A 57387-nucleotide genomic window follows, 5' to 3' on the forward strand; every position below is an offset into this window, starting at 1 on the left:
ACCGTAGGTGCGGTGGTTATCGCCCTGGGCTGCGAGCGCAACAACATCCACGGCTTCTTCGAGCAGGAAGGGCTGGTGGAAGGCGACATGCTGAAGAAGCTGGTGATCCAGGACGTCGGCGGGGTGAAGAGCGCCACCGACCAGGGTATTGCGCTGATCGAAGGCATGCTGCCTCAGGCCGATCAGGCTCGGCGCCAACCGGTGTCCGCCGAGCACTTGATGATCGGCATGCAGTGCGGCGGTTCTGATGGTTTCTCCGGCCTCTCGGCCAACCCGGCGCTGGGCGCGGCGGTGGACATCCTGGTGCGCCATGGTGGCACCGCGATCCTTTCGGAAACTTCGGAAATCTTCGGCGTCGAGCACACCCTGACCGCCCGCGCCGCCACCCCGGTTGTGGGCCGCAAGCTGATCGAGCGCATCGAATGGTGGCTGGAGTACAACCGCGGCCGCGATACCCAGATCAATGGCCGCGTCAGCCCCGGCAACAACGCCGGCGGCCTGGCCAACGTGCTGGAAAAATCCCTGGGTGGCGCGAAGAAGGGCGGTAATGCGCCGCTGATGGATGTGTACGAGTACGCCCACCCGGTGAGAACCCACGGCCTGGTGTTCATGGACACCCCCGGCTACGACCCGGTCTCGGCCACCGGCCAGATCGCCGGCGGCGCCAATCTGATCGCCTTCACCACTGGCCGTGGCTCCTGCTTCGGCTCAGTGCCGGCGCCGACTTTCAAGCTGGCCAGCAACTCGCCCATGTACCAGCGCATGAGCGACGACATGGACATCAACTGCGGGCAGATCATCGACGGCGACAAGACCATTGCCGAAATGGGCCAGGAGATCTTCGAGCGTTTGCTGGCGCATGCTTCGGGAGAGGCGACCAAGAGCGAGCTCAATGGCCTGGGTGAGGATGAGTTCTGCCCATGGCAGATAGGCGTGCTTGCCTGATCGGTTTACCTGTACTGGCCTGTTCGCGGGCTTGTCCGCGAACAGGTCCTCTACTGCCGCTGTTCTGACAGTTGTTGCGGTTTTCAAGGTCATGTGCGAGGAGTAATCGCCCATCGTTGGCGGTATGGCCGGCAAAGGTTTTTGCCGGCCTGTTTTTTCCGGCCGATGAAAGGACAACCTGCCAGCCGCGCATGGTCCAGACTGTCTACAGCACGCGCAGATGAATGCTGCGGTCGAGCACAAGATGTGGCAGCCTTTGGCCGCCACGCCGGGTCGCCGGATGTTACATGTGCCGAGGGTTGTAGATGATCGAGCGTTGCCTGCGCAAAGCCTTGCTGCTGTTGCCTTGCCTGTTGCTGCCCTTGGCAGGCGCAGCCGACGAGCCATGCCGGCGGCTGACGGCTACCGGTAACCCTGAATACCCCCCTTACCTGTGGCGCGACCCGCAAAACCCCCAGCAACTGATCGGTGCCAACGCCGATCTGCTCAAGTACCTGGGCGAGCAACTGGGGCTGGACATCGAGTTTGTTTACGTTGGGCCGTGGTCGCGTGCGCAGGAAGAAGTGCGCACCGGGCGGATTGACTTGATGGCCGGGTATTTTATGACCGAGGCCCGCCGGCAACAGATGGACTTTATCGCCCCGCCATTCCTGCACACCCCCAGCGTAGTATGGGTGCGCCGGGACAATGCCTTCGCCTACCAGCAATGGGCCGACCTCAAGGGCCGCAAGGGCGGCACCCTGGTCAGCAACAGCCATGGCCAGCAGTTTGATGAATACGCCGAGGCCAACCTCACCCTCGAAGCGGTGCCCGGCGCCCGGCAGGCGTTCGAGAAGCTGATGCACAAGCGCAGTGACTACGTGGTCTACGAGCAGTACCCCGGGATGGCGCTGGCGCGTACGTTGGGGATCACCGATACCGTGCAGGTGTTGCAGCCGCCGGTGTCCAGCGAAGGGTTGTACCTGGCGATGTCACATGAATCGCCCTGCAACAAGCCGCAGCTGCGTGAGGCGCTGGCGCGGGAGATGGCGAAAATCGTTGGCGGGGCGTTGCCTGAGCAACTGCTGCAGCAGAACCTGGAGCGGTGGCAGTAACAGCCCTGGTACGCCCCTACAGGGGCCGTGCCAGTTGTTGCGCTTCCTTCGCCTGGGACACGTTGACCGCACGGGGCAGGGTGACGTCGTTTTTTGCGGCAAGGATTTCGGCCATGACACTGACGGCGATTTCGGCTGGGGTCTTGCTACCAATGTAGATGCCAATCGGGCCGTGCAGGCGCTGCAGCGAAGCTTCGCTTTCACCGAAGTGCTCCATCAGCCGTTCGCGGCGCAGCTGGCTGTTGCGCCGCGAGCCGATGGCGCCAATGTAGAACGCAGGGCTGTGCAAGGCTTCGAGCAGGGCCAGGTCGTCCAGCTTGGGGTCATGGCTGACGGCGACGATGGCGCTGCGAACATCTGCGGCAAAGGCGCGGACGACGTCGTCCGGCATGCCGGGCAGCAGGTTGACCCCGGCGATGGTCCAGCCTGCCGTGTACTCCGGGCGCGGGTCGCACAGCGAAACGTTGAAGCCGTTGAACAGGGCCATGGTGGCGAGGTATTCGGCCAGGGCACCGGCACCTATCAGTAGCAGGCGGTAGCCCGGGCCAAGGGTATTGAGCATGCGCTGGCCATCGAAGCTGAACAGTTCAGGCGTGTCGGTCGCGGTGAGGCGGGCTTCACCGTTGCTCAGGTTCAGCTCACGGCGCACCAGGTTTCCGCGGTCGAGGCAGGCCAGCAGCTGGTCCAGGTGCGCCAGTGAGGGGGCGGATTCCAGCACCAGTTCCAGGGTGCCGCCGCAGGGCAGGCCAAAGCGGTGGGCCTCGTCGGCGCTGACGCCATAGCGCACCACCTGGGGCTGGCCGGTAGGCATGGCGGGGCCGCCGTAGGCACTGGTGTAACGGTGGATGAGATCGTCTTCGATGCAGCCGCCAGAGACACTGCCGACCACGCGGCCGTCGCTGCGCAAGGCCATCATCGAGCCGACCGGGCGAGGGGAGGAGCCCCAGGTGCGGGCGACCGTAGCCAGCAGGGCGCGATGGCCGCCGGCGAGCCAGTCTCGGGTGGTGCGCAAAACCAACAGATCAATGCTTTCCATGGGGTTCCATTCAACCTGATGTTCAAGGGTGGCTGTGCTGGCCTCTTCGCGGGTAAACCCGCTCCCACAGGTACTGTACAAATTTCCTGAGCGGCGTGTTTCCTGTGGGAGCGGGCGTGCCCGCGAAGAGGCCGGTGCATGAACCACGGCAAATCAGCGCATATGCAAGATGATCGGGCTGCTGCTGGCCGGGTCGGTATGACCACGCAGCTTGCCTACCGCCTGCGCATCCACCGCCCCCCCCTGGTTGCCCCAGGCCGTACGCACGAAGGTCAGCACCTCGGCAATGTCCTGGTCACTCAACTGCGCGCGGAAAGCCGGCATGCGATAGGCATCCGGCACACCGGCAGCCACCACCCGCTGCGAACCATTGAGGGTGATATTGATCGCCGAGGCGTTTTCCCTGGCCAGTGCCGAGGTGGCGCCAGCCAATGGCGGCATCCATTCGGCCTGGCCTTTGCCGTCCAGACCGTGGCAAGACGCGCAGTGGGTCACATAGGTGTGCGCCCCCGGGCTGTCGAGCCGTGCCGCTGCCGATTCGGCCTGGTACTGCCATGGCGCGCCGTCACGCTGTGGGTCGCCGGGCAGTGATTTCAGGTAGTGGGCAATGGCGGCCAGGTCATCGTCATGCATGAACTGCGTGGAGTTGTTGAACGCCTCGGTCATCGAGCCGAATACCACGGCATGCCGGTTGCGCCCGGTTTTCAGGAACTGCACGATTTCTGCCTCGCTCCAGCGCCCCAGCCCGGTGTTGTGGTCGGCGCGCAGGCTCGGTGCGTACCAGCCGTCGAGCAGGGCGCCGGCCAGGTACGGTTTCCCGCCTTCATCCAGGGCTTTTTCGTTGAAAGCCAGGCCGCGTGGGGTGTGGCAGCTTCCGCAGTGGCCGGGGCCCTGGACGATGTAGGCACCCCGGTTCCACACTGCATCCTGCCCGGGCTTGTCGGCGTAGGGCGTAGTGGCGGCGAACAGGCCATTCCACACGGCAATGGGCCAGCGCAGGTTCAGCGGCCAGGGGATGTCGCTGGCCAGGTTAGCCTGCCGGGCGGGTTGCACGCCGTGCATGAAGAACGCATACAACGCCCTTACATCATCATCGCTGAGCTTGGCGTAGGACGGGTAGGGCATGGCCGGGTACAGCCGCCGGCCACCGGGCGCGACACCCTGGCGTACGGCGCGGTCGAAATCGGCCAGGCTGTAACTGCCGATACCGCTGTCGCGATCAGGGGTGATGTTGGTGGCGTGGATGGCCCCCAGCGGGGTGGCCATTTCCAGCCCACCCGCGAACGGTTTGCCTTCTGGCAGGCTGTGGCAGGCCACGCAGTCGCTGAGGCGGGCCACGTACTCGCCGCGGCTGATCAGTGCCGGGTCAGCGGCAGTGGCCTGCGCGTCGGCAAACGGCGAGGCCGGCTCGCGGGTGACATACCAGGCCAGCAGGCCTGCCGCGACCAGGCACGGCAGCGCCAGCCAACCAGCGGTCCTTGCGAAACGATGGGTCATGGGGCGTCCCTTGTGCAGTCAGCTGAAGGTATGGCGGCTCAGTGGCAAGCTGCGTACGCGCTGACCGGTAAGCTGCGCGACCGCGTTGGCCACTGCCGGGGCCACGGCGGGTAGCGGTGGCTCACCGATACCGCCCATCTTCGCCCCACTTTCGACAATGCGCACATGCACCCGCGCCATGCGCGAGGGGGGCAGGATCGGGTACAGGTCGTAGTTGCGCGCACGCGGCATACCCTCCACGTATACGGCTTCTTCCACCAGCGTCTGCGACAGGCCAAGGGCAACCGCGCCGTTGACCTGGTGTTCGATGATCGCCGGGTTGACGATGCTGCCCGGGTCGATGGCTTGCCAGATGTCGTGCACCTTGACCTGGCCGTTCTCGATCGATACCTCGGCGATGACTGCCGCCTCCGAGCCGAACGGTGAGGCCATGGCCACGCCGCGTGCCCGTTTGCTGCCATCCTCGGCGGTGAACGGCCCGCGTTTCCAGCCACCGGACAGCTCGGCGACCGCGTTCAGCAGGTTGGTCAGGCGCGGGTTGTCGCGCAGCAGGTGCATACGCAGTTCGAACGGGTCCTTGCCGCCTTTGTCAGCCAGTTCATCAAGGAATGATTCATAGAAGAAGTCGTTCAACGAGTTGCCCACCGAGCGCCAGTAGCCGAGCATGGCCGGGCCTTTGACGTAGATCTGGGCGATGCGCTTGTTGGCGATGGCGTAGGACTTGCCTGACAGTCCCTCCAGTGCAGTCGGGTCGATCTTTTCCCCTTGTTTGCCAGCAAGGGCCTCGGTCGGGCCTTCGGTGGCGCTTACTGCGTCGAGGGCCACCGGCATGCCGTCGGCATCCAGCCCGGCGCGGAACTTCACCACTGCAACCGGGCGCAGCACATCGCGCAGAAATTCCTCTTCGCGGCTCCAGATAAGCTTCACCGGCCGGCCAACCGCTTTGGCCAGGGCGATGGCCTGTGGGTAGGGGTTGGCCGAGTCGTACAGGAAGTGCCGGCCAAAGAAGCCGCCCAGCAGCGGCGAGTGCAGGTTGATTTGTGCAGGCTCCAGGCCTGTGCGCTTGGCAATGTCATCACGGAACATGTCCGGGGCCTGGTTGGGCAGCCAGACGTCCAGGCTGCCGTCGGGGTTGAAGCGGGCGAGGGCGGACGGTGGCTCGAGCTGGGCATGGTTGAGGTACTGGTTGTGATAGCTGGCCTCGACCTTGGTTTTGGCATTGCTCAGGGCGCCGGCGATATCGCCTTGGTTTTCTTCATCACGGGCCGGGCCCTCGACCGTGGCGAGGTGTTCACGCCAGGCATCGCTGGAAAAGTCGGCGGGCATTGGCCGCACCTTGCTGTCGGCAGCCGGCTCCTTCCAGTCCACCTGAATCGCCTCCACCGCACGCTTTGCGTGCCACCAACGCTCAGCAACCACGGCCACGGCGCCCGGCAGTGGGTGCACTGAATGCACGCCTTTCATGGCCTTGACCTGGTCTTCGTTGCGCAGGCTACCCACGGTCATGCCCAGGCGTGGTGCGTGCTGCACGGCGGCGTGGAGCATGCCGTCGACCTTTATGTCGATGCAGTACTGTGCCTTGCCGGTGGACTTGTCGTAGGCATCCAGGCGGCGCACAGGCTTGCCGATCCAGCGGAACTGGCTGGGGTCACGCAGCTGGACGCTGGCCGGGTCAGGTACCGGCAGGTCCATGGCGCGCCCGGCAAGTTCACCGTAGGGTATCGAACGCCCTGTCGTGGTATGTACTACGTTCCCTGGTGTGGTCGAGAGTTCCTCGACCGGCACGCCCAGTTGTTGGGCGCCCGCCTGCAGCAGCATGGCCCGGGCAAGGGCACCCAGGCGGCGCATGGTCGGGTAGCTCATGCGCACCGACATGCTGCCACCGGTGATGCGCATGCCGTTTTCCATCACCACGTAGGCGTCGCCCGGTGGTGCGCTATCGACCACGAAATTGACGGGGTCGACATCCAGCTCTTCACCCACAATTTGCGCCATGGCGGTGAACGGGCCTTGCCCGCCTTCCATGAAGGGGCTGAGCAGGCGGACCTTGCCATCTGGGCGAATCTCCAGAAAAGCGGGCACCTGGGTACCGCGTTCCGCGGCGGCTGCAGCCGCTGCCTGCACGCGGCCCGCCCCCATTGGCAGGCCGAAACCCAGCACCAGGGCACCGACAGCCGTGCCGGCAAGAAAGCGCCGGCGCGACAGGTTGACTGTCTCGCCCGGTTGCAGCCTGAGCAGTTCGGCAGGGGTATCTATGGGCGTGTTCATCAGGCCTGCTCCCCTTGTGCCAGCTCATGCACGGCAGCGTGAATGGCGTTGTAGGTGCCGCAGCGGCACAGGTTGACCATGGCCGCGTCGATCTGCGCGTCGCTGGGCTGGGGGGTGTGCTTTAACAACGCCGTGGCGGCCATTACCTGGCCGGACTGACAGTAGCCGCACTGGGCCACCTGGTGCTCGACCCAGGCCGCGACCACCCGTTTGCCGACGGCATCGGTTTCGATGGCCTCGATGGTCGTGACCTCACGCCCGACCACACCGGCCACCGGGGTGACGCAGGCGCGCACCACGTTGCCGTCAACCAGCACCGAACAGGCGCCGCACTGGGCCAGGCCGCAGCCATATTTGGTGCCAGTCAGCCCCAGGTCATCGCGGATCACCCACAGCAAGGGCGTGTCGGCGTCCGCCTCGACCTGGTAGGTCTGCTGGTTAATGCGTAGTTCCATGGTTCACCTGCCAGTCATCGGTTGCTGTCGCTGTGTTTTTCTGTGCGAGGAATACGTTGTTCCCCAGAGCAGAAACGCTAGCACAGCGGGATGACCGCTGGTCTGGTGGCGGGGGCAGGTTCAGAGGATCAGGCAAGCAATCCGGGGGAATGCGCAAGCGACGAGGTAAACAGGACTTCCTGGGTGAAAACCCGGATAATGCCGGCCAATTTCGTTTTGCACGCTTAAATCACGGTAATCCCGCATGGAAATCAAGGTCAATTTTCTCGACAATCTCCGTCTCGAAGCCAAGTTCGACGACTTCACGGTGATCGCCGACCAACCGATCCGCTACAAAGGCGATGGTTCGGCCCCAGGCCCGTTCGACTATTTCCTGGCGTCTTCGGCCTTGTGCGCGGCTTACTTCGTCAAGCTGTACTGCCAGGCCCGCGACATCCCCACCGAGAACATCCGCCTGTCGCAGAACAACATTGTCGACCCGGAAAACCGCTACAACCAGATCTTCAAGATCCAGGTCGAGCTGCCCGAGGACATTTCAGACAAGGACCGCCAGGGCATCCTGCGCTCCATCGACCGCTGCACGGTCAAGAAGGTCGTGCAGACCGGCCCTGAATTCGTGATCGAAGTGGTCGAAAACCTCGATGCCGACGCCCAGGGCCTGTTGATGCCGGTGGCGGACAGCAGCACCTACATCCCTGGCAAGGACCTGCCGCTGGAGCAGACCATCGCCAACATGTCGGGCATCCTCGCCGGGCTGGGGATGAAGATCGAGATCGCTTCGTGGCGCAACATCGTGCCCAATGTGTGGTCGCTGCACGTGCGCGACGCGCAGTCGCCGATGTGCTTCACCAACGGCAAGGGCGCTACCAAGGAAGCGGCGCTGGCCTCGGCGCTGGGCGAATTCATCGAGCGCCTGAACTGCAACTTCTTCTACAACGACCAGTTCTGGGGCGAAGAGCTGGCCAACGCGCCGTTCGTGCACTACCCGAACGAGCAGTGGTTCAAGCCTGGCCCGCGTGACGCGCTGCCGGCCGAGATTCTCGACGAGCATTGCCTGGAAATCTACAACCCGGACGGTGAGCTGCGCGGTTCGCACCTTTACGACACCAACTCTGGCAACACCGCCCGGGGCATCTGCTCGCTGCCGTTCGTGCGCCAGTCCGACGGGCAGGTGGTGTACTTCCCGTCCAACCTGATCGAAAACCTGTTCCTCAGCAACGGCATGAGCGCCGGCAATACCCTGGCCGAGGCACAGGTGCAATGCCTGTCGGAAATCTTCGAGCGCGCCGTGAAGCGCGAAATCCTCGAAGGCGAGCTGTGCCTGCCGGACGTGCCGCAGGAAGTGTTGGCCAAGTACCCGGCCATTGTCGCCGGTATTCAGGGCCTGGAAGAGCAGGGCTTCCCGGTGCTGGTCAAGGATGCCTCGCTGGGTGGCGAGTTCCCGGTCATGTGCGTGACCTTGATGAACCCGCGCACCGGTGGCGTGTTCGCCTCGTTCGGTGCCCACCCGAGCCTTGAAGTGGCGCTGGAGCGCAGCCTCACCGAGCTGCTGCAGGGCCGCAGCTTCGAAGGCCTGAACGACCTGCCGCAGCCGACCTTCGAAAGCCATGCGCTGACCGAGCCGAACAACTTCGTCGAGCACTTCATCGACTCCAGCGGCGTGGTGTCGTGGCGCTTCTTCGGCGCCAAGGCCGACTTCGAGTTCGTCGAGTGGGACTTCTCCGGCCATGGCGAGGACTCCAATGTTCAGGAGGCCGCAACCCTGTTCGGCATTCTCGAAGACCTGGGCAAGGAAGTGTACATGGCGGTGTACGACAACCTTGGCGCCACTGCCTGCCGCATCCTGGTGCCGGGCTACTCGGAAATCTACCCGGTCGAGGACCTGATCTGGGACAACACCAACCGCGCCCTGTCGTTCCGCGCCGACATCCTCAACCTGCACAGCCTCGAAAGCCGCCCCCTCAAGTTGCTGCTCAAGCGCCTGGACAACTGTGATGTGGATGACTACACCACCATCACCACGCTGATTGGTGTGGAGTTCGACGAGAACACCGTGTGGGGCCAGCTGACCATTCTCGAGCTGAAACTGCTGATTTGCCTGGCGGTGCAGCGTTTTGAGGAGGCCAAGGAGCTGGTCGAGGCATTCCTGCAGTTCAACGACAACACCGTCGAGCGTGGCCTGTTCTACCAGGCGCTGAACGTGGTGCTGGAAGTGCAGCTGGATGACGAACTGGAGATGGAGGATTACGAAGCCAACTTCCGCCGCATGTTCGGCAATGCGCGCATGGACGCAGTATTGGGTTCGCTGGACGGCAGCGTGCGTTTCCATGGCCTGACCCCGACCAGCATGAAGCTCGAAGGCCTTGATCGCCATCTGCGCCTGATCGAGAGCTACAAGAAGCTGCACGCAGCCCGGGCCAAATTCGCCTGATAGCTGCTGTCCCACTCGTTGTTTGCGCTGGCTGTACCGCCCTCATCGCCGGCAAGCCAGCTCCTACAGGTACTGCACCCTGTGGGAGCTGGCTTGCCGGCGATTGGGCCAGCAGCCCTCATATAGCACTTTGATCCTGGCGCTATCCCCAAAGCGTCTTTCCGCTTCGCCTGACAGGCGAGTAAATTATTCTCCCCCAATAGATGGCGCGTTAACCGCCAGAAGGACCTCGGCCGCGCGCACGACAAGAAGGCGCAGACCATGAGTACCCCTTTGGACACCAATGCCCTTAAAGCCCGCCAGCAGGCCGCGTGGGCCAGCGGTGACTACGCGGTAATCGGCACCACCCTGCAACTGGTTGGCGAACGCCTGGCCGAGGCCTGCGACTTGCGCTGGGACGAGCAGGTGCTGGACGTTGCTGCCGGCAACGGCAACGCCACCTTGGCCGCTGCCCGGCGCGGCTGTCGCGTCACCTCCACCGACTATGTGCCCGAATTGCTCAAGCGCGGCGAAGAGCGGGCGCGGGCCGAGCACTTGAATGTGCTGTTCCAGGCGGCCGATGCCGAAGCGTTGCCGTTTGCCGACGGAACCTTCGATGCCGTGCTTTCCACCTTCGGCGTGATGTTCGCCCCTGATCAGGCGCAGGCCGCACGCGAGCTGGCCCGGGTGTGCCGGCCCGGTGGCCGCATCGGCCTGGCCAACTGGACCCCGCAAGGCTTTGTCGGGCAGATGTTCAAAATTCTAGGCCGGCATGTGCCTCCACCCCCCGGTGCCTTGCCGCCTTCGCGCTGGGGCGATGAGGAGCAGTTGCGCGTAATGTTTGAAGGGGCGCTTGGCGAACTGAAAGTCAGTCGTCAGCAGTTCAACTTCCGCTATCGCTCGGCGGCGCATTTCATCGAGGTGTTCCGCACTTGGTATGGGCCGGTACACAAAGCGTTTGCTTCATTGGAGCCAGAGGCGGCCAGTGCGCTGGAGCGGGATCTGACCCAGTTGCTGGATGAAAGCAACGTGGGTGGGTCTTCCTCGTTGGTGGTGCCCAGTGAATACCTTGAGGTGGTGATTAGCCGAGGCTGAATTCACGGGTGGGTGTCAGTTCTTGCACTTGGCCATCACTACTTGGCAAGTTCGGGGTGTGCCTCCAGAGCGGCCGGCATAGCGCATGCAATTGTTCATTGATTTCTGACGGGCAATGCTCAGGGTATTGCCCCAGGCCAGGCCGCCTTCGCCAGTCGTGGGTACAGCTTTGGCGAAGCAGTTGGAGCCTACTGCAGGCGTGGCGTAGCGCGCCTTGCTGCCTTTGCTGGAGCAACCAGCGGTGAGCGCCAGGCTGAGGGCGAGCAGGGTGGTCAGGGCCCAGGATGCGTTTGGTCTGCTCACGTGTTCCCCTTCTGCGCTTGGCAGCAAATGCCTTGCAGGATATTTCATTGTAGCGAAGCGGTGAACTATCGCGTCGTGAAGGGGCTCCTTTGCTTAGCGCACCCTGCGCTCACCTGATGGCGCAAGCCTATCAGCCCCCTGGGTCACTGAATGAAAAGGAGGCACTGTGACCGCCACTGACCAAACCCTCTACCGCTGTACCCCCAGCCCGCTGCACGCCCTGTTGCTGGCAGGCAGTGTCCCGTTGTTCCTTGGCGCACTGCTGAGCGACATCGCCTACTTCAACAGCTACCAGATCCAGTGGAGCAACTTCGCCGCCTGGCTGATCGCCGGCGGCCTGGTGTTCTGCGGGTTAGCCCTGTTGTTTGCACTGGCCAACCTGATCCGCGCCGAACGCAAGGGCGGGCGCGCCACACTGTACTTCGTGCTGCTGCTGGTGACCTGGGTGCTCGGCTTGATCAATGCGTTCGAGCACGCCAAGGACGCCTGGGCGGTGATGCCGTCGGGGCTGGTGTTGTCGGTGATCGTGACCGTGCTCTCGGTGGTGGCTGCCTGGACCGGCTTGAGCAACCTGCGTTCGGGAGGTGCAGCATGAAGCCTTTGCATGCCTTGAGCTTATTGAGCATGGCGGTGTTGCTGAGTGCCTGTGGGGGGGACGGCGAGCCTACCCAGGCCCATGGGCCGGACCCGAAGCTGCCCGATCCGCAGCGCGGGCTGCTGCCGAGCATGAAGATTGCGCAGCCGGTTGCGTGGGGCGAGCAGAAACCGGCCGTGCCGGAAGGTTTCAGCGTCACGGCCATTGCCACTGACCTGAAGATTCCGCGGCAGAGCCTGGTGCTTCCCAATGGCGATATTCTGGTGGCCGAGGGCAGAGGTGGCAGCGCGGCCAAGCTCAAGCCCAAGGATGTGATCGCCAGCCAGATCAAGGCCAAGGGCAATACGCAGGTCAAGGGGGGTAACCGCCTGACCCTGTTGCGCGATGCCGACGGCGATGGCACCTACGAGGTGCAGACCGTGTTCGCGGAAAACCTCAACGCACCCTATGGCCTGGCCTTTGCCAACGGCAAGCTGTATGTGGCCAACCAGGATGCGCTGGTGCGCTTTGACTACAAGGAAGGCCAGACCCAGGCCGACGGCCCGCCCTCCAAGGTCACCGACCTGCCGGCCGAGATCAACCACCACTGGACCAAGGCGCTGACGATCAGCCCGGATGGTCGCTACCTGTACGTGGGAATCGGCTCGAACAGCAACATCACCGAGCGCGGCCTGGAGGTAGAGATCGATCGGGCCATGGTCTGGCAGGTCGATGCCGAAACCGGCGCGCACCGGCCTTATGCCACCGGCTTGCGCAACCCGACGGCATTGACCATTCAGCCGCAGACCGGGCAGTTGTGGACGGTGGTTAACGAGCGCGATGAACTGGGCCCCGACTTGGTCCCGGACTACCTCACTTCGGTGCGCGAAGGTGGCTTCTATGGTTGGCCTTACAGCTACTGGGGGCAGAATGTAGATGATCGGGTGCGGCCGCAAAACCCGGACAAGGTGGCTGCGGCGATCAAGCCGGACTACAGCCTGGGCTCGCATGTGGCTGCACTGGGCGTCGACTTCTCGATCCCGGCCATGGGCAAGGAGTTTGCCGACGGAGTGTTCGTGGGCGAGCACGGCAGCTGGAACCGGCCCGATCCGGTTGGCTACAAAGTGATATTCGTGCCGTTCAGCAATGGCAGGCCGGCAGGTGAGCCAATCGACTTTGCCACGGGCTTTCGCGGTGAGGATGGCAAGACCCGTGGGCGACCGGTGGGGGTGACCGTGGACCCGCGCGGGGCGTTGATCATTGCCGATGACCTGGCCAATACGGTGTGGCGGGTGACGCGAAACCGTTGAGTATTGGTCTGGCCCAAGTCCACGCTCCCATGGGAGTGGTTCATCCGCGAAATGCCGGCGAGGTGATGGCACCGGCAGGGTGGCGGGCAACGTCTATGCTTGTTGGCGCGTGAACAATTCGCGCCCTTTTTTAGTTGATCACATGGAAGCAGGTCTATGAATCCGATTCGCTCTCTCGCTTGTGCTGTTGCCTTGGCCACGCTGGCATCCGCTGCCAGCTTTACGGCGTACGCTGCCGATATTCCGATTGCCAGTGAGGCACTGGAAAGCCATGTCACCACGCAGGTTACAGCTATCGACCAGGCCAACCGCCAGGTCACGGTGAAAGGCCCTGATAACAAAGCGGATGTGACGTTCCAGCTCACGGATCAGGCCAAGGCTCTGCCTAACCTCAAGGTCGGGGACAAGGTCGATATCTTCGTTACCCGCGCCGTGGCCTATGTGCTCAATACCGATGTGGGTGGGGCGCCGAAGGCCACCGAGGAGTCCGGCACCATTCGCGCCACAGCGCAGAACCCCAACCCAGGCGGCGAGGCATTCCGCCAGGTCCGGGTCACCTCGCAGATCAAGAAGATCGACCTCAAGACGCATGAAGTGAGCCTGCTGCCACCCGAGGGCAAGTTGCAGGTGGTCAAGGTCGAAAACCCGGACTTGCAGGCACGCATGAAGAATCTCAAGGTCGGCCAGACGGTCGATGCGATCTTTACCGAAGTGCTGCGCGTCGAAACCTCCCGCTGAGCATTTCCTGAGACAGGCTACGGGTTACCCGTACATGAATCCGTCGTGATGCCTTGCATGACGGCGGATGCTGTAGGCGACCCGAGCACGCAAAAATCCTCATCGCGAGCGAACCGCAACCGCTGCGAACATGCGCCGGACGAATAATCTACGTGCATATGTTCAATTTCCATCAATGGAGAGAATTTTCGACCATTGCCTGAACATTTTCAGTAATGAGGGCTGCCATGTTCAGTAAAACGCTGTGTCTTCTGGTGCTTCCCTTTGCTTTGGCGTTGCTTGCTGGGGCAGTGTTGCCGTTCCAGGCTGCGGGTAATGCCGCCGTTGGCCGTGCCCTGGGGCATTGGTTGTGGGGGGCATTCACTTCGTTGACGGTGAGTTCGCTGGTGGTAGTCGCCGCACTGCTGATTCTCAGGGTGCCGGCACCGGACCTGGGCAAAGCCCTGCAGGGGCCTTGGTGGCTGTGGGTTGGCGGTGTGCTGGGGGCAATGTATGTGGCTGGTGCTGCGGCGCTAACGCCCAAGCTGGGCGCGGCGGGGTTCCTGGTGTTGGTGGTGGCGGGGCAGATCATAACAGCGGTGCTTGCCGACCACTTCGGGGTGATGGGGCTGGGCGGCAAGCCGCTGAGCCTTGCCAGGGTGGCAGGCGTAGTGCTGATCCTGTGCGGCGTACTGTTGGTGCAAGGCACCTGGTCGACGGCGCCAGCGACCAGTGCAATCACTGCGGTGAAGCAGCCAGAGGGCTGATCAGCGCCCCGGCTGACTGCAGGCCCACACGGTTTCGCGCAGCCAGCGGTGCCCGGGGTCGCTGTCCTTGCGGCTGTGCCAGGCCTGCTGGTAGTCGAACGAGGGGATGGCCAGGGGCGGCGTGAACTGGCGCAGTGTCTTGTGCTGGCGCAAGGAGCCCACTGCGCGGCTGGCTACTGTCAGGATCAGGTCGGTGCCAGCAAGTACCTCTACTGCCGCGCTCCAGTGTGGCAAGGCCAAGGCAATACGGCGGCGTAGCCCTTGGGCGGCCAGCGCGCGCTCGATCTCGTCGAAGGCATCCGGGCGCATGGCCATCAACACATGCGGGCGTGCCAGCCAGTCTTCCAAAGTAAGGCCACCGCTGGGGGGCAACACCTGGCGATCGGCAACGCTGATGAAATGGTCGGCAAACAGGGGCTGGGCGGTGATGTCCTGAGGCAGCTCGGGGAACAGGCCCAGTGCCAGGTCCAGTTCCCCATCGAGCAGTTGCGCCAGCATGGTTTCGCGACTGGCCTGGCTGATGGCCAGGTCCACCCCGGGTGCTACCTGGCGCAGGTGGCGCAGCAGGGGCGGCAGGATGATGCGCGAGGAGTAGTCGGACAGCGACAGCCGGAAACGGCGCTGGGCTTTGGCTGGCTCGAACTGTGGGGTGGCCAGCAGGCCGTTGAGATTGCTCAAGGCATCCTGTAGCGGTTTTACCAGCGACTGGGCACGGGTGGTGAGGGCCATGCCGCCGCCTTGGCGTACCAGCAAGGGGTCGTCGAAGTGCTTGCGCAGTTGCGCCAACGCGTGGCTAACGGCGGGTTGGCTGCGGTGCAGACGCAGGGCGGCCCGGGTCACGTGCTTTTCGCTGAGCAGGGCATGCAGGGCGAGTAGCAGGTTGAGATCGATCTTGCGCAGTTCATCCATGGGGTGAATAGCCTTGGTTAATTCCGGCGGTGTTTATTAGCTTAACAAGCCTTGCGCAGTCGTTGTGGGAGCGGCCTTGTGTCGCGATGGACCGCAAAGCGGCCCCGACGATATCTGCTACGGAGGTTAAAAGCTGAGGGCCGCTTCGCGCCCTATCGCGACGCAAGGCCGCTCCCACAAGGCCCGCATTGACCGTTGGGGTTATACTCCCCGTCCGTTTTACTGTTATCCGAGTACTCTGATGGGTCTTTCTGCAACTGCCACACCCGAACCGCGTCGCCTGGGCGCCCCTTTGATCGCCATGGCTTTACTGCTGGCTGGCGCCTGGTTCCTCAATCTGAATGCCGGCTTCAAGCAGGTATTGCTGCTGCTGATCGGTGCAGCGCTCGGCCTGACCTTGTATCACGCCGCCTTTGGCTTCACCTCGGCGTGGCGGGTGTTCATCAACGAGCGACGAGGCGCGGGCTTGCGTGCCCAGATGGTCATGCTGGCCCTGGCGGTGCTGCTGTTCTTCCCGGCATTGTCAGCTGGCAGCCTGTTCGGCTACCCGGTCACTGGCCTGGTGGCCCCGGCGGGTGTCTCGGTCGTGTTCGGTGCGTTCATTTTCGGCATTGGCATGCAGCTGGGCGGCGGGTGCGCTTCGGGCACGCTGTTCACCGTTGGCGGTGGCAATGCGCGCATGCTGGTGACCCTGCTGTTCTTCATCATCGGCTCTGTAACCGCCACCCATCATGCTGACTGGTGGTTTGCCTTGCCGTCGTTCCCGGCAACCTCGATCGTGCAAGCCTGGGGTGTGGGGCCGGCGCTGCTGGTGAGCCTGGCAGTGTTCGGGCTGATCGCCTGGGCTACCGTGGTGCTGGAAAAGCGCCGACACGGCGCGCTGGAAGCGCCAGTTGCCAGCGAACACCAGGGCATGCGTCGCTTCCTGCGGGGCCCTTGGCCGTTGCTGTGGGGCGCTATCGCCCTGGCGCTTCTCAACTACGCGACCCTGGCGCTGGCGGGGCGGCCGTGGGGCATTACTTCCGCCTTCGCCTTGTGGGGTGCCAAAACCCTCAACGGCCTGGGCGTGGATGTCGGCAGCTGGGTATTCTGGCAGGCGCCGGCCAACGCCAAGGCGTTGGCCTCGCCGCTGTGGCAGGACATCACCACGGTGATGGACCTGGGCATCGTGCTGGGGGCGCTGCTGGCGGCGGGCCTGGCCGGGCGCTTTGCGCCCAGCCTGAAAATCCCGCTGCCGTCGCTGGTTGCCGCAGTCATCGGCGGCCTGCTGTTGGGCTACGGTTCGCGCCTGGCCTATGGCTGCAATATCGGCGCGTACTTCAGTGGCATTGCCTCGGGCAGCGTGCACGGCTGGCTGTGGCTGGTGGCGGCTTATTCGGGCAACCTGATCGGCGTACGCCTTCGCCCGTTGTTTTTCGCCGGTGAGCGGCGCCCTGCGGTGCTGACAGGCTGCTGAGGCACCGAGTGAATTGCTGCAAGAGGTGCAGAAATCATCTGCACCTCGCCTGATTGTTCAACTTTTCCCACCTGATTAGCCTGACCCGAACACCATTCAACAGGATTCGATCATGGCTACCCGTATCACGCTCAATGGCACCGGCAGCGCCGATGTGATGCAACCTGAACACATACAGGCACAACCCCCAGGGCCCGGCCAGGTCTGGCTGGAGCAGACAGCCATGGGTGTGAACCCCCTCGACCTGTTGCAGCGCAAAGGCGGTGCGCCGCTGGCTTTGCCCTCTGGCCTGGGGCTGGAAGGCGCAGGCAGGGTCACTGCCGTCGGTGATGGGGTGCACAACGTGCAGGTGGGGGACCGCGTGGCTTATGCCATGGGGCCGGTCGGTGCCTATGCCAGCGGCCGGTTGTTCCCGGCCGAACGGCTGGTCAAGCTGCCGCCGCAGCTGGAGGACGAGGCCGCCGCAGCGGTGCTGTTCAAAGGCATCACGGCGCAGTACTTGCTGAAAACCACCTACGCTGTGGGCCCGGGTACCCAGGTGCTGTTGTACGGCGCCGCCGGTGCCTTGGGCCAGCTGATGGCGCCTTGGGCGCGGCATCTCGGGGCGACGGTGATTGGCGTGGTATCACGCCCGCAAAGTGTGGCCAGGGCCCAGGCGGCCGGTTGCCACCATGTGCTGGTGTTCGACGCGGCAACGCTGGCCAGCGATGTGCGCAAGCTGACCCAGGGGCAGGGCGTGGATGTGGCCTATGACTGTGTCGGCAAGGTGTCGCTGGACGCTTCGCTGGACAGCCTGCGGGTGCGCGGCCTGCTGGTGTCGTTCGGGGGCACTTCCGGTGCGCCGGCGGCGATCGAGGTGGCCACGCTCAATGCCAAGGGTTCGCTGTACCTGACCCGGCCGTCACTGGCGGCACATACCCGCACGGTAGAGGAGTACCAGCAGCGCGCCGCCGATGTGCTGGCAGCCGTCGCCGAGGGTATCATCCAGCCTCGGGTCTGGCGTCGCTACCCGCTGGCCGAAGTGGCCAGGGCCCACAGGGACCTGGAGCAAGGGCTGTCGGAGGGCGCGCTGGTCCTTACCGCCTGATGCCCGAACCCTGCCACCGAGCCTAGCCATGGATGCCTACGACAGTCGCCGCGCCGATGAACTTGCCACCTTGCTGGCCCTGCACGAGCAGGGCTCGTTTGCTGCTGCCGGGCGGCAGCTGGAGCGCCACCCGACGGTGCTGTCGAAGCGCCTGAGTGCGCTGGAGGCGCGGTTGGGCATTCGCCTGGTGGAGCGCAGCACGCGGCAGCTGCGTTTTACCGATGAGGGCGAGCGGCTGGTGGCCAAAGTGCGCGAGGCCAACCGTCTGATTGCCGAGGCGGAGCAGGAAGCTGCCGAGGGGGCGGCAACGGTACGCGGGCGCTTGCGCCTGGCATTGCCGGCGGCCATGGGGCGGCGCTGGTTGAGCGGGATGCTGGCCGACTTCGCGCTGGCCTATCCGCAGGTGACAGTGGAGGCCGAGTATGCCGACCGTTTCGTCGACCTGATCGGCGAGGGCTTCGATGCCGCCATCCGCATTGGTGAGCTGGTGGACAATCGCCTGGTGGCCAGGAAATTGTGCGATCACTTGCGCATACTCTGCGCATCGCCCGATTACCTTGCTCGGCATGGCACGCCTGCACAACCGGAACAGTTGTCTGAGCATAATTGTCTATGTTTCAGTGGCTTACGTTCATTTCCTGAATGGCGCCTGATGAGCGGTGAGCGGCAGGTGACCGTGAAGGTCGTCGGCAGCCTGCGCAGCAACGACAATGAAGCGTTGCTGGAGGCGGCGAGGCGTGGCGTGGGCATTCTTGCCGGGGGGGACTGGCTGATGGGTGAGGACCTGGCCAGCGGCCGCCTGGTACGGGTGCTGCCGCAGTGGCAGCTGGACGTGGCAGCGGGCATTTACCTGGTACGCCCGACCGCGCGGCTGAACACTGCGGCCCTGGGCGCCTTCAAGGCCCGGCTGGAAGACCGCTTCAAGGCGGGGGCACCGTGGCGGTCTTGATACTCTTCTGCAGATTAAACGAATAACCGTCTGATAAATAATAGATTATCGTTTGGCTACCGCATGCTGAACACACTGCTCATAGTAAGTTTGCTTGATCGCTGCAGGCTTCAACCGCGAGCGGCTGTTGTAAGTCTGCTCAGTAATGCCGAAGGCGGTCATGCGCATCCAGGGTTTGGGGAATTTGCGTACCTGCAGCTTCTTGCGGGTGGCATACAGGGTCACCCCGGAAAGCTTGGCCTGCTGGGCCTCGGCCGCTATCTGTGCACCCCAGCCGCAGGTGTGGCGATCATTCTGGCTCAGCGCCCGGGCCTGGGCGCCGAAAGCCAGCGTGGCCAGCAAGCAACCGGCCATCGTTGCTAGAAATACTCGCATGTTGCTGTCCTAAGCATCTGAAGAAGAACGGAGTTTGCCTTCGCTTTCTGATGCCGGGGGCCAGCAATTTGCCGTCAGATCACGGCCACGCGCAGCGGGCTGGCGGCTGGCTTGCGCACGCTCGCCCAGGCCAGGCTGGCAACCCAGATGACCGACACACCATAGTTCAGGCGTTGATACAGGCCGAATAGCTGGCCGTTTTGCGCTGCCTGGCCCATCAGCGCGACGGTAATGATCGCCAGTACCACACAGGCCAGGGAAAACAGCGCAAAGGCCCGCGAGCCGGCAATGCGATTGCCTAGCCACGCCCACAGGGCACTGGCCAGGGTTAGCGAGAGGAACATCAGCAGGCCGGACAGGTTATGCAGTTGCTGTGAGGTGGAAGGCTGCGCCGGTGTGCAACCCTGGTCACAGGGGAACCAGCCGGTGCCCAGGCTACCGACACCATGCAGTAAGACCAGGGCTGCACTCAGCATTGCCAGTTTCGACCCACGCCACCGCCGCACCAGGCCCCAGGCAAACAGCGCGAACAGCGCGGCCAGTGGGAAGTTGTTTACCCGTGGCGACCAGCTGTGGGTTGGCGCACCTACGGCGCCGAGCTGGCTCATGGCCTGTTGCAGGTGGTCATAGCCGGGGTAAGCCTGGGCGGTGAGCCAAACACCTGCCAGCAACCAGAGGGGTATCAGCAGGCCGCTGGCGAGCAATAGGCGGTCGAGGGGTTTCATGCGGCATTTTCCTTCCATGGATGAGTGAGCGCAAAGGCGCACAGTACAGGCTTGCGTGGCCTCTGGGCCAGCACTTGGGCCGGCTTTTTCATAGGTGTGGCTTGCGAGGGAGAGCAAGAAATACCGCACCGGGTGTATGTGATCGTACAACTGCTTGCGCTATGATGAGCGCTGTCTTTCTAGGTGAAATACAGGGCAATGACAGAGCAACAGGTACAGGCAAGGACCCGGCGCAAGCCGCGTAGTCTGGCCCAGGAACTGGTCACAGTGCTGACCGAACGCATTCGCAGTGGTCAGCTCAAGCGTGGCGACAAGCTGCCGACCGAATCGCAGATCATGGTCGAAGAGGGCGTCAGCCGCACCGTGGTGCGTGAGGCGATCTCGCGGCTGCAGGCCGCCGGGCAGGTCGAGACCCGCCATGGCATCGGCACGTTCGTGCTGGACGCGCCAGCGTCGGGGGGCTTTCGCATCGACCCGGCGACTGTGGTCACCCTGCGTGAAGTGCTGGCGGTGCTGGAGTTGCGTATTGCCCTTGAAATCGAATCGGCAGGCTTGGCGGCGCAGCGGCGCAGCGATGAAGAGCTGGCGGGCATGCGTGCGGCGCTGGACGAACTTAACGAAGGGGCGGCCCATGCCAATGATGCGGTGTCAGCGGACTTCCAGTTCCACCTGCGCATTGCCCAGGCCAGCGGCAACCACTACTTCGCCGACATCATCAACCACTTGGGCACCAGCATCATCCCGCGTACCCGGGTGAATTCGGCGCGGCTGGCCCGTGATGACCAGGCGCATTACATGAGCCGGTTGATGCATGAGCACGAGGCGATTTATGAAGCAATCGCCCGGCGTGACAGCGAAGGGGCAAAGATGGCCATGCGCATGCACCTGAGCAACAGCCGGGAGCGCTTGCGTCAGGTACATGAAGAGGCTGAGGCGCAAGGGGTCTGAGGCATTTGTGACCTATACCGGCCTCTTCGCGGGCACGCCCGCTCCCACAGAATCACCACAATGCCTGAAAATTGTGCAAACCCTGTGGGAGCGGGTTTACCCGCGAAGAGGCCGGCACAGCCAAAAGAAAAGCCCCGCCATGTGCGGGGCTTTCTTGTTTCAGGCGCTCGATCAGATCGCCTGGTCACTCCATTGCCCGTTCACCAGGCGGCGCAGCGCCAATGGGTTCGCGTTGCGCAGGGCTTCAGGCAGCAGGGCCTGCGGGTAGTTCTGGTAGCACACCGGGCGCAGGAAGCGGTCGATGGCCAAGGTGCCCACCGAGGTACCGCGGGCGTCCGAGGTCGCAGGGTAAGGCCCGCCGTGGACCATGGCATCACACACTTCAACACCGGTCGGGTAGCCATTGATCAGGATGCGTCCGACTTTCTCCTCCAGCAATGGCACCAGCCAGGCGTAGGCCTCGAAATCTTCTGCTTCGCCGATCAGGGTAGCGGTCAGCTGACCACGCAGGCCGAGCAGGGCTGCGCGCAGCTGTTCGTCGTCCTGTACTTCCACGGCCACAGTAGTCGGGCCGAACACTTCTTCCTGCAGCAGCGGGTCAGACTCGACCAGCAGGCGGGCATCGGCCTTGAACAGTTGGGCGCGGGCCTGGCTGCCTTCCTGCGCCTGGCCGGCCAGGTGCTCGATACCGGCATGGGCATGCAGGTGCTCCAGCCCACCCACGTAGCTGCGCAGGCCACCCGCGTTGAGCATGGTTTGCCCGGCCTGCTGGTCCAGGTGCTGGCCAAGGTCGGCCAGTAGCTGGCTGTACTGCGGCGATTGCAGGCCGATCACCAACCCCGGGTTGGTGCAGAACTGGCCGGCACCCATGCACACGGAGCCTGCCAGTTCGCGGGCAATGGCCTCGCCACGTTTGGCCAAGGCGGTTGGCAGGATGATGACCGGGTTGATGCTGGACATCTCGGCGAACACTGGAATCGGCTGCGGGCGCTCGGCGGCCATGCGGCACAGGGCGTCGCCGCCCTTGAGCGAGCCGGTGAAGCCGACGGCCTGGATGGCCGGGTGCTTGACCAGCCACTCGCCCACGCCACCACCGAACACCATGTTGAACACGCCCTTGGGCATGCCGGTGCGCTCGGCGGCACGTACGATGGCGCATCCCACCAGGTCGGCGGTGGCCATGTGGCCGCTGTGCGCCTTGAATACTACCGGGCAACCGGCGGCCAGTGCCGCAGCGGTGTCGCCACCGGCGGTAGAGAAGGCCAGCGGGAAGTTGCTGGCGCCGAACACGGCGACCGGGCCGACGCCAATGCGCATCTGGCGCAGGTCCACGCGCGGCAGCGGCTGGCGCTCGGGCAAGGCCAGATCGATACGGGCACCGAGGAAGTCACCACGGCGCAGTACTTGGGCGAACAGGCGCATCTGGCCACTGGTGCGGCCACGCTCGCCTTGAATGCGGGCTGCGGGCAAGGCGGTCTCGCGGCAGACGATGGCGACGAAGGCGTCGTCCAGCTCGTCCAGTTCGGCCGCGATGGCGTCGAGGAATTCGGCGCGGCGTGCCGGGGCCAGTTGGCGGAACTCAGCGAAGGCGGCAGCGGCGGCCTTGGCGGCCTGGTCTACTTCAGCTTCGCTGGCTTGAGCGAAGCTGTAGGGCAGGGCTTCGCCAGTGCTGGCGTCCAGGCTCTGCAGGCGCTGTGGGCCAGCGGCGCTGCGCTGGCCGGCGATGAAGTTGTGGCCGAGGATTTCAGGCATGGGGTGCTCCTGTTGGCTGAAAGAGAATCTGGGGGTGTCGCATGACCTGTGGGTTCTATGAACCAGCAAGCCCTGGGGCATCAGGTAATCGGTGCCGGGTTGAACAGGGTGATGTCGTTGTGCAGCCGGTGCTGTTCGGCCCAGGGCTGCTTGCGGCCGCTGGCCACGTCCAGGTAGTAATGGAACAGTTCCCAGCCCAGTTCTTCGATGCTCGAACGGCCTGTGGCGATGCGCCCGGCGTCGATGTCGATCAGGTCGGGCCAACGCTGGGCCAGTTCGCTGCGCGTGCACACCTTGACCACTGGCGCCATGGCCAGCCCGTAGGGGGTGCCTCGGCCAGTGGTGAACACATGCAGGTTCATGCCGGCGGCCAATTGCAGGGTGCCGCAGACAAAGTCGCTGGCCGGGGTGGCGCAGAAGATCAGGCCCTTGCGCGTTACCCGCTCGCCTGGGCCGAGCACGCCCTGGATAGCGCCGCTGCCGGACTTGACGATCGACCCCAGCGACTTCTCGACGATATTGGACAGGCCGCCTTTCTTGTTGCCCGGGGTAGTGTTGGCGCTGCGGTCGGCAGCGCCTTGCTGCAGGTAGCGGTCGTACCAGTCCATTTCGCGTATCAAGGCGCCGGCAACGTCCTGGTTTTCGGCCCGTGAGGTCAGCATGTAGATGGCGTCGCGCACCTCGGTCACTTCCGAGAACAGCACGGTAGCGCCGGCGCGTACCAGCAAGTCGGCGGCGTAGCCCAGCGCCGGGTTGGCGGTGATGCCCGAGAACGCATCGCTGCCACCGCATTGCATGCCAAGGATCAATTCGCTGGCCGGTACGGTTTCGCGGCGGCGCTGGTCGAGCTTCTTCAGGCGGGTCTCGGCCAGTTCCATGATCTGTTCGATCATTTCCACAAAGCCCAGGCTGGCGTCCTGCAGGCGGTACAGCCACGGCTCGCTCAGGTCTACCGAAGGGTCGTTGTCGTGCATCACCTGGCCGGCTTGCAGCTTTTCACAGCCGAGGCTGATGACCAGCGCCTCGCCACCCAGGTTGGGGTTGCGCGCCAGGTTGCGCACGGTGCGGATCGGAATGTAGGCATCGCGGGCGTTGATGGCCACGCCGCAGCCATAACTGTGGGTGATGGCCACCACGTCATCGACGTTGGGATACTTGGGCAGCAGTTCGCTGCGAATGCGCTTGACCGCATGCTCCAGCACGCCGGTCACACACTGCACGGTGGTGGTGATACCAAGGATGTTGCGGGTGCCGACGGTGCCGTCGGCGTTGCGGTAGCCTTCGAACGTGAAGCCTTCGAGCGGCGGCAGCGGTTGTGGGACAGCGTCGCAGCGCGGCAGGCTGTCCAGCTCGGGTGCGGCCGGCATGGCCAGCTGGCTTTCCTGCACCCAGCTGCCTTGGCGCAGGTCTTCCAGCGCGTAGCCGATGATTTGCCCGTAGCGGCGCACGGGCTCGCCCTTGGCGATGGCCACGGCGGCGACCTTGTGGCTTTGTGGCACGCCTTCGACCAGGGTCAGGCCGTCGGCAAAGCGGGCGCCTTCGCCCAGGCCGCCGTCGTTGACTACCACCACGACGTTATCGTCGTCGTGCAGGCGGACGTAGCGGGGCGAGTCGGAATGTTCGATCAACTGCATGTTTGGGCCCTACTTGTCAGGTTCTCAGGCTTTTTTGTACATCCGCCCGCACCAGTTGCCCCGGTGCGGGCGTGTTCACTCAGTGACGCGAGCTGGCCAGTTCGCCGTTGGCGGCAGGCTCAGCCTGTGGCTTTGGGTCATCATCGCGCAGCTCGATACGCTTGATCGGGCCCACGATCACCAGGTAGCTGAACACCGCTACCAGGGCGTTGGCACCCACGTACACCAGTGCCCACTTGAACGAGCCGGTGGCGCTGATGATGTAGCCGATCACGATAGGGGTGGTGATCGAGGCGATGTTGCCAAAGGTGTTGAACAGGCCACCGGACAGCCCGGCGATCTGCTTGGGCGAGGTGTCGGCCACCACCGCCCAGCCCAGCGCGCCAATGCCTTTGCCGAAGAACGCCAGGGTCATGAAGCCAACCACCATCCACTCGGCGTCGACGTAGTTGCAGAACACCATGGTGGTCGACAGCAGCAGGCCGCACACAATCGGCAGTTTGCGCGAGAAGGTCAGCGAATTGCCCCGGCGCAGCAGCCAGTCGGAGATCACGCCACCCAGCACGCCACCAATGAAACCGCAGACCGCCGGCAGCGAAGCGATGAAGCCGGCCTTGAGGATGGTCATGCCACGTTCCTGCACCAGGTACACAGGGAACCATGTGAGGAAGAAGTAGGTGATGGCGTTGATGCAGTACTGGCCCAGGTACACGCCCAGCAGCATGCGGCTGGTCAGCAGTTGCTTGATGTAGCCCCATTTTGGGCCGGTGTTGCCGCGCTTCTGGTCCATGTCCACCAGGCCGCCGTTCTGCTCGATGTGTTCGAGCTCGCTTGGGCTGATGCGTGGGTGTTGGCGCGGGTTGTAAATGGTTTTCAGCCACACCATCGAGAAGATGATGCCCAGTACACCCATGACCACGAACACGTGCTCCCAGCCGAAGCTGAACACGATCCAGCCCATGATCGGGGCGAACAGCGCAGTGGCGAAGTACTGCGCCGAGTTGAAGATGGCCGAGGCAGTGCCGCGCTCCTGAGTCGGGAACCAGGCGGCGACGATACGCGCGTTGCCCGGGAACGACGGGGCTTCAGCGAAGCCGACCAGAAAGCGCAGGGTGAAGAGGGTGACCACGGCCCAGGCAACCGGCAGGCCACCGACAAAACCCTGCAACAGGGTGAACAGCGACCAGGTGAAGATGCTGAAGGCGTAGACGTTCTTGGAACCGAAGCGATCGAGCAGCCAGCCACCAGGAATCTGGCCAGCCACGTAAGCCCATCCAAAGGCGGAGAAGATATAACCGAGGGTAACGGCGTCAATGCCGAGGTCTTTCTGCAGGCTGGAGCCTGCGATAGCAATGGTAGCGCGGTCGGCATAGTTGATCGTGGTCACCAGGAACAGCATGAACAGGATCAGGTAGCGCACATGCGTCTTCTTAGTCGCTTGCATGCTGGCAATACTCCCACTAGTTATTTTTGTGCGGGCTCACGAATTGTAACCGGAGCGGGGCTGGCCCACTCCGGGCGCGGCATGTGGCAGGCCGCGGGCGACGCTTACTGCGGGCCCATTTTGTCCATCAGCGCGGCGAGCATCTCGTACTCTTCTGCGGTGAGGTCGGTCAGCGGGGTACGCACCGGGCCTGCGTCGTAACCGGCGATCTTGGCGCCCGCCTTGACGATGCTTACGGCGTAGCCGGCCTTGCGATTGCGGATGTCCAGGTACGGCAGGAAGAAATCGTCGATCAGCTTGGCCACGGCGGCGTGATCGTCGCGGGCGATGGCGTGGTAGAAGTCCATGGCGGTCTTCGGCACGAAGTTGAACACGGCGGAGGAGTACACCGGCACGCCCAGGGCCTTGTAGGCGGCAGCATACACTTCGGCGGTCGGCAGGCCACCCAGGTAGCTGAAACGATCGCCCAGGCGGCGACGGATCGACACCATCAGCTCGATATCACCCAGGCCATCTTTGTAGCCGATCAGGTTCGGGCAGCGCTCGGCCAGTTTTTCCAGCAGGTCGGCATTCAGGCGGCAGACGTTGCGGTTGTACACCACCACGCCAATCTTCACCGATTTGCAGACTGCTTCGACGTGGGCGGCGACGCCGTCCTGGCTGGCTTCGGTCAGGTAATGCGGCAGCAGCAGCAGGCCCTTGGCACCCAGGCGCTCGGCTTCCTGTGCGTATTCGATGGCCTGGCGGGTGGAGCCACCCACGCCAGCGAGGATAGGTACCGAGGTAGCGCAGGTGTCGACGGCAGTCTTGATCACCTGGCTGTATTCGCTGGCGGCCAGGGAGAAGAACTCACCGGTGCCACCGGCGGCGAACAGTGCGCTGGCGCCATACGGGGCCAACCATTCCAGGCGTTTGATGTAGCCAGCCTGGTGGAAATCGCCCTGGGCATTGAAGTCGGTGACCGGGAATGACAGCAGGCCGTGAGAGAGGATGGATTTAAGTTCTTGTGGATTCATTGTTGTAGGCATCCTGTGGCGCTTGGGTGAAGGGTGTTGTTTTGCGTTGGAGGTAAGTTATCGTACAACCTGAGCGATGACTAGTCCCCTTTGCGAGATTTTTTGCAGTGAGGCAGGGAGGAAGGGTTATTGCCTGTGCAGGCCGCTTCGCGGGCGCGCCCGCGAAGCGGCCTGCACAGGCAACGAATAACGGAAGTAAAAGACACCGATGGCAGACTATCCGCAATCAGTCATCGTATCTCTTGATGGGGAAGGGAAAAAACGATCGCGGAGACAGGCACTAGGCCGCCGCCCGATTCCACGGGAAGTGTTCTGGGACCAGCAGAGGGTGACCGGGGAAACGGGGGCGGCCTTGCGCCGCCCCGCGATCAAAGCAGAGGAAACTGAAGGTCAGGCAGCGTGCTGGCGCTTGATTTGCGCCTTGCGTACCTGGGCACGGCAAGCATCGCCGAAGGCCTGGAACATCTTGATCGAATCTGGGTTCTTCGCAGCTTGCCACTCAGGGTGCCACTGCACAGCGAACAGGAAGGGCGAAATGCTCGGGGCGTGAATGGCCTCGACCAGGCCGTCTTCGGCCAGGGCGATGGCTTCGATGCCGGCGCCAAGCGTGCGCAGGCCTTGGCCATGCAGTGAGTTGACGCGAATTTCGTCGGTACCCAGGGTGTCACGCAGCCAGCTGCCTGGCTTGATCTTCACACCATGTACCTGGGCGTACTGCACTTCAACCGGGTCTTCCGGGTTTTCCCGGTGGTCGTTGAAACCAGGCTCGGCGTATACCTTCTGGTAGATGTCGCCACCCAGGGCCACGTTGATTTCCTGCATGCCACGGCAGATGCCGAAAATCGGCAGGCCACGCTTGATCGCCGCTTTTACCAGAGGGATGTCGAACAGGTCGCGGTTCTGGTCCTGGCCTTTGCCTGGGGTTTCATTCTCTTGGCCGTACAGGGCCGGGTCGATGTTGCTGCCGGCGCCGGTCAGGTACACGCCGTCGGCCATGTCCAGATAGGTGTCGAGGTCTTCAGTGCCGCAGCAGGTGGGCACCAGAACCGGGACGCAATCAGAGAACTCGACCAGCGGGGTGATGTATTTGTGGGTCATGACCTGATAGTCATGGCCTTTGCGCTCTTGGCTGCCCATGGTCATAAGGACGACGGGTTTGCGCAGGGAAGGTTGCTTGTTGCCAATGTTGCTGTTGGACATATGTCACCTTGGGACAGGTTCAGCCTGTCGTTGTTGTGCAGGTGCACGGCGCGGGGCCCTGAGTGCAGCCTGAAGCTCCGAGCACTGCCGGCTCGTCAGAGGCGACGATTCCGGTCGGGGCATGTAGATAGCTTGCCAGAGCCGTTCGATATGTCAAACGACGGAAGAGGGCTTTAACGCGGGGAATGCACCGGTTTTTGGGGGCTGAAACCGATGCGGGCCTGTGGCGGCGTGGGTTTGGCGGGGGTGTTGGTCAATAATATTTAACGACGCAGTTGGGTCTTTGCAGCGGTGCAATGAAGGGGGGCTGGAGTTTGTGCTACTGGCGCTATCGCCGGCAAGCCAGCTCCCACAGGTACTGCATCCGCCGTTAAAAGCTGCAGATATCCTGTGGGAGCTGGCTTGCCGGCGATAGGGGCAGCACAGGCATCAAACATTTTGCTCAGTGCAGTATCTGCGCCAGGAACGCCTTGGCGCGCTCGGTACGCGGCTGGTTGAAGAACACCTGCGGCGGGCTGTCTTCGATGATCTGCCCACCCTCCAGGAACAGCACCCGCTCGGCCACTTGCCGGGCAAAGCCCATTTCATGGGTGACGCAGAGCATGGTCATGCCCGTGCCGGCCAGTTGCACCAGCACATCCAGCACCTCGGCGACCATTTCCGGGTCCAGCGCAGAGGTAGGCTCGTCAAACAGCATTATGCGCGGCTTCATGCACAGTGCCCGGGCAATCGCCACGCGCTGCTGCTGGCCGCCTGACAGCTGGCTGGGGTACTTGTGCGCCTGGCTTTCGATACCCACCTTGCTCAGGTACATGCGCGCCCGTTCTTCGGCGTCCTTGCGCGACAGCCCGCGCACGCTGGTGGGTGCCAGCAGGCAGTTGTCGAGCACGCTCATGTGCGGGAACAGGTTGAAATGCTGGAACACCATGCCGATGTCGCTGCGCACCTGCGCCGCTTCACGGGTGGTGGCTGCCAGGTCGATGCCGTCCACCTGGATGTTGCCCTGTTGGGCCACTTCCAGGCGGTTGATGCAGCGGATCAGGGTCGACTTGCCCGAGCCGGACGGCCCGCACAGCACGATGCGTTCGCCTTCGCGTACCTGCAGGTTGATGTTGTGCAGCACGTGGAACGCGCCGTAGTGCTTGTTCAGGCCTTCGATGCGGATCAGCACCGGGCGTGGGTCGGGCTCGGGGGCAAGGCTTGCAAGGCTCAGTGGTGCGGTCATGTTGTTGTTCTCCCGCGTGGGTTCAGTCGAAACGGGTCGCGCTGTAGGGCGCGGGGTCGGTGAAAGGGTGCTCGCCGGTGATCAGCTCGGCCACCAGCCGGCCGCTGACCGGCCCCAGGGTAAGGCCGTGGTGGGCGTGGCCAAAGTTGAACCACAGCCCCGGGTGGCGGGCTGCCGGGCCGATGACCGGGCGCATGTCGGGCAGGCATGGGCGGCGGCCCAGCCAAGGGGTGTCGTCCAGGCGCTCACCCAAGGCCGGGAACAGCTTGCGCGCCAGCGCCTCGCAGCGGCCTAGCTGGATCTGGTTGCCAGGCGCGCTGCTGGCGTCAAACTCGATGCCGGTGGTCAGGCGCACGCCGCGCGCCATCGGCGCCAGCACGTAGCCGCCCTGGGTGTCGCAGATCGAATGCTCAAGCGCCGCGCCGTCACGGGTGCTGTAGTGCATGTGATAGCCGCGCTTGATCGCCAGCGGAATCTGGTAGCCCAGGCCGCTGAACAGGTCGGCCGACTGCGGGCCGAGGCAGGCCACCACCTCGTCGGCGGTAATCGGGCCACGGCGGCTCTCTACCCGCCATTGGCCGTTGGCCTGGCGCAAGCTGCGTGCATCGCCATGCAGGAACAGCCCACCGCGTTGCAGGAACAGCGCCGCATAGCCGCGGGTGAGGGCGCCGGGGTTGTTCACGGTCTTGGGGTCGAGCCAGTGGATGCCGCCCACCACGGTGGCGTCCAGCTGATGCTCGCGAGCCTGCAACTGCCCGCATTCCAGGATTTCAAATTGCAGGCCATAGCGGCCCAGGCCCTTGGCGTCGGCCTTGGCCTGCTCGAACAGGGCAGGGTCACGGAACACTTCGATCCAGCCTTTGGCCTGCACCAGCGCTTCAAGGCCGGCGGCTTTGATCAAGGCGTCGTGTTCTTCGACGCAGCGCTGCACTAGCGGCAGCATGTCGGCGGCGGCCCCGGCCAGGCGCCCCGGGGCTGATTGGCGCCAGTAGCGCCATAGCCACGGCGCAGCCTTGGGCAGGTGCGCCAGGCTGTAGCGCACGTCGGGCTGGCGATTCAGGCCGTAGCGCAACAATGCGCCGAACTGCCGGGGGAAGGCGTAGGGGATGACGCTGGAGCGCTCGATCAGCCCGGCGTTGCCGTGGCTGGTGCCGCTGCCGGGTTCATCACGGTCGATCAGGACGACCTGGCGCCCGCGGGCCTGCAAGTGCAGGGCGGTGCTGACGCCGACGATGCCGGCGCCGAGGACAAGGGTCTGGCAATGCATGGAACGTATCCTTCGGTCAGTTCAGGTGGCGGCCCAGGCGGCCTTCCAGGTGTTTCAGCAGGCGCCGCACCAGTTCGACGATTACCAGGTAGAGCACGGCGGCCCACAGGTAGATCTGGAAGTCGAAACTGCGCGAGAAGGCCAGTTTGGTTACGCCCATCAGGTCGTAGATGGTCACCAGCGAGGCAATTGCGCTGGCCTTGATCATCAGGATCAGTTCGTTGCCCAGCGGGCCGATGGCCACCAGCAACGACTGCGGCAGAATCACCTTGAAAAAGGTGGTCGAGCGCTTAAGGTTCAAAGCCCGCGCCGCTTCATGCTGCCCCGGCGCAACGGCCATCAGGCTGCCGCGGAAGATCTCTGCCTGGTAGGCAGCGGTGTTCAGGGTGAAGGCCAGCAAGGTGCAGAACCACGCTTCGCGGAAAAACCACCACAGGCCGACGTCCTGCCAGAAGCCCTTGAGCGAACCCAGGCCGTAATACAGCAGGAACAGCTGGGCCAGCAGGGGCGAGCCGCGGAAGAAGTACACGTAGCCGGCGGCCATGCGTTGCAGCAGCAGGCTGCGCGACATGCGCGCCAGGGCTAGCAACAGGCCGAGTACGGCGCCCAGGGTGAAGGAAATGGCCACCAGTTTGGCGGTTACCAGCAGGCCGTCGACGAAGCGCGGGCCGTAGCGTTCCAGCAGGTCGGGGTCCACCACCAGTGCCAGCAGTTGTTCAAAGCTCATGCCCGTGCTCCTAGCAGGTGGCGGTTACTGCGCCGTTCGATGAAGGCGAACACGCGCCCGGAAAGCGCTGCGAACAGCAGGTAACCCAGGCAGGCGACGCCATAGAAGAACATCGGCTCCTTGGTCACGCTGACGGCCAGATTGGTCTGGCGCATCAGGTCGACCAGCGAAATGGTCGACACCAGCGAAGTGTCCTTGAGCAGCGACAGCCAGTTGTTCGACAGGCCGGGCAGGGCGATGCGTGTCAGTTGTGGCAGCAGCACCTTGAAGAAGGCGGTGCGCTTGCTCAGGCCCAGCGCCGAGCAGGCCTCCAGCTGGCCCTTGGGCAGGGTCTTGAAGGCGGCCAGCCAGATCTCGCTTGAGAACGCGGCGAACACCAGGCTGAAGGCGATCATCGCGGCGAGGAAGGTATTGATCAGGAATTCACCCTGATAGCCCATGGCCGCGAGGATTTTCTGCGCGGCGATCTGGCAGCCGTAATAGATGATCAGCAGTGTCAGCAGTTCGGGCAGGCCGCGGAACACCGTAGAGAAGGTGGTGGCCCAGGCCCGTGGCAGGCGCTTGCGCGAGCGCGCTGCCAGCGCTACCAGCAGGCCCAGCGGCAGACCGATGGGCAGGCAGGCCAGTGCCAGTGAAACAGTCACCAGGGCGCCGGCCAGCAGCGCCTGGCCCCAGCCTCCGCTGGCGAAGGACAGCAAGGACAATTGATCGAGCATGACGAACACCTTGTGTTGACCTTACCGGCCCTATCGCCGGCAAGCCAGCCCCCACAAGGGACTGCACATTTGTCAGGCCTTGTGCGGTTCTGTGGGGGCTGGCTTGCCGGCGATAGGGCCGGATCAGGCGAGACGGGCTCTAAGGTCAGTTGTAGATATCGAAAGCGAAGTACTTGCTGGCGATTTTCTGATAGGTACCGTTGGCCACGATCTGTTGCAGCGCGGTGTTCAGGCGCTGGCGCAGGGCTTCGTCGTCCTTGCGCACGGCGATGGCGGCATCGGCCTTGGTGTCGGCCACGTCGCCGAGGATCTTGCAGCAATCCCCGCCGTTCTTGGTCATCCACTCGTGCAGCGGGAATTTATCGGCAATTACCCCGTCCAGGCGCCCGGCGGCCAGGTCGGCGTTGGCTTCATCCATGGTCGGGTACAGCTTCACGTCGGCCCCGGCCTTGCCATACACGTCTTCGGCGTAGATAGCCTGGGTGGACGACGACTGGGCACCGACGGTGTAGCCGACGAAGTCGGTCTGGGCGCTGTCGATCTTGCTGTCCTTGGCGACTGCGACGGTCAGCGGGGTGCGGTAGTAGTGGTCGGTGAAGGCGATTTTCTTGCGCCGCTCTTCGGTATTGATCATCGACGCGACGACGGCGTCGTACTTGCGCGCCATCAGGGCGGGGATGATGCCTTCCCAGTCCTGGGCCACCAGCGTGCACTCGACTTTCATCTGTTCGCACAGGGCATGGGTGATGTCGATATCGAAGCCGTGCAGCTTGTTATCGGCGTCTACATAGTTGAAGGGCGGGTAGGCACCCTCGGTGGCGAAGCGCAGGGTTTCGGCACTGGCGGCACCCGTCAGCAGCAGGGCACACGCACCCACCAAGGCCATGGTCTTGTTCATCTCGCACCTCATTGCACTCTTGCTATTGTTGTTTGCCCGTCGGCCACGAGGTGTAGCCGACGAATTCGTTATGTAGAGCGGCAGTCGCTTCCAAGCGTTTTTCAACATCAGGCCCGAGTTTCTTGCAGACCTCGTTGACCATCAGGTGTACCCACGACAGCATCGTCGAGGTGGATTCCCAGAACAGATTGAACTCGGTGGGGATGCGGAATACCTCGTCGGCGTTGGCATCAGCCCAGTCACAGAAGGTGTCGGTCACCAAGGTGACCGCAATGCCCGCCTCGCGTGCCTTCTGGCACAGCAGCAGGGCGTGGCGGGAATAACGGCGCGCCTCGAACACCACCAAGGCGCTGTCTTCGGCACGCCCCAGCAGCACCTCGCCGAAGTGCCCGGCGCTGATGTCCACCAGTTGCACGCCATCGCGCAGGTACTGCAGCAGGTGGCTCATGCACATGGCGATGCCGCGCTCGGTCTGGAAACCGGCGATGAACACCCGCGGCTTGCTCGCCAGGCGCTGCGCTACGCTGTGCCAGGTGGGGCTTTGGCGGTACTCGTGCACACGCATCAAGGCGGCGATTTCCAGCTCCAGGCTGCCGGCGTTGTCACTGGCGTCCTGGTTCTGGCGGTAATCCTGCAATCGGTCGCCCACCAGCCACGGGCCATCGCCCAGGTCGTTCTGCAGGTCTTGCTTAAGCGCCTTGAGGTGGGCATAACCGAGTGAGCGGCAGAAGCGCCCGACGCTGGATTCGCTGACGCCCAGCTTGGCGGCAATGCTGGCCGATGTCTGGAACGGCAGTTCGTGCAGGTTGGCGAGCATGTAGGTGGCGATCTTGCGGCCCGAGGCAGCGGCCCCTTCGAGGCTGTTTTCCAGGCGTTGCTTGATCGGTTGGCTCATGCTGCGGCTCCAAGGGTAAGGCTTGGGAAGAAAATGAATGTTTTCTGTCATCAAGTCAACATTTGACAGATTGCTGTCACATGCCGGAAAGTTTTTGTCGTTGCAACGCTGTAGCCATTCCAATACCAACAAGGAGCTTCAGATGTCCGCACCTTCCACCAGCACCGTCGTGCGTATGCCTTTTACCGAGCTGCAGGGTTTGTTGCAGGCCATTTTTCAGCGCCATGACTGCAGCGAGAGCGTGGCCCGGGTGCTGGCTTACAACTGCGCCAGCGCCCAGCGCGATGGTGCTCACAGCCACGGCGTATTCCGTATGCCTGGCTACGTCTCGACGTTGGCCAGCGGTTGGGTCGATGGCCAGGCCACGCCGAAGGTCAGCGACGTAGCGGCCGGTTATGTACGTGTCGATGCAGCGGGCGGCTTTGCCCAGCCGGCGTTGGCAGCGGCCCGTGAGCTGTTGGTAGCCAAAGCGCGCAACGCGGGTATTGCCGTGCTGGCGATCCATAACTCGCACCACTTCGCCGCGCTGTGGCCGGATGTTGAACCGTTCGCGGAAGAGGGCCTGGTGGCCCTGAGCGTGGTCAACAGCATGACCTGCGTGGTGCCGCATGGCGCGCGCAAGCCCCTGTTTGGTACCAACCCCATCGCTTTTGCGGCGCCATGTGCCGAACACGATCCGATCGTCTTCGACATGGCCACCAGCGCCATGGCCCACGGTGACGTGCAGATTGCCGCGCGTGCCGGCCAGCAACTGCCGGAAGGCATGGGCGTGGACGCCAACGGCGAACCGACCACCGACCCCTTGGCCATTCTCGAAGGCGGCGCCTTGCTGCCGTTTGGCGGGCACAAGGGTTCGGCGTTATCGATGATGGTCGAGTTGCTGGCGGCGGCGCTGACCGGGGGTAATTTCTCCTGGGAATTCGACTGGTCGCGCCACCCGGGGGCGAAGACACCCTGGACCGGGCAGCTGATTATCGTCATCGACCCCGGCAAGGCAGAAGGCGAGCAATTTGCCCAGCGCAGTCGCGCACTGGTGGAGCAGATGCAGGCGGTGGGCCTGACGCGCATGCCGGGTGAGCGGCGCTATCGTGAGCGCGAGGTGGCCGAGGAGGAGGGGGTGGCGCTAACCGAGCAGGAGTTGCAGGGCCTGAAAGAGCTGCTTGCCTGACCCGGCCAATCGCCGGCAAGCAGCTCCCACAGGTACATCACCAAGCTCAAGGCCTGTGGTGTACCTGTGGGAGCTGGCTTGCCGGCGATGAAGGCATCACTGTCAGCACAAATCTTCAGCCATGCAATGTTGCATAGACAACCTTGCACAATAGTGGATGTTCCTGAGCCCACACTCCGGGTATGCTCAGGTCTGCCTTTTCGAACTGTCCTGATCCAAGGAGCTGCACGCTGTGTTCAAACATGTCGATGCCTATGCCGGCGACCCGATCCTCTCGCTGATGGAAACCTTCAAGGCCGACCCGCGCGCCGACAAGGTCAACCTGAGTATCGGCCTGTATTACGATGAGGCCGGCGTGGTGCCGCAACTGGCGGCTGTGGATGCGGTGGAAAAACGCATTGCCGGCCAGGACCACGAAGCGTCCCTTTACCTGCCGATGGAAGGCCTGGCCAGCTACCGCCAGGCGATTCAGGCGCTGCTGTTCGGTGCCGATCACCCGGCGGTGACCGGCGGTCGCGTGGCCACTGTGCAGACTGTGGGTGGCTCCGGCGCCCTGAAAGTCGGTGCCGACTTCCTCAAGCGCTACTTCCCGCAGGCCGAAGTCTGGGTCAGCAACCCGACCTGGGACAACCACCGCGCCATCTTCGAAGGCGCCGGCTTCAAGGTGCACACGTACCCGTATTTTGACCAGGCCACCCGTGGCGTGGACTTCGACGGCATGCTGGCCACCCTGCAGACGCTGCCGGCCAACAGCGTGGTACTGCTGCACCCGTGCTGCCATAACCCCACCGGTGCCGACCTTACGCAAAACCAGTGGCAACAAGTGGTCGAAGTGGTCAAGGCACGCCAGCTGATCCCGTTCCTCGACATCGCCTACCAAGGCTTCGCCGAAGGCCTGGTGGAAGACGCCTACGCCATCCGCGAAATGGCCCGCGCCGGTGTGCCGTGCCTGGTCAGCAACTCGTTCTCGAAGATCTTCTCGCTGTACGGCGAGCGGGTAGGGGGCCTGTCGGTGGTCTGCGACGATGACGCCACTGCCCAGAGCGTGCTCGGCCAGCTCAAGGCGACCGTGCGCCGCAACTACTCCAGCCCGCCCAATTTTGGCGCCCAGCTGGTTGCAGGCGTGCTCAGCGATGCAGTCCTCAATGCCCAGTGGGCCGAGGAAGTCGAAGTGATGCGCAAGCGTATCCTCGACATGCGTCAGGCGCTGGTCGATGCCCTGGCTGTGTTGCTGCCAGGCCAGGACTTCCAGTTCTTCCTGCGCCAGCGTGGCATGTTCAGCTACACCGGCTTCAGCGTCGAGCAAGTGCGCCGCCTGCGCGACGAGTTTGGCGTGTACCTGATCGACAGTGGCCGCGTGTGCATGTCCGGCTTGCGCCCGGCCAACCTGCAACAGGTTGCCGAAGCGTTCGCTGCTGTTCAGAAGTAATTTCTCAAGGGGCCCTGCGCGGCCCTTCCTGTGGGAGCGGCCTTGCCGGGGCGCTCCCACAATCATCGCCTTAGCCTGCCGGTCTGGCGTGCTTGTAAAGACAAGTGCAACCGCCCCTCGGAAAAGGGCTTCGCAAGTGCAACCTTTCGGTGCACAATCGCGCCCCTCTTTTCCGGTTGAGTTGGGCGAACGCACTGTTTCGCCATTCTCAGCCTGTTGCAGTCTTGCGAGTGGAGCTTCACCCGGAATGAATGAGCAGGCCCCAAGCGTTGAACAACGCTTTGCAGAATCGACCCCCGCCACCCTCGGCAGCTGGGCGCGTCACGACACCACCTGGATGCTGGGCCTGTTCGGCACAGCCATTGGCGCCGGAACCTTGTTCCTGCCAATAAACGCCGGCCTTGGCGGTTTCTGGCCGCTGCTGATCCTGGCTGTACTGGCCTTCCCAATGACCTACTTCGCCCACCGCGGGTTGACCCGCTTCGTGCTCTCCGGGCGCAATGGTGGCGACATCACCGAAGTGGTCAAAGAGCACTTCGGCAGCAACGCCGGTGCCGCGATCACCGTGCTCTACTTCTTCGCGATCTTCCCCATCCTGCTTATCTATAGCGTGGCGCTGACCAACACCGTGTCCAGCTTCATGGAGCACCAGCTGCACATGGCGCCGCCACCGCGGGCCATCCTGTCGTTTGTGCTGATCCTCGGCCTGCTGGCCATCGTGCGCTGCGGCGAGCAGGCCACGGTCAAGGTCATGAGCCTGCTGGTGTACCCGTTCATCGTCGCCCTGGCGCTGCTGGGCCTGTACCTGGTGCCACACTGGACCGGTGGCATCCTCGACAGCGCCACACAGGTGCCGCCGGCCTCGGCCTTCCTGCATACCCTGTGGCTGGCTATTCCGGTGATGGTGTTCTCGTTCAACCACTCGCCGATCATTTCGGCCTTCGCCGTCGACCAGAAGCGCCGCTACGGCGAGCATGCCGACGAGCGCAGCGGCCAGATCCTGCGCCGTGCCCACCTGCTGATGGTGGTGATGGTGCTGTTCTTCGTGTTCAGCTGCGTGCTCACCCTGAGCAGCGCCCAACTGGCCGAAGCCAAGGCACAGAACCTGTCGATCCTGTCGTACCTGGCCAACCACTTCAGCAACCCGACCATCGCGTTCGCTGCGCCGCTGATCGCCTTCGTGGCCATCGCCAAGTCGTTCCTGGGCCATTACATCGGTGCCAGTGAAGGCCTCAAGGGTATTATCGCCAAGACCGGCGCCCGCCCGGGCGCCAAGACACTGGACCGCGTTGTAGCCGCGTTGATGCTGGTGGTGTGCTGGATCGTTGCCACCCTCAACCCGAGCATCCTCGGTATGATCGAATCGCTCGGCGGCCCGATCCTTGCGGTGCTGCTGTTCCTGATGCCGATGTACGCCATCCACCGTGTTCCGTCGATGCGCAAGTACAGCGGTGCAGCCTCCAACGTGTTCGTTGTAGTGGTCGGCCTGGTTGCGTTGACCTCGGTGGTGTACGGCCTGCTGGGCTGATTCGCTGCCTGAAATAAAGAATGCCCGGGTCGCTTGTCGCAACCTGGGCATTTTTTTGTCCACAAAAATTGTCCGGCAATAGAACAATTTCACCTGCCCCCATAGGCACCCGGCCGCCTTCATGCTTAACTCAGTGTCCTTTTCAAACCCAGCATAAGGATTTCGTCATGGCTCAAGTGACTCTCAAAGGCGGCCCGGTTCAGGTCAACGGCGAACTGCCGAAAATCGGCGCCCAGGCTCCGGCATTCTCCCTGGTCGGTGAAGGCCTGGCTGACAAGTCGCTGAAGGACTACGCCGGCAAGCGCAAGGTGCTGAACATCTTCCCAAGCGTTGACACCCCAACCTGCGCCACCTCCGTGCGCAAGTTCAACGCCCAGGCCAACGATGTGGCCAACACCGTGGTGCTGTGCATCTCCGCCGACCTGCCGTTTGCCCAAGCACGCTTCTGCGGTGCCGAAGGCCTGGAAAACGTGAAGAACCTGTCGACCCTGCGTGGCCGCGAGTTCCTCGAAAACTACGGCGTCGCCATCGCCGACGGCCCGCTGGCCGGCCTGGCTGCCCGCGCCGTGGTGGTGCTGGATGAAAACGACAAAGTGCTGCACAGTGAACTGGTTGGCGAAATTGCTGACGAGCCGAACTACGATGCAGCGCTGGCAGTACTGAAGTAAGGGTTGCGGGGCAGGGCGGCTGAGTCCTGTGGTGGCCTCTTCGCGGGTGAACCCGCGAAAGGGCCAGCCCAGGCAACCGAAACCTTTCAGCCCGCCACTACTCCAAGCAACACCCTGTAACGGCCCGGAACGCTTTCCGGGCCGTTTTCATTTAAAGTTCAGCGTCTTGGCAACGTCAGCCAAAGGTAAACCTCTGGTAAAGGCCCTTTGCTAAAACGATGCCATTGCTTATCGTTCACCCTCCCCAAGCCGCCATTCCGAACAAGGTTCGTTCAACCCATGCAAGTGTCCAATTCCCGTTCCCCCCGTCGCTGGCTCGTCGGCCTGCTGATCCTGCTGCTGGTGGCTGCCCTGGCCTGGTGGCTGTGGCCTGCAGCAACGCCTGCGCATAAAGAAGCCGGCGGCGGCGGGCGCGGTGGCAAGGGCATGGGCATGATGGGCGGCCGCCCAGGGTTCGGCGGCTCCAGCGAAGCGGTGCCGGTACGCGTCGAACCGGTACGCGTGGGCGACTTCCCCCTGTATTACAAAGCCCTGGGCACAGTCACTGCCACCAACACGGTCAATGTGCGCAGCCGCGTGGCTGGCGAGCTGGTGAAGATCCACTTCAAGGAAGGCCAGCAGGTCAAAGCCGGCGACTTGCTCGCCGAAATCGACCCGCGCTCGTACCGCATCGCCCTGCAGCAGGCCGAAGGTACGCTGGCGCAAAACCAGGCGCAGCTGAAGAACGCCCAGGTGGATGTAGCCCGCTATAAAGGCCTGTACGCCGAAGACAGTATCGCCAAGCAAACCCTCGACACCGCCGAAGCGCAGGTGGCGCAGTTCCAGGGGCTGGTCAAGACCAACCAGGCACAGGTCAACGACGCCCGGCTGAACCTCGACTTCACCCAGATCCGTGCGCCGATCAACGGTCGCGTGGGCCTGCGCCAGCTCGACCTGGGCAACCTCGTTGCGGCCAACGACACCACGGCACTGGTGGTGATTACCCAGACCGAGCCGATCAACGTCGCCTTCACCCTGCCGGAAACCGAGCTGAGCACCGTGCTGGAACGCTACCGCAGCGGCGCCATCCTGCCGGTCGAGGCCTGGGACCGCAGTGACAGCAAGCTGCAGTCCACTGGCGTGCTGGGCAGCATCGACAACCAGATCGACATTACGACCGGTACGCTCAAGTTCAAGGGCCGCTTCGAGAACAAGGACCTCGCCCTGTTCCCCAACCAGTTCGTCAACGTGCGCCTGCTGGCCGATACCCTCAAGCAGGTGGTCATGGCCCCGGCAGCGGCCATCCAGTTTGGTAACGACGGTACCTTTGCCTATGTGGTAAACGCTGAAAACACGGTGAACGTGCGCAAGCTCAAGGTCGGCGCCAGCGATGGCGAGAACAGCGTCATCCTCGAAGGCCTGAAGGCGGGTGACCGCCTGGTGCTGGAAGGCACCGACCGCCTGCGCGAAGGCACCAAGGTGGAAGTGGTCGAAGACAGCTCGCAAGTACCGACCACCCCAGGCCAGCACCTGCAAGGCCAGGAAGCCAAAGGTTCGGCGCACACAGGTGAAGCGCAGCCTGGCAACGCAGCAGGCAAGGCGGGCGCATGAACCTCTCGCGTCTGTTCATCCTGCGGCCGGTCGCCACCATGCTGAGCATGCTGGCCATCGTCCTGGCCGGCCTGATCGCCTACAAGCTGCTGCCGGTTTCCGCTTTACCGCAGGTGGATTACCCGACCATCCGCGTCATGACGCTGTACCCCGGTGCCAGCCCGGAGGTCATGACCAGCGCTGTCACCGCCCCCCTGGAGCGCCAGTTCGGCCAGATGCCCGGCCTGGAACAAATGGCTTCGACCAGTTCCGGTGGTGCCTCGGTGCTGACCCTGCGTTTCAACCTCGACATGAACATGGACGTTGCCGAGCAACAGGTGCAGGCTGCGATCAACGCTGCCAGCAACCTGCTGCCCAGCGACCTGCCAGCGCCGCCGGTTTACAACAAGGTCAACCCGGCCGACACCCCGGTGCTGACCCTGGCCATTTCCAGCAAGACCATGCCGCTGCCCAAGCTCAACGACCTGGTCGATACGCGTGTGGCGCAAAAGCTCGCGCAGATCAGCGGCGTGGGCATGGTCAGCATTGCCGGCGGCCAGCGCCAGGCGGTACGCATCAAGGTCAACGTCGACGCCCTGGCGGCCAACGGCCTGAACCTGGATGACGTGCGCACGCTGATCGGCGCCTCGAACGTGAACCAGCCCAAGGGCAATTTCGATGGCCCCACCCGGGTGTCGATGCTCGATGCCAATGACCAGCTGCGTTCCCCCGAGGAATACGCCAACCTGATCCTGGCCTACAACAACGGTGCACCGCTGCGTCTGAAAGATGTGGCCGAAATCGTCGATGGCGCAGAAAACGAGCGCCTGGCCGCCTGGGCCAACGAAAACCACGCGGTGCTGCTGAACATCCAGCGCCAGCCAGGCGCCAACGTCATCGAAGTGGTCGACCGCATCAAGGAGCTGTTGCCGTCGATCACCGACAACCTGCCGGCCGGCCTCGATGTATCGGTGCTGACCGACCGCACCCAGACCATTCGCGCCGCAGTCAAGGACGTACAGCATGAACTGCTGATCGCCATCGTTCTGGTGGTGATGGTCACCTTCGTCTTCCTGCGCCGTTTCAGCGCCACCCTCATTCCATCGATTGCCGTGCCACTGTCGCTAATCGGCACGTTCGGAGTGATGTACCTGGCGGGTTTCTCGGTGAACAACCTGACGCTGATGGCCCTGACCATTGCCACCGGGTTTGTGGTCGACGATGCCATCGTCATGCTGGAGAACATCTCCCGGCACATCGAAGAGGGCGAGACGCCCATGCAGGCGGCGCTCAAGGGCGCCCGGCAGATCGGCTTCACCCTGATTTCGCTGACCTTCTCGCTGATCGCGGTATTGATCCCGTTGCTGTTCATGGCTGACGTGGTCGGCCGCCTGTTCCGCGAGTTCGCCATCACCCTTGCAGTGGCCATCCTGATCTCCCTGGTGGTGTCGCTGACCCTGACGCCGATGATGTGCGCCCGCTTGCTCAAACGCGAGCCCAAGGAAGAAGAACAAGGCCGCTTCTACCGCGCCAGCGGCGCCTGGATCGACTGGCTGATCAAACACTACGGCAACGCCCTGCAGTGGGTACTCAAGCACCAGCCGCTGACCCTGTTGGTGGCCGTGGCCAGCCTGGTGCTGACCGTGTTCCTGTACATGGTGGTGCCCAAGGGCTTCTTCCCGGTGCAGGACACCGGGGTGATCCAGGGCATTTCCGAAGCACCGCAGTCCACGTCGTTCGCCGCCATGAGCGAGCGTCAGCAGGCCCTGAGCAAGGTGATCCTGCAGGACCCTGCCGTGCAAAGCCTGTCGTCCTACATCGGCGTCGATGGCGACAACGCCACGCTCAACAGCGGCCGCCTGTTGATCAACCTCAAGCCTCACGGCGAGCGCGATGTCACAGCCAGCGAAGTCATCAGCCGCCTGCAGCCACAACTGGACCGGCAGGTGGGTATCCGCCTGTTCATGCAGCCGGTGCAGGACTTGAGCATCGAGGACCGGGTCAGTCGTACCCAGTACCAGTTCAGCCTGTCGTCGCCGGACGCCGACCTGCTGGCGCAGTGGAGCGGCAAGCTGGTGCAGGCGTTGCAGCAACGCGCAGAACTGGCCGACGTGGCCAGCGACCTCCAGGACAAGGGTTTGCAGGTGTACCTGGTGATCGACCGTGACATGGCCAGCCGCTTGGGCATCAGCGTGTCGCAGATCACCAACGCCCTGTACGACGCCTTCGGCCAGCGGCAGATCTCGACCATCTACACCCAGGCCAGCCAGTACCGCGTGGTGCTGCAGTCGAAGGACGCTTCAGTGATCGGCCCGCAGGCGCTGGAGTCGATCCACGTCAAGGCTACCGATGGCGGCCAGGTGCGGCTGTCGGCGCTGGCGCGCATCGAGCAGCGCCAGGCCCAGCTGGCCATTTCCCACATCGGCCAGTTCCCGGCGGTGACCCTGTCGTTCAACCTGGCCCATGGCGCGTCGTTGGGCGAAGCTGTGCAGGTGATCGAGCAGGTGCAGCAGGACATCGGCATGCCGCTGGGGGTACAAACCCGCTTCCAGGGCGCCGCGCAGGCCTTCCAGGCGTCGCTGTCCAGCACCTTGCTGCTGATTCTGGCGGCGGTGGTGACCATGTACATCGTGCTGGGCGTGCTGTACGAAAGCTACATCCACCCGGTGACCATCCTCTCGACCCTGCCCTCGGCGGCGGTGGGTGCCTTGCTGGCCTTGCTCATCAGCGGCAACGACCTTGGCATGATTGCCATCATCGGCATCATCTTGCTGATCGGCATCGTCAAGAAGAACGCGATCATGATGATCGACTTTGCCCTTGAGGCCGAGCGCCACCAGGGCATGAGCCCGCGTGATGCGATTTACCAGGCGGCGCTGCTGCGCTTTCGGCCGATCCTGATGACCACCCTGGCCGCGCTGTTCGGTGCGGTGCCGCTGATGCTCGCGACCGGTTCCGGCGCCGAGCTGCGCCAGCCGCTGGGCCTGGTGATGGTCGGCGGGTTGCTGGTCAGCCAGGTGCTGACGCTGTTCACCACGCCGGTCATCTACCTGTACTTCGACCGCTTGGCCCGCCGCTGGCGCCCGGCCACTGACGTGAAGCAGGCCGAGGCATGAACCTGTCCGGTCCTTTCATCCGTCGCCCTGTTGCGACCATGCTGCTGAGCCTGGCGATCATGCTACTGGGCGGGGTCAGCTTCGGCCTGTTGCCTGTGTCACCGCTGCCGCAGATGGACTTCCCCGTAATCGTGGTGTCGGCCAACTTGTCCGGCGCCAGCCCGGAGGTCATGGCCTCCACCGTGGCCACGCCACTGGAGCGCAAGCTGGGCAGCATCGCCGGCGTGACCACATTGACCAGCAGCTCCAACCAAGGCTCCACGCGGGTCATCATCGGCTTCGAGATGGGCCGCGACATCGACGGCGCGGCGCGCGAGGTGCAGGCAGCGATCAACGCCACCCGTAACCTGCTGCCCAGCGGCATGCGCAGCATGCCCACCTACAAGAAGATCAACCCGTCGCAAGCACCGATCATGGTGCTGTCGCTGACGTCGGACGTGCTGCAGAAAGGCCAGCTGTACGACCTGGCCGACACTATCCTGTCGCAGAGCCTGGCCCAGGTATCGGGGGTAGGTGAGGTGCAGATCGGCGGCAGTTCGCTGCCGGCGGTGCGCATTGCCGTCGAGCCGCAATTGCTCAACCAGTACGGCGTGTCGCTGGACGATGTGCGTACGGCCGTGTCCAACGCCAACCAGCGCCGGCCAATGGGTTTTGTCGAGGATGCCGAGCGTAACTGGCAGGTGAGGGCCAACGACCAGCTGGAAAGCGCCAAGGATTACGAGCCGGTGGTGATCCGGCAGCAGAACGGCACCATCCTGCGCCTGTCCGACGTGGCCACCATTACCGATGGCGTGGAAAACCGCTACAACAGCGGTTTCTTCAATGACCAGAGCGCGGTGCTGCTGGTGGTCAACCGCCAGACCGGTGCCAACATCATCGAAACGGTCGACCAGATCAAGGCGCAGTTGCCAGCCCTGCAGTCGTTGCTGCCGGCCAATGTGCAACTGAACGTGGCAATGGACCGCTCGCCGGTGATCAAGGCCACCCTGAAGGAGGCCGAACACACCCTGTTGATCGCTGTGGTGCTGGTGATCCTGGTGGTGTACCTGTTCCTCGGCAGCCTGCGCGCCTCACTCATCCCCAGCCTGGCAGTGCCAGTGTCTCTGGTGGGGACTTTCGCGGTCATGTACCTGTGCGGCTTCTCGCTCAACAACCTGTCGCTGATGGCCTTGATCCTTGCCACTGGCCTGGTGGTGGACGACGCCATCGTGGTGCTGGAGAACATCTCGCGGCACATCGAGGACGGCCAGCCGCCGATGAAGGCGGCCTTCCTGGGGGCCAAGGAAGTGGGCTTCACCTTGCTGTCGATGAACGTGTCGCTGGTGGCGGTATTCGTCTCCATCCTGTTCATGGGCGGCATCGTGCGCAACCTGTTCCAGGAGTTCTCGATCACACTGGCGGCGGCGATCATCGTGTCGCTGGTGGTATCGCTGACACTCACGCCGATGCTGTGCGCCCGCTGGCTCAAACCACACCAGGCCGAGCAGGCCCGCGTGCAGCGCTGGAGCGACAAGGTGCACCAGCGAATGGTCAACGCCTATGACCGCAGCCTGGGCTGGGTCTTGCGCCACAAGGGCCTGACCCTGCTCAGCCTGCTGGCGACCATTGCTATCAACATCGCCCTGTACGTGGTGGTGCCCAAGACGCTGATGCCGCAGCAGGACACTGGCCAGCTGATGGGCTTTATCCGCGGTGATGACGGCCTGTCGTTCAGCGTGATGCAGCCGAAAATGGAGATCTACCGGCGCGCCTTGCTGGCCGACCCGGCAGTGCAGAGCGTTGCCGGTTTCATCGGTGGCAACAGCGGCACCAACAATGCCGTGGTGCTGGTGCGCCTGAAGCCGATCAGCGAGCGCAAAATCGATGCGCAGAAGGTGATCGAGCGCCTGCGTAAGGAAATGCCCAAAGTGCCCGGAGGTCGGCTGTTCCTGATGGCCGACCAGGACCTGCAACTGGGTGGCGGCGGGCGTGACCAGAGCTCGTCGCAGTACCTGTATACCCTGCAGAGCGGCGACCTGGCGGCATTGCGCCAGTGGTTCCCCAAGGTGGTTGCGGCGCTGCGTGCACTGCCGGAGCTGACCGCCATCGACGCCCGTGACGGCTCCGGTACCCAGCAGGTGACGCTGGTGGTCGACCGTGACCAGGCCAAGCGCCTGGGCATCGACATGGACATGGTCACCTCGGTGTTGAACAACGCCTACAGCCAGCGTCAGATCTCCACCATCTACGACAGCCTCAACCAGTACCAGGTGGTGCTGGAAATCAACCCGAAATACGCCTGGGACCCGAGCACCCTCGAGCAAGTACAGGTCATTACCGCTGACGGCGCCCGCGTGCCGCTGTCGACCATCGCCCGTTACGAGAACAGCCTGGCCAACGACCGGGTCAGCCACGAAGGCCAGTTCGCCTCCGAAGACATCGCCTTCGACGTCGCCGAAGGCTACAGCCCCGACCAGGCCATGGCAGCGGTGGAGCGGGCGGTGGCTAAGCTGGGCTTGCCCGAAGAGGTGATTGCCAAGCTCGGCGGTACTGCCGATGCCTTTGCCAAGACCCAGCAGGGCCAGCCGTTCATGATCCTTGGCGCACTGCTGCTGGTGTATCTGGTGCTGGGCATTCTTTATGAAAGCTACATCCACCCGCTGACCATTCTCTCGACACTGCCTTCGGCAGGCGTTGGTGCCTTGCTGACGCTGTACGTCACCGGTGGCGAATTCAGCTTGATCTCGCTGTTGGGGTTGTTCCTGCTGATCGGTGTGGTGAAGAAGAACGCCATTTTGATGATCGACCTGGCCTTGCAGCTGGAGCGCCATCAGGGCATGTCGCCGGAAGAGTCGATCCGCCGGGCCTGCCTGCTGCGCCTGCGACCGATCCTGATGACCACCCTGGCCGCCATCCTTGGCGCCTTGCCGCTGCTGCTGAGCCATGCCGAAGGCGCGGAAATGCGCCAGCCGCTGGGCCTGACCATCATCGGTGGCCTGGTGTTCAGCCAGGTCCTCACCCTTTACACGACGCCGGTTGTCTACCTGTACCTGGACCGCCTGCGCCACCGTTTCAACCGTTGGCGCGGCGTGCGCACCGACGCCGCCCTGGAAACCCCGCTATGACTTTTGCCCAGACCCCACTTCACCGTGCGCTGCAAGCGCTGACCCGTGGGCGTGGCTCGCGCCTGCTCGGCGCCGGGTTGTGCGTGGCCTTGCTCAGTGCCTGTACCCTGAGCCCGGACTACCACCGCCCCGAGCTGAACAGCCCGGCGGCGCCGTTCAAACACGCCGAAGGCTGGAGCCAGGCCACGCCATCCGATGCCATCGCCCGCGGCGCCTGGTGGGAAATCTACGGCGATACCGGGCTCAATGCGTTGGTCGAGGAGCTTAACCGCAGCAACCAGACCGTGGCGCAATCAGAAGCGCAGTACCGCCAGGCCCAGGCGCTGGTGCGCAGCAGCCGTGCGGCGCTGTTCCCCAGCCTGGACCTGAGTGCTAGCAAGAACCGCTCGGCGCAGGGTACCGGCAGCTCCAGTTCCAGCTTGTCCAACAACAGCAGCGGCATCCGCAATACCTACAACGCCCAACTCGGTGTCAGCTGGGAAATCGACCTGTGGGGCAAGTTGCGCGAAACCATGAATGCCAACGAGGCCAGTGCCGAAGCCAGCCTCGCCGACCTCGCTTCGATCCGCTTGAGCCAGCAATCGGAGCTGGTGCAGAACTACCTGCAATTGCGGGTCATCGATGAGCAGAAGCGTTTGCTGGAAGCCACCGTGGCGGCCTATGAGCGCTCGTTGCGGATGACCGAAAACCAGTACCGCGCTGGTGTCTCTGGCCCGGATGCCGTGGCCCAGGCGCGTACCCAGCTGAAGAGCACCCAGGCTGATTTGATCGACCTGATCTGGCAGCGTGCGCAGTTCGAGAACGCCATCGCCGTGCTGCTGGGCAAGACCCCGGCCGATTTCGCCCTGGCTGACAGCAAGGCCATTCCGGCATTGCCGCAAATTCCGGTTTCGCTGCCGTCGCAGCTGCTGGAGCGTCGGCCGGACATCGCTGCTGCCGAACGCAACGTGATGGCGGCCAATGCCAATATCGGTGTGTCGCGGGCAGCGTACTTCCCCGATCTCAGCCTGAGCATGAGTGGTGGTTATTCCAGCAGCAGCTTCAGCAACTGGATCGAACTGCCCAACCGCTACTGGTCGGTAGGCCCGCAGCTGGCGCTGACCCTGTTCGACGCCGGCAAGCGCAGCGCCGAGGTAGACCGTACGGTGGCGGTCTATGACCAGACCGTGGCGCAGTACCGCCAGACCGTGCTGGATGGCTTCAAGGAAGTGGAAAACCTGTTGGTGCAGTTGAAGGTGTATGGCGATGAAGCGGTGGTGCGCCAGGAGGCGCTGGACGCTGCACGCGAGTCGCTGCGCCTGACCGAGAACCAGTACCGCGCGGGGCTGATTGGCTATCTGGATGTCGTCAACGTACAGACCACGGCGCTGAGCAACGAGCGCAGCGTGTTGAACCTGCTGCAAGGCCGCCTGGTGGCCAGTGTGCAATTGGTGGCGGCATTGGGTGGCGGCTGGGATGCAGAGCAGGCGTTTGCCGAGCAGGACTGAAGTGAACGCACGCTTTTGTGGGAGCGGCGCAGATCTGCTTGGGGCTCGCATTGGATCCATTCCCATTCGCAAAAACCCCGTGCGTTTCGCCTAAGCTTGAGTACAATCGTCAGCTTTTGCCGGGCCCCATGTCCCGTCGCTGGAATTCCCAATGCTGACCGGTAGCTACTCCTCTTCGCTGGTGTTGATTTCGCTGTGCGTGGCGATTCTGGCGTCCTACACCGCCCTTGACCTGACCGGCCGTATTGCCACGGCCAAGGGGCGGGCGTCGTACTTGTGGATGGGAGGCGGCGCGCTGGCCATGGGCATCGGCGTGTGGTCGATGCACTTCATCGGCATGCTCGCGTTCAGCCTGCCCATCGACCTGGGCTATGACCTGGCCCTTACCGCGTTCTCGCTGCTGATCGCCGTCCTGTCCTCGGGTTTTGCCCTGTGGCTGGTGAGCCAGCCGAGCTTGCCGTGCCTGCAACTGGGTTTTGGCGCGCTGATCATGGGCGCCGGCATTGCCTGCATGCACTACACCGGCATGGCTGCGCTGCGCATGTTGCCGGGCATCGACTACGACCCGGCGCTGTTCGGGGCCTCGCTGCTGATCGCCGTGGGCGCCTCGGCAGCGGCGTTGTGGATCGCCTTCCGTCTGCGCCGGCACACCCCCTATGTGCGGCAGATCCGTGGCCTGGCGGCGGTGGTGATGGGCATCGCCATCGTTGGCATGCACTACACCGGCATGGCGGCGGCGAATTTCCCCGAGGGCAGCTTCTGCGGTGCTCTGGGTGGCGGGCTGCAGGGCGACGGCCTGGTCTATCTGGTGCTGATCACCACCCTGGCGGTGCTGGCGGTGGCCTTGCTGACCTCGGTGCTGGACGCCCGCCTGGAGGCGCGCACTGCCGAGCTGGCCCGTTCGCTGACACTGGCCAACCAGGAACTGACCCAGCTGGCCCTGCACGACACCCTCACCGACCTGCCCAACCGTACCCTGCTGGCCGACCGCATCGAGCAGGCCATCGCCAAGGTGGCGGAGCAGGGTGGCTGTTTTGCCCTGATGTTCATCGACCTGGACGGCTTCAAGCCAGTCAACGATGCCTTTGGCCATCATATCGGTGACCTGCTGCTCAAGGCAGTGGCGTCCCGCCTGCGCGGCCACCTGCACAGCCAGGACACCCTCGCGCGTATCGGCGGCGACGAATTCGTGCTGCTGGTAGAGCTGCAGGAGCCTGACGATGCCATGGACGTGGCGGTCAAGCAGGTGAACCTGGTGTCACGGCCATTCCGCGTGGCCGAGCATGACCTGCAACTGTCGGCGAGCCTGGGCATCGTCCTGTACCCCGGCAACGGCCACGACCAGCACGAGTTGCTGCGCAATGCCGATGCCGCCATGTACCACGCCAAGAGCGCGGGCAAGAATGGCTACAGCTTCTTTGATGTGTCGATGAACAGCAACGCACGCCAGCAACTGCAACTGCTGCAGGACCTGCGCCAAGCGCTGGAGCAAGGCCAGTTCCGTTTGCATTACCAGCCCAAGTTTGACGCCCAGGCCTGCCTGCCGATCGGTGCCGAGGCTTTGTTGCGTTGGGAGCACCCGCAGCACGGTCTGTTGCTGCCCGACCGCTTCATCGGCCTGGCAGAAAAGACCGGCCTGATCATCCCGATTGGTGAGTGGGTACTTGACGAAGCCTGCCGGCAGATGCGGCATTGGCTGGATCAGGGGCACGCGGGCTGGCGCATGGCGGTGAACCTGTCGGCCATCCAGTTCTGCCATGCAGGGCTGGTCGAGAGTGTGGCCCGCGCCCTGCAGGAGAACGGGCTGCCGGCCAATTGCCTGACCCTGGAAATTACCGAAACCACCGCCATGCACGACGCCGATGCCAGCCTGACGGTGCTGCAACGCCTGTCCACCATGGGTGTGGACCTGTCCATCGATGATTTTGGCACCGGTTACTCCAGCCTGATGTACCTCAAGCGCCTGCCGGCCAACGAGCTGAAGATCGACCGTGGCTTCGTGCGAGACCTGGAGCAGGACAGTGACGATGCAGCGATTGTCTCGGCAATCGTCGCATTGGGCCAGGCACTGGGCCTGCGCATTGTTGCCGAAGGGGTGGAGACCGACAAACAGCAGGACTTTCTGACCCGACTGGGCTGTGATTCGCTGCAAGGATACCTGCTGGGGCAGCCGGTACCAGCCGAGCAGTTCATGGGCAAGTTGCAGGCCTTGCGCCAGGACAAGAGCGTTGCAGGCTAAACAGCGCGGCGCAAGGAGAGGGCGGGTATGAACGCGTCCATTTCCGCTTCGACGGCTTCGATGATGCGCTCCACATCGGCTGCGGCCATGATGGCTGAACACGGGATGCCGGCGATGGCCATGAGGGTTTCGCCGGTGGCGCGGTCGAACAACCGCGCGACCATGCTGCGCGGCGCATCCATGTTGGCTTCGAAGCCCAATGGATGAAAGTGCCAGCGCATCACCTGGCAGGCGTTTGGGAACGTCATCTTGTTCATGCCAGCCTCCTTGTCCGTGCCTGGACGTGGTGAACAGCCAGCCACGCCTATGTGGCTGCCGGGAATGTAAACATAGCAGTTGCTACGGGTGATTCTCGGCTGCAAACATGACAAATGTAGCAATCCATGACTTGGGTCACACCTGGGCGATCATGCCCATAAGCCCGCTGCGTTCAGGCAAACGTTTACTTCACGCGATAGCGCCGGTTATCCGCTTCAATCAGGCAGCCCTCGCGGGTTATCGACGAAACACTTTTCGGACGAGCGGCAGGGTCACCCCAGCAGCCCGGCCGCGATGTTGATGGTGAACCCCAAAATCGCCGTGTTGAACACGAAACCCACCAGCGAATGTGCCAGCACCACCCGCCGCAGTTGCCGGCCGGCAACGCCTACGTCGGAGGTTTGCACGGCCACGCTGATGGTGAACGAGAAGTAGTGAAAGTCCCAATAGTCCGGGTTGCGCTCGCCGTCGGCGAAACGCAACGGTGGTTCATGGTTGTGCCCGGTATAGAACAGGCGGGCGTAATGCAGGCTGAAGATGCAGCCGATCAGCAGCCAGGAGCCGGCCACGGTCAGGCCGGTGTAGAGGTAGTGCAGCGCCAGTGCAGTGCCCTGCAGGCCTTTGCTGGACACCAGTTGCAGGGTGACCGCAGCGAGGCTGGCGATGGCCGCGATGCACACGGTGAACAAGACCATGCCTGCGTTTTCGTCTTCGACGCGGGCAACCTTGCGGACCCTTTCCGGGCTGGCGTCCCAGGTGAGGTACAGCACCAGCAGCAGGTACAGCCATACGCCAAGGTTCCAGCCAGCGAGGATGTGCTGCACGGTATCATCGGCGGGGATCAGCCAGGCGCCGACAAGGCCGACTGCGGCGGCGAAACTCAGGCGGGGGTGGGTTCGGGTCAGGCGGTGGAAAGCCATGGGGCCTCATTTACTGGGGGTGTGGCTACTACTCTAGACGGTTGCGGCCGGAGTACTGGTTTACACGGTCTTTGTGGGAGCGTTGCCTGCGGTTTTCTTTGATGTCGCCCATCGCACGGCATTGCAACTCTCAGTACACTGCATGCTCAAACACCAACATCCGTTGAACTCGAGGTTTTTGCATGACGCTCAGTCCTTTGGCAGGCAAGCCGGCTCCGGCCAGCGTGCTGGTCGATATTCCCCGACTGCTCACCGCCTACTACACCGGCCGCCCCGACGCTGCCGTGGCGGCCCAGCGGGTGGCCTTCGGCACCTCGGGGCACCGGGGCACTTCGCTTGAATTGAGTTTCAACGAATACCACGTGCTGGCCATTACCCAGGCCATCTGCCTGTACCGCCAGGAAAAGGGCATCGATGGCCCGCTGTTCATCGGCGCCGACACCCATGCGCTGTCGGCACCGGCCACTGCCAGCGCCCTGGAAGTGCTGGCTGCCAATGGCGTGCAGGTGATGCTGTCCAAAGACGACGAGTACACGCCCACGCCGGCCGTGTCCCACGCCATCCTCTGCCATAACCGTGGCCGCCAGCAGGGCCTGGCCGACGGCATCGTCATCACCCCGTCGCACAACCCGCCGCAAAGCGGTGGCTTCAAGTACAACCCGCCCAATGGCGGCCCTGCCGACAGCGACGTGACCAAGTGGGTCGAGGCCAAGGCCAACGAGTTGCTGGCAGCGAACCTGGCGGGCGTCAAGCGCATGGACCATGCCCAGGCGCTGCAGGCGCCGACCACCCAGCGCCACGACTACGTGAGCAGCTATGTGGCGGACCTGGAAAACGTCATCGACTTCGACATCATCCGCAGCGCCAAACTGCGCCTGGGCGTCGACCCGTTGGGCGGGGCAGGGGTGCGCTACTGGTCGGCCATTGCCGAGCACTACAAGCTGGACCTGGAAGTGGTGAACACCGAGGTGGACCCGACCTTCCGCTTCATGACTGTCGACTGGGACGGCCAGATCCGCATGGACCCTTCCTCGCCATACGCCATGCAAGGCCTGATCGGCCTGCGCGAGCGCTTCGACGTGGCCTTTGCCTGCGACCCGGACCACGACCGCCACGGCATCGTCACCTCTGACGGCCTGCTGCAGCCGAACAACTACCTGGCCGTCGCCATCGACTACCTGTTCCGTCACCGCCCGCAATGGCGCACCGACGCCGCGGTGGGCAAGACCGTGGTGTCCAGCGGCCTGATCGACCGCGTCACCCAGCGCCTGGGCCGTGAGCTGTACGAAGTCCCGGTGGGTTTCAAGTACTTTGCCCAGGGGTTGTTCGACGGCTCGCTCGGCTTTGGCGGCGAAGAGAGTGCCGGCGCGTCGTTCCTGCGCCGTGATGGTTCGGTCTGGGCGACCGACAAGGACGGGCTGATCCCGGCTTTGCTGGCCGCCGAGATGACCGCCCGCACCGGGCGCAACCCGAGCCAGGCCTACGCTGACCTGACCGAGGCGCTGGGCAAGCCGTTCGCCACCCGTGTCGAGGCCAAGGCCGATGCACGGCAGAAGGCGTTGCTGAGCAAGCTGGCGCCGGAACAGGTGAAATCGACCGAACTGGCCGGTGAGCCGATCGTGCAGATCCTCAGCCACGCACCAGGCAATGGCCAGGCGATTGGCGGGCTGAAGGTGATGACTGCCAACGGCTGGTTCGCCGCGCGGCCGTCGGGCACCGAGGACATCTACAAGATCTACGCCGAAAGCTTCATAGACGAGGCGCACTTGCAGCGCCTGGTACAGGAAGCGCAGGTGCTGGTGGATGCGGCGATTGCCTGACCGGTAACAAACCGCTTGGTGCTACGGCGTAACGTAAATTAGAATTAATCCTATTTACGCCGCCGCAGGGCCATCCCCATGATCGACGTCGCGCCGCCACCGGAGCCTAGCCTGCCTGCCCTGTACCGGGAGCATCGCAGCTGGCTTGAAACCTGGTTACGCCGGCGCCTGGGCAATGCCTGGGATGCTGCTGACCTTAGCCAGGAAACTTTTCTGCGGGTGCTGGCCAGTGCCCAGCCATTGGCAGACATTCGTGAGCCACGCGCCTACCTGCTGACGGTGGGCAAGCGGTTGCTGAGCAACTTCCACCAGCGGCGCAGCCTGGAACAGGCCTACCTTGATGCCTTGGCGCATCTGCCCGAGCAGCACGTACCCTCGCCAGAGCAGCGCTGGCTGTTACTGGAAACCCTGCAAGCCCTGGACGAGCTGCTCGATGGCCTCAAGGCACCGGTGCGCAAGGCCTTTCTCTGGAGCCAGCTTGAAGGCCTGGGCTACGCCGAGATCGGCAAGCGGCTGGGCGTTTGCGAGCGTTCCGTCAAACGCTACATGGCGCAGGCTTACGAACATTGCCTGCTGGCCGAGTTGCAATGACCACACACTCCCCCGAAATCCGCGAAGCGGTGCGTGCTGCCGCCCGCTGGCTGGCGTTGCTGGATTCTGGCGATGCCAGTGAGACCGACTTGTTGCGCCTGGCGCAGTGGCGGGCGAGCAGCAGCCTGCATGAAGACGCCTGGCAGAAGGCATCATTGCTGCGCGAGCGATTTTCCGGGTTGCCCGGGGCGTTGGCCATGGCCACCCTCGACCGCCCGGACGCCGGCCGCCGCGCGCTGCTCAAGCAAGCCCTGGGTGTAGCGGCGCTGCTACCGGCCGCCTGGCTGGCAAGCCGGGAGCTGCCGCTGGAGACCTGGACGGCCGATATGCGCACAGGGGTAGGGGAGCGCCGGCAGGTGCTGCTGAGCGATGGCACCTTTGTACAGCTGAACACTGACAGTGCGGTGGATATCGACTTGCGTGCGCGCCGGCTGACACTGTTGCGCGGCGAAGTGGCGCTCAGGGTACCCGATAGCCTGCGCCTGGCGGTGCAGGTGCCTTACGGGCAGGTTGCACTCAGCGCTGGCGACTTCAATGCAGGTGAAGTGTGCTTGCGCCTGGTCGATGAGGCCTGCCGGGTTTCAGTGGTCAAGGGGCTGGCCAGCCTGCAGCCACTGCGTGGCGCGGCCCGGGTCCTGCAGGCCGGGCAGCAGGCCAGTTTGCAGGTGGCTGGCGTCGGCCCGGTTAGGGCACTGGACGAATGGCTGCTGGGCTGGCGCGAAGGCGTGCTGCGCCTGGATGACCGCCCCTTGGGCGAGCTGTTGCATGAACTGCGACGGTACCGTCCCGGCGTGCTGCGCTGGTCCCCGGAACTGGAACAGCTCAGGGTCACCGGCACTTTCCGCCTTGACGATACTGATCGGGTGCTGGCCTTGCTTGCCGCCAGCCTGCCGTTGCAGGTGCAGGCACGCACGCGTTACTGGGTGAGCCTGGCTGCGCGAGAAAATCATGCATGAGGCTGTCCCCTTTTTTTCACTCGCCGGTCATTACCGGTAGAAGAAACTAAAGGGGAGCCTTGTTCAATGCCTGCAGTAATGTCTTGCCGCTTGCGCCCACTGGTGCGCGCAGTGCGGCCGTTGTTCGCCATGAGCCTGTTGTTGTCTGCACCCGCCTGGGCCGATGAGGCGGCGCGGCGTGCCTATCAGGTGCCGGCCGCCAGCCTGGGCGCCGCACTCACCCGGTTTGCCGACCAGGCCGGCGTCAGCCTTTCGCTGGACCCGGCACTGGTCCGGGGCCGGCAGAGTAGCGGCCTGTCTGGTAGCTACAGTGTCGAAGAAGGCTTCCTGCAGCTGCTACGTGGCAGCGGCCTGCAGTTGCTGCCGGTGGGCCATGGTGCGTTCACCCTGGCGCCGCAGCCCCAGGCGGATGGGGCGCTGGAAATCGCCCCGACCAGCATTGTCGGCGGCCTGGCGGCGGGCGGCGAAGCTCAGCCTTATGCCGGTGGCCAGGTGGCGCGCCAGGGCGCCCAAGGGCTGCTTGGCTCTCGCGACTTCATGGAAACCCCGTTCAGCATCACCAGCTACACCAGCGAGTTGGTGAAGAACCAGCAAGCGCGAACCTTGGGCGAGCTTATCGCCACCGACCCCTCGGTGCGCGCCACCAACCCGGCGGGTGGGCGTTTCGAGCAGTTCACCATTCGCGGCTTCAGCCTGTTCAACAGTGACGTGGCGTACAACGGCCTTTACGGCATCCTGCCGACCTACTCGATCGACATGGAAATGGCCGACCGGGTCGACATCATCAAGGGCCCCAGCCAGTTGATCAACGGCATTTCGCCGCGAGGCAGCGTGGGCGGCGGTATCAACGTGCAGCCCAAGCGGGCTGGCGACAAGCCGCTCACCGAGTTCACCGGCAGCTACGCGTCGGCTGGCCAGGCAGGCGGCGCGGTGGACGTAGGCCGGCGCTTTGGCGAAGGCCAGCAGTTCGGCGTGCGCTTCAACGGTGTGAAGCAGGCGGGCGATACCGAATGGGACCACCAGCGCGTCGAGCGCGAAATGGCGGTGCTGGGCCTGGATTTTCGTGGCGAGCGCCTGCGGTTGTCGGCAGACCTCGGCCACACCGAGCGTGACACCGATGCGCCGCAAGAGCGTGTGCTGGTTGGGGCCAACGCCAAAGTGCCGGACGCCAACGATGTACGCCACAACTATGCCCAGGCCTGGAGCAAGGCGCGCACCAACGATACCTTTGGCGCACTGCATGCCGAGTACGACGTCAGCGAGTCGCTGCTGGCCTATGGCGCGGTCGGCGCGCGCAAAAGCAACCATGATTTCCTGCGGCACAACGTGTCCATCACCAACGATGCCGGTGATTTCACCGTGCAGCCGCGCGACTTTACCCGCGATGAAACGGTGCGCACCGCCATGGCGGGTGTGCGCAACTGGTTCCACACCGGGCCAGTCAGCCACGAGCTGAACCTGGCCGCTACCTACTTCTACATGGACTTCACCAACGGCGGCGCGCGCTATGCTTCGGCGCCCAGTAACCTCTACAACCCGGTAGCGACACCGACGCCTGGTTCGCCCACCCGCATTGACCCAGAGGTCTACACGGAAAACCGCTTCTCTGGCGTGGCTTTGGCCGACACCCTCGGGTTTTTCGATGACCGTCTGTTGCTGACCCTGGGGGCACGCTGGCAGCGGGTGCAAGTGGATGACTGGAGCGACGGCGTCAAAGGCGACACCGCCTACGACGAAGAAAAAGTCTCGCCCTCTGGCGGCGTGTTGTTCAAGGTTACCGACCAGCTGTCGTTGTACGCCAACTACATGGAAGGCCTGAGCCAGGGCAAGATCGCACCGTCGACCTCGGTCAACGAAGACCAGATCTTCCCGCCGTTCACCAGCCGCCAAGTCGAGGTGGGGGCCAAGTACGACCTGGGCCAGGTCGCCTTTACCGCCAGTGCCTTCCGCATCCGCCAGCCGGCCTACGAGACCAACGCCACTTCGCGGGTGTTCGGCCCCAATGGCAAACGCGACAACCGTGGTATCGAGCTGAGCGTGTTCGGTGAGCCCGTACAAGGGGTGCGGGTGCTGGGTGGGGTGATGTATATCGACAGCGAGCTGACCGATACCGTGGGTGGCGCCGTTGATGGCAACCGCGCGCCGGCCACGCCCGAGTACAACGTCAACCTCGGCGCCGAATGGGACGTGCCGGGGGTGAGTGGCCTGACCCTGACGGCGCGGGGCATTCACTCCAGCTCGCAATACCTGGACCAGAACAACAGCAAGCAGATCGATGGCTGGGAGCGTTACGACCTGGGGGCGCGCTATGCCTTCAACGTGGACGCTACCGAGGTTACCTTGCGGGCCAGTGTCGAGAACGTGCTGGATGATCGCTACTGGAGCTCGGCCGGTGCCTCGGATGACAGTGAACCGGGGCTGACCCTTTCCACGCCGCGTACCTACCTCCTATCGGCAACCGTAGGTTTCTAGCTCAAGCAGCCGGGGCCGCTTTGCGGCCCATCGCCGGCAAGCCTACATCGCCCGCCCAAGCTTTTGCGCCTGGCCCTGCAACACACGCATCAGGTGCATCGCCGCATGCGATGGCGGCTCGAAGCGCGAATAGACAAAGCTGATGTCGAAGTGAATTTCGTCCGTCAGCGGCACCACCGCCAGGCCGCTGTCCTGCGCCACGAATTCGTCGATCACGCTGATGCCCATGCCTTGCTTGACCAGCGCCACAGCCTCGTTGGCATTGGTGAACGACAACAGTGACGGCAATTGCGCGCCGTGGCGCTCGATGTGCTCGGCAAGCAGCTTGCCAAACGGCATGTCGGGCCTGAACAGCAGCAGCGGATGGC

47 protein-coding genes (2 of these 47 cut by a window edge) are annotated in these 57387 nt (G+C 63.7%); 25 read left to right on the forward strand and 22 right to left on the reverse strand.

Annotated elements, in window-relative coordinates; translation table 11 throughout:
- A protein-coding gene (locus tag MRBLPB4O_RS12055; RefSeq protein ID WP_341798614.1) for an altronate dehydratase family protein crosses the window boundary here: on the forward strand, positions 1-945 show its 3' portion. It extends 588 nt beyond the left edge of the window; only the last 945 of its 1533 coding nucleotides appear in the window; its start codon lies beyond the left edge, outside the window; its stop codon occupies positions 943-945.
- A gap of 305 nt (positions 946-1250) precedes the next feature.
- The gene (locus tag MRBLPB4O_RS12060; RefSeq protein WP_341798615.1) at positions 1251-2039 is read left to right on the forward strand and encodes a transporter substrate-binding domain-containing protein; all 789 of its coding nucleotides are present in this window, start codon (positions 1251-1253) and stop codon (positions 2037-2039) included.
- A gap of 16 nt (positions 2040-2055) precedes the next feature.
- On the opposite strand, the gene MRBLPB4O_RS12065 is transcribed toward MRBLPB4O_RS12060, so the two are convergent.
- From MRBLPB4O_RS12065 to MRBLPB4O_RS12080, 4 genes are all read right to left on the reverse strand, one after another.
- Positions 2056-3075, reverse strand: a complete 1020-nt coding sequence (locus MRBLPB4O_RS12065) for an XdhC family protein (protein ID WP_341798616.1) — start codon at positions 3073-3075, stop codon at positions 2056-2058.
- A 153-nt stretch (positions 3076-3228) separates the two neighbouring features.
- Positions 3229-4572 carry a cytochrome c gene (locus MRBLPB4O_RS12070; protein ID WP_341798617.1) on the reverse strand — a complete coding sequence of 448 codons (1344 nt, stop codon included), beginning with the start codon at positions 4570-4572 and terminating at the stop codon, positions 3229-3231.
- 18 nt (positions 4573-4590) lie between these two features.
- Positions 4591-6840: a molybdopterin cofactor-binding domain-containing protein gene (locus tag MRBLPB4O_RS12075; protein WP_341798618.1), complete on the reverse strand. Its 2250-nt coding sequence runs from the start codon at positions 6838-6840 to the stop codon at positions 4591-4593.
- Positions 6840-7295, reverse strand: coding sequence for a (2Fe-2S)-binding protein (locus MRBLPB4O_RS12080; RefSeq protein WP_341798619.1), 456 nt, complete (start codon positions 7293-7295; stop codon positions 6840-6842). The genes MRBLPB4O_RS12075 and MRBLPB4O_RS12080 overlap by 1 nt, the downstream gene beginning before the upstream one ends.
- A gap of 244 nt (positions 7296-7539) precedes the next feature.
- Here MRBLPB4O_RS12080 and MRBLPB4O_RS12085 point away from each other — a divergent pair, with 244 nt between their 5' ends.
- Positions 7540-9726: an OsmC domain/YcaO domain-containing protein gene (locus MRBLPB4O_RS12085; RefSeq protein WP_341798620.1), complete on the forward strand. Its 2187-nt coding sequence runs from the start codon at positions 7540-7542 to the stop codon at positions 9724-9726.
- A 261-nt stretch (positions 9727-9987) separates the two neighbouring features.
- The gene (locus MRBLPB4O_RS12090; RefSeq protein ID WP_341798621.1) at positions 9988-10800 is read left to right on the forward strand and encodes a class I SAM-dependent methyltransferase; all 813 of its coding nucleotides are present in this window, start codon (positions 9988-9990) and stop codon (positions 10798-10800) included.
- A gap of 15 nt (positions 10801-10815) precedes the next feature.
- On the opposite strand, the gene MRBLPB4O_RS12095 is transcribed toward MRBLPB4O_RS12090, so the two are convergent.
- The gene (locus MRBLPB4O_RS12095) at positions 10816-11103 is read right to left on the reverse strand and encodes a hypothetical protein (RefSeq protein ID WP_341798622.1); all 288 of its coding nucleotides are present in this window, start codon (positions 11101-11103) and stop codon (positions 10816-10818) included.
- 166 nt (positions 11104-11269) lie between these two features.
- Here MRBLPB4O_RS12095 and MRBLPB4O_RS12100 point away from each other — a divergent pair, with 166 nt between their 5' ends.
- From MRBLPB4O_RS12100 to MRBLPB4O_RS12115, 4 genes are all read left to right on the forward strand, one after another.
- Positions 11270-11698, forward strand: coding sequence for a DUF2231 domain-containing protein (locus tag MRBLPB4O_RS12100; protein ID WP_016499295.1), 429 nt, complete (start codon positions 11270-11272; stop codon positions 11696-11698).
- Positions 11695-12987: a sorbosone dehydrogenase family protein gene (locus tag MRBLPB4O_RS12105; protein ID WP_341798623.1), complete on the forward strand. Its 1293-nt coding sequence runs from the start codon at positions 11695-11697 to the stop codon at positions 12985-12987. The genes MRBLPB4O_RS12100 and MRBLPB4O_RS12105 overlap by 4 nt, the downstream gene beginning before the upstream one ends.
- A gap of 156 nt (positions 12988-13143) precedes the next feature.
- Positions 13144-13725: a hypothetical protein gene (locus tag MRBLPB4O_RS12110; RefSeq protein ID WP_341798624.1), complete on the forward strand. Its 582-nt coding sequence runs from the start codon at positions 13144-13146 to the stop codon at positions 13723-13725.
- A gap of 227 nt (positions 13726-13952) precedes the next feature.
- Positions 13953-14471, forward strand: a complete 519-nt coding sequence (locus MRBLPB4O_RS12115) for a DMT family transporter (RefSeq protein WP_341798625.1) — start codon at positions 13953-13955, stop codon at positions 14469-14471.
- On the opposite strand, the gene MRBLPB4O_RS12120 is transcribed toward MRBLPB4O_RS12115, so the two are convergent.
- A complete protein-coding gene (locus MRBLPB4O_RS12120; RefSeq protein ID WP_341798626.1) occupies positions 14472-15380 on the reverse strand; it encodes a LysR family transcriptional regulator in 909 nt (302 codons plus the stop codon).
- 241 nt (positions 15381-15621) lie between these two features.
- On the opposite strand from MRBLPB4O_RS12120, the gene MRBLPB4O_RS12125 reads away from it, so the two are divergent.
- From MRBLPB4O_RS12125 to MRBLPB4O_RS12135, 3 genes are all read left to right on the forward strand, one after another.
- Entirely contained in the window at positions 15622-16836 is a 1215-nt protein-coding gene (locus tag MRBLPB4O_RS12125) for a YeeE/YedE family protein (protein ID WP_341798627.1), read from the forward strand.
- 112 nt (positions 16837-16948) lie between these two features.
- On the forward strand, positions 16949-17923 hold the full coding sequence (locus MRBLPB4O_RS12130; protein WP_341798628.1) for a quinone oxidoreductase: 975 nt from the start codon (positions 16949-16951) through the stop codon (positions 17921-17923).
- A gap of 28 nt (positions 17924-17951) precedes the next feature.
- Positions 17952-18872, forward strand: coding sequence for a LysR family transcriptional regulator (locus MRBLPB4O_RS12135; protein WP_341798629.1), 921 nt, complete (start codon positions 17952-17954; stop codon positions 18870-18872).
- Between the two features lie 45 nt (positions 18873-18917).
- Here MRBLPB4O_RS12135 and MRBLPB4O_RS12140 read toward each other — a convergent pair whose 3' ends face one another.
- Positions 18918-19247, reverse strand: a complete 330-nt coding sequence (locus MRBLPB4O_RS12140) for a hypothetical protein (RefSeq protein WP_016499303.1) — start codon at positions 19245-19247, stop codon at positions 18918-18920.
- 74 nt (positions 19248-19321) lie between these two features.
- Positions 19322-19972 carry a DUF998 domain-containing protein gene (locus MRBLPB4O_RS12145; protein ID WP_341798630.1) on the reverse strand — a complete coding sequence of 217 codons (651 nt, stop codon included), beginning with the start codon at positions 19970-19972 and terminating at the stop codon, positions 19322-19324.
- 198 nt (positions 19973-20170) lie between these two features.
- Here MRBLPB4O_RS12145 and MRBLPB4O_RS12150 point away from each other — a divergent pair, with 198 nt between their 5' ends.
- Complete coding sequence (locus MRBLPB4O_RS12150) at positions 20171-20920, forward strand: FadR/GntR family transcriptional regulator (RefSeq protein WP_016499305.1); 750 nt, start codon at positions 20171-20173, stop codon at positions 20918-20920.
- A 171-nt stretch (positions 20921-21091) separates the two neighbouring features.
- On the opposite strand, the gene MRBLPB4O_RS12155 is transcribed toward MRBLPB4O_RS12150, so the two are convergent.
- The 11 genes from MRBLPB4O_RS12155 to MRBLPB4O_RS12205 form a co-directional block, all read right to left on the reverse strand.
- Positions 21092-22672 (reverse strand): aldehyde dehydrogenase (NADP(+)), encoded by a 1581-nt coding sequence (locus MRBLPB4O_RS12155; protein WP_341798631.1) that lies wholly within the window; start codon positions 22670-22672, stop codon positions 21092-21094.
- Positions 22673-22752: 80 nt separating this feature from the next.
- Complete coding sequence (garD, locus tag MRBLPB4O_RS12160) at positions 22753-24306, reverse strand: galactarate dehydratase (RefSeq protein ID WP_341798632.1); 1554 nt, start codon at positions 24304-24306, stop codon at positions 22753-22755.
- A gap of 79 nt (positions 24307-24385) precedes the next feature.
- Positions 24386-25750 carry an MFS transporter gene (locus MRBLPB4O_RS12165; protein WP_028613097.1) on the reverse strand — a complete coding sequence of 455 codons (1365 nt, stop codon included), beginning with the start codon at positions 25748-25750 and terminating at the stop codon, positions 24386-24388.
- 104 nt (positions 25751-25854) lie between these two features.
- Positions 25855-26766 (reverse strand): 5-dehydro-4-deoxyglucarate dehydratase, encoded by a 912-nt coding sequence (gene kdgD, locus MRBLPB4O_RS12170; RefSeq protein ID WP_028613096.1) that lies wholly within the window; start codon positions 26764-26766, stop codon positions 25855-25857.
- A gap of 390 nt (positions 26767-27156) precedes the next feature.
- Positions 27157-27966: a type 1 glutamine amidotransferase gene (locus MRBLPB4O_RS12175; RefSeq protein ID WP_016487465.1), complete on the reverse strand. Its 810-nt coding sequence runs from the start codon at positions 27964-27966 to the stop codon at positions 27157-27159.
- 442 nt (positions 27967-28408) lie between these two features.
- Positions 28409-29191, reverse strand: a complete 783-nt coding sequence (locus MRBLPB4O_RS12180; protein ID WP_086974531.1) for an amino acid ABC transporter ATP-binding protein — start codon at positions 29189-29191, stop codon at positions 28409-28411.
- 22 nt (positions 29192-29213) lie between these two features.
- A complete protein-coding gene (locus MRBLPB4O_RS12185) occupies positions 29214-30458 on the reverse strand; it encodes an FAD-binding oxidoreductase (RefSeq protein WP_341798633.1) in 1245 nt (414 codons plus the stop codon).
- Between the two features lie 16 nt (positions 30459-30474).
- Complete coding sequence (locus tag MRBLPB4O_RS12190; protein ID WP_341798634.1) at positions 30475-31185, reverse strand: ABC transporter permease subunit; 711 nt, start codon at positions 31183-31185, stop codon at positions 30475-30477.
- Positions 31182-31901 (reverse strand): ABC transporter permease subunit, encoded by a 720-nt coding sequence (locus tag MRBLPB4O_RS12195; protein ID WP_049275942.1) that lies wholly within the window; start codon positions 31899-31901, stop codon positions 31182-31184. Before MRBLPB4O_RS12195 ends, MRBLPB4O_RS12190 begins: the two co-directional genes overlap by 4 nt.
- A 145-nt stretch (positions 31902-32046) precedes the next feature.
- Positions 32047-32799 (reverse strand): transporter substrate-binding domain-containing protein, encoded by a 753-nt coding sequence (locus tag MRBLPB4O_RS12200; protein WP_016499314.1) that lies wholly within the window; start codon positions 32797-32799, stop codon positions 32047-32049.
- A 22-nt stretch (positions 32800-32821) separates the two neighbouring features.
- Positions 32822-33694, reverse strand: coding sequence for a MurR/RpiR family transcriptional regulator (locus tag MRBLPB4O_RS12205; protein WP_016499315.1), 873 nt, complete (start codon positions 33692-33694; stop codon positions 32822-32824).
- 142 nt (positions 33695-33836) lie between these two features.
- Between MRBLPB4O_RS12205 and MRBLPB4O_RS12210 the strand changes: the two genes are divergently transcribed.
- The 9 genes from MRBLPB4O_RS12210 to MRBLPB4O_RS12250 all read left to right on the forward strand — a co-directional run bounded on the left by MRBLPB4O_RS12210 (position 33837) and on the right by MRBLPB4O_RS12250 (position 50002).
- Complete coding sequence (locus MRBLPB4O_RS12210; RefSeq protein ID WP_341798635.1) at positions 33837-34862, forward strand: Ldh family oxidoreductase; 1026 nt, start codon at positions 33837-33839, stop codon at positions 34860-34862.
- Between the two features lie 232 nt (positions 34863-35094).
- Positions 35095-36291: an amino acid aminotransferase gene (locus MRBLPB4O_RS12215; RefSeq protein WP_341798636.1), complete on the forward strand. Its 1197-nt coding sequence runs from the start codon at positions 35095-35097 to the stop codon at positions 36289-36291.
- A 247-nt stretch (positions 36292-36538) separates the two neighbouring features.
- Positions 36539-37819 carry a serine/threonine transporter gene (locus MRBLPB4O_RS12220; RefSeq protein WP_019473823.1) on the forward strand — a complete coding sequence of 427 codons (1281 nt, stop codon included), beginning with the start codon at positions 36539-36541 and terminating at the stop codon, positions 37817-37819.
- Positions 37820-37986: 167 nt separating this feature from the next.
- Positions 37987-38487 carry a thiol peroxidase gene (gene tpx / locus MRBLPB4O_RS12225; protein ID WP_016499320.1) on the forward strand — a complete coding sequence of 167 codons (501 nt, stop codon included), beginning with the start codon at positions 37987-37989 and terminating at the stop codon, positions 38485-38487.
- A gap of 279 nt (positions 38488-38766) precedes the next feature.
- The gene (locus MRBLPB4O_RS12230) at positions 38767-40077 is read left to right on the forward strand and encodes an MdtA/MuxA family multidrug efflux RND transporter periplasmic adaptor subunit (protein WP_341798637.1); all 1311 of its coding nucleotides are present in this window, start codon (positions 38767-38769) and stop codon (positions 40075-40077) included.
- Positions 40074-43172, forward strand: a complete 3099-nt coding sequence (locus MRBLPB4O_RS12235) for an MdtB/MuxB family multidrug efflux RND transporter permease subunit (protein ID WP_341798638.1) — start codon at positions 40074-40076, stop codon at positions 43170-43172. The genes MRBLPB4O_RS12230 and MRBLPB4O_RS12235 overlap by 4 nt, the downstream gene beginning before the upstream one ends.
- On the forward strand, positions 43169-46276 hold the full coding sequence (locus MRBLPB4O_RS12240; RefSeq protein ID WP_341798639.1) for an efflux RND transporter permease subunit: 3108 nt from the start codon (positions 43169-43171) through the stop codon (positions 46274-46276). The genes MRBLPB4O_RS12235 and MRBLPB4O_RS12240 overlap by 4 nt, the downstream gene beginning before the upstream one ends.
- Positions 46273-47763 carry an efflux transporter outer membrane subunit gene (locus MRBLPB4O_RS12245; protein ID WP_341798640.1) on the forward strand — a complete coding sequence of 497 codons (1491 nt, stop codon included), beginning with the start codon at positions 46273-46275 and terminating at the stop codon, positions 47761-47763. Before MRBLPB4O_RS12240 ends, MRBLPB4O_RS12245 begins: the two co-directional genes overlap by 4 nt.
- A 151-nt stretch (positions 47764-47914) precedes the next feature.
- On the forward strand, positions 47915-50002 hold the full coding sequence (locus MRBLPB4O_RS12250) for an EAL domain-containing protein (RefSeq protein ID WP_341798641.1): 2088 nt from the start codon (positions 47915-47917) through the stop codon (positions 50000-50002).
- On the opposite strand, the gene MRBLPB4O_RS12255 is transcribed toward MRBLPB4O_RS12250, so the two are convergent.
- Both MRBLPB4O_RS12255 and MRBLPB4O_RS12260 read right to left on the reverse strand, forming a co-directional pair.
- Entirely contained in the window at positions 49999-50259 is a 261-nt protein-coding gene (locus MRBLPB4O_RS12255; RefSeq protein ID WP_132843521.1) for a DUF1652 domain-containing protein, read from the reverse strand. The two genes, MRBLPB4O_RS12250 and MRBLPB4O_RS12255, sit on opposite strands and share 4 nt — an antisense overlap.
- A 273-nt stretch (positions 50260-50532) precedes the next feature.
- A complete protein-coding gene (locus MRBLPB4O_RS12260) occupies positions 50533-51180 on the reverse strand; it encodes a DUF1345 domain-containing protein (protein WP_341798642.1) in 648 nt (215 codons plus the stop codon).
- Positions 51181-51362: 182 nt separating this feature from the next.
- On the opposite strand from MRBLPB4O_RS12260, the gene pgm reads away from it, so the two are divergent.
- The 4 genes from pgm (at position 51363) to MRBLPB4O_RS12280 (ending at position 57019) form a co-directional block, all read left to right on the forward strand.
- The gene (pgm, locus tag MRBLPB4O_RS12265; protein ID WP_341798643.1) at positions 51363-53000 is read left to right on the forward strand and encodes a phosphoglucomutase (alpha-D-glucose-1,6-bisphosphate-dependent); all 1638 of its coding nucleotides are present in this window, start codon (positions 51363-51365) and stop codon (positions 52998-53000) included.
- 78 nt (positions 53001-53078) lie between these two features.
- Positions 53079-53591, forward strand: coding sequence for a sigma-70 family RNA polymerase sigma factor (locus MRBLPB4O_RS12270; RefSeq protein WP_341798644.1), 513 nt, complete (start codon positions 53079-53081; stop codon positions 53589-53591).
- Positions 53588-54547 (forward strand): FecR domain-containing protein, encoded by a 960-nt coding sequence (locus MRBLPB4O_RS12275; RefSeq protein WP_341798645.1) that lies wholly within the window; start codon positions 53588-53590, stop codon positions 54545-54547. Before MRBLPB4O_RS12270 ends, MRBLPB4O_RS12275 begins: the two co-directional genes overlap by 4 nt.
- Before the next feature lie 66 nt (positions 54548-54613).
- Positions 54614-57019, forward strand: a complete 2406-nt coding sequence (locus MRBLPB4O_RS12280) for a TonB-dependent receptor (RefSeq protein WP_341798646.1) — start codon at positions 54614-54616, stop codon at positions 57017-57019.
- Positions 57020-57061: 42 nt separating this feature from the next.
- Here MRBLPB4O_RS12280 and MRBLPB4O_RS12285 read toward each other — a convergent pair whose 3' ends face one another.
- Positions 57062-57387 carry the 3' portion of a LysR family transcriptional regulator gene (locus MRBLPB4O_RS12285; protein WP_341798647.1) on the reverse strand. Its footprint extends 604 nt past the window's final position, so 326 of the gene's 930 nt are visible here — the last part of the coding sequence; the start codon falls outside the window, past its right edge; its stop codon occupies positions 57062-57064.

Source organism: Pseudomonas sp. LPB4.O (genome assembly GCF_038383825.1).
GTDB lineage: Bacteria > Pseudomonadota > Gammaproteobacteria > Pseudomonadales > Pseudomonadaceae > Aquipseudomonas > Aquipseudomonas putida.

Excerpts from the sequence above, each read along its gene's own strand:
- MRBLPB4O_RS12060 (WP_341798615.1), top strand. The coding sequence starts at position 1,251 with ATGATCGAGCGTTGCCTGCGCAAAGCCTTGCTGCTGTTGCCTTGCCTG.
- MRBLPB4O_RS12065 (WP_341798616.1), bottom strand. The coding sequence starts at position 3,075 with ATGGAAAGCATTGATCTGTTGGTTTTGCGCACCACCCGAGACTGGCTC.
- MRBLPB4O_RS12070 (WP_341798617.1), bottom strand. The coding sequence starts at position 4,572 with ATGACCCATCGTTTCGCAAGGACCGCTGGTTGGCTGGCGCTGCCGTGC.
- MRBLPB4O_RS12075 (WP_341798618.1), bottom strand. The coding sequence starts at position 6,840 with ATGAACACGCCCATAGATACCCCTGCCGAACTGCTCAGGCTGCAACCG.
- MRBLPB4O_RS12080 (WP_341798619.1), bottom strand. The coding sequence starts at position 7,295 with ATGGAACTACGCATTAACCAGCAGACCTACCAGGTCGAGGCGGACGCC.
- MRBLPB4O_RS12085 (WP_341798620.1), top strand. The coding sequence starts at position 7,540 with ATGGAAATCAAGGTCAATTTTCTCGACAATCTCCGTCTCGAAGCCAAG.
- MRBLPB4O_RS12090 (WP_341798621.1), top strand. The coding sequence starts at position 9,988 with ATGAGTACCCCTTTGGACACCAATGCCCTTAAAGCCCGCCAGCAGGCC.
- MRBLPB4O_RS12105 (WP_341798623.1), top strand. The coding sequence starts at position 11,695 with ATGAAGCCTTTGCATGCCTTGAGCTTATTGAGCATGGCGGTGTTGCTG.
- MRBLPB4O_RS12110 (WP_341798624.1), top strand. The coding sequence starts at position 13,144 with ATGAATCCGATTCGCTCTCTCGCTTGTGCTGTTGCCTTGGCCACGCTG.
- MRBLPB4O_RS12115 (WP_341798625.1), top strand. The coding sequence starts at position 13,953 with ATGTTCAGTAAAACGCTGTGTCTTCTGGTGCTTCCCTTTGCTTTGGCG.
- MRBLPB4O_RS12120 (WP_341798626.1), bottom strand. The coding sequence starts at position 15,380 with ATGGATGAACTGCGCAAGATCGATCTCAACCTGCTACTCGCCCTGCAT.
- MRBLPB4O_RS12125 (WP_341798627.1), top strand. The coding sequence starts at position 15,622 with ATGGGTCTTTCTGCAACTGCCACACCCGAACCGCGTCGCCTGGGCGCC.
- MRBLPB4O_RS12130 (WP_341798628.1), top strand. The coding sequence starts at position 16,949 with ATGGCTACCCGTATCACGCTCAATGGCACCGGCAGCGCCGATGTGATG.
- MRBLPB4O_RS12135 (WP_341798629.1), top strand. The coding sequence starts at position 17,952 with ATGGATGCCTACGACAGTCGCCGCGCCGATGAACTTGCCACCTTGCTG.
- MRBLPB4O_RS12140 (WP_016499303.1), bottom strand. The coding sequence starts at position 19,247 with ATGCGAGTATTTCTAGCAACGATGGCCGGTTGCTTGCTGGCCACGCTG.
- MRBLPB4O_RS12145 (WP_341798630.1), bottom strand. The coding sequence starts at position 19,972 with ATGAAACCCCTCGACCGCCTATTGCTCGCCAGCGGCCTGCTGATACCC.
- MRBLPB4O_RS12150 (WP_016499305.1), top strand. The coding sequence starts at position 20,171 with ATGACAGAGCAACAGGTACAGGCAAGGACCCGGCGCAAGCCGCGTAGT.
- MRBLPB4O_RS12155 (WP_341798631.1), bottom strand. The coding sequence starts at position 22,672 with ATGCCTGAAATCCTCGGCCACAACTTCATCGCCGGCCAGCGCAGCGCC.
- garD (WP_341798632.1), bottom strand. The coding sequence starts at position 24,306 with ATGCAGTTGATCGAACATTCCGACTCGCCCCGCTACGTCCGCCTGCAC.
- MRBLPB4O_RS12165 (WP_028613097.1), bottom strand. The coding sequence starts at position 25,750 with ATGCAAGCGACTAAGAAGACGCATGTGCGCTACCTGATCCTGTTCATG.
- kdgD (WP_028613096.1), bottom strand. The coding sequence starts at position 26,766 with ATGAATCCACAAGAACTTAAATCCATCCTCTCTCACGGCCTGCTGTCA.
- MRBLPB4O_RS12175 (WP_016487465.1), bottom strand. The coding sequence starts at position 27,966 with ATGTCCAACAGCAACATTGGCAACAAGCAACCTTCCCTGCGCAAACCC.
- MRBLPB4O_RS12180 (WP_086974531.1), bottom strand. The coding sequence starts at position 29,191 with ATGACCGCACCACTGAGCCTTGCAAGCCTTGCCCCCGAGCCCGACCCA.
- MRBLPB4O_RS12185 (WP_341798633.1), bottom strand. The coding sequence starts at position 30,458 with ATGCATTGCCAGACCCTTGTCCTCGGCGCCGGCATCGTCGGCGTCAGC.
- MRBLPB4O_RS12190 (WP_341798634.1), bottom strand. The coding sequence starts at position 31,185 with ATGAGCTTTGAACAACTGCTGGCACTGGTGGTGGACCCCGACCTGCTG.
- MRBLPB4O_RS12195 (WP_049275942.1), bottom strand. The coding sequence starts at position 31,901 with ATGCTCGATCAATTGTCCTTGCTGTCCTTCGCCAGCGGAGGCTGGGGC.
- MRBLPB4O_RS12200 (WP_016499314.1), bottom strand. The coding sequence starts at position 32,799 with ATGAACAAGACCATGGCCTTGGTGGGTGCGTGTGCCCTGCTGCTGACG.
- MRBLPB4O_RS12205 (WP_016499315.1), bottom strand. The coding sequence starts at position 33,694 with ATGAGCCAACCGATCAAGCAACGCCTGGAAAACAGCCTCGAAGGGGCC.
- MRBLPB4O_RS12210 (WP_341798635.1), top strand. The coding sequence starts at position 33,837 with ATGTCCGCACCTTCCACCAGCACCGTCGTGCGTATGCCTTTTACCGAG.
- MRBLPB4O_RS12220 (WP_019473823.1), top strand. The coding sequence starts at position 36,539 with ATGAATGAGCAGGCCCCAAGCGTTGAACAACGCTTTGCAGAATCGACC.
- tpx (WP_016499320.1), top strand. The coding sequence starts at position 37,987 with ATGGCTCAAGTGACTCTCAAAGGCGGCCCGGTTCAGGTCAACGGCGAA.
- MRBLPB4O_RS12230 (WP_341798637.1), top strand. The coding sequence starts at position 38,767 with ATGCAAGTGTCCAATTCCCGTTCCCCCCGTCGCTGGCTCGTCGGCCTG.
- MRBLPB4O_RS12235 (WP_341798638.1), top strand. The coding sequence starts at position 40,074 with ATGAACCTCTCGCGTCTGTTCATCCTGCGGCCGGTCGCCACCATGCTG.
- MRBLPB4O_RS12240 (WP_341798639.1), top strand. The coding sequence starts at position 43,169 with ATGAACCTGTCCGGTCCTTTCATCCGTCGCCCTGTTGCGACCATGCTG.
- MRBLPB4O_RS12245 (WP_341798640.1), top strand. The coding sequence starts at position 46,273 with ATGACTTTTGCCCAGACCCCACTTCACCGTGCGCTGCAAGCGCTGACC.
- MRBLPB4O_RS12250 (WP_341798641.1), top strand. The coding sequence starts at position 47,915 with ATGCTGACCGGTAGCTACTCCTCTTCGCTGGTGTTGATTTCGCTGTGC.
- MRBLPB4O_RS12255 (WP_132843521.1), bottom strand. The coding sequence starts at position 50,259 with ATGAACAAGATGACGTTCCCAAACGCCTGCCAGGTGATGCGCTGGCAC.
- MRBLPB4O_RS12260 (WP_341798642.1), bottom strand. The coding sequence starts at position 51,180 with ATGGCTTTCCACCGCCTGACCCGAACCCACCCCCGCCTGAGTTTCGCC.
- pgm (WP_341798643.1), top strand. The coding sequence starts at position 51,363 with ATGACGCTCAGTCCTTTGGCAGGCAAGCCGGCTCCGGCCAGCGTGCTG.
- MRBLPB4O_RS12270 (WP_341798644.1), top strand. The coding sequence starts at position 53,079 with ATGATCGACGTCGCGCCGCCACCGGAGCCTAGCCTGCCTGCCCTGTAC.
- MRBLPB4O_RS12275 (WP_341798645.1), top strand. The coding sequence starts at position 53,588 with ATGACCACACACTCCCCCGAAATCCGCGAAGCGGTGCGTGCTGCCGCC.
- MRBLPB4O_RS12280 (WP_341798646.1), top strand. The coding sequence starts at position 54,614 with ATGCCTGCAGTAATGTCTTGCCGCTTGCGCCCACTGGTGCGCGCAGTG.